Source organism: Azospirillum sp. TSH20 (genome assembly GCF_003115935.1).
GTDB lineage: Bacteria > Pseudomonadota > Alphaproteobacteria > Azospirillales > Azospirillaceae > Azospirillum.
Genome location: NZ_LGQU01000150.1, coordinates 1 through 43,370, shown reverse-complemented (window position 1 = coordinate 43,370; position 43,370 = coordinate 1). Strand labels below are relative to the sequence as shown.

Genomic DNA, 43,370 nt, shown 5'->3' with positions numbered 1-43,370 from the left:
GAGCCCCGGCCCCCGCCAGTCGCCGTGGCGCAGCAGGGCCAGCGCGTGGCGATAGTCGGCGACGGTGTGGCGGGCGGTGGCGGCGAGGTCGCCGTCGGCCTTGTTGACGACCACGAGATCGGCCAGCTCGACGATGCCCTTCTTGATGCCCTGCAACTCGTCGCCGCCGGCCGGCAGCAGCAGCAGCATGAACAGATCGACCATGTCGGCGACCGCGGTTTCCGACTGGCCGACGCCGACCGTCTCCACCACGATCACGTCGAAGCCGGCGGCCTCGCAGATCAGCATCGCCTCGCGCGTGCGTCGGGCCACGCCGCCCAGCGTCGTCCCGGCGGGGGAGGGGCGGATGAAGGCGTTGGCTTCCCGCGACAGATCGACCATGCGGGTCTTGTCGCCCAGGATCGAGCCGCCGGTGCGCTGCGACGATGGATCGACCGCCAGTACCGCGACCTTGTGTCCCAGCCCGATGACATGCAGCCCGAACGCCTCGATGAAGGTCGATTTGCCCACCCCCGGCACGCCGGAGATGCCGAGTCGCACCGAGTTGCCGGTGTGGGGCAGCAACGCCGCCAGCAGCGCGTCGGCGGTTTCGCGATGGTCGGCGCGCGTCGATTCGATCAGCGTGATCGCCCGCGCCAGCGCCCGCCGGTCCCCCGACCGGACGGCTTCTGCTAGGCGGGCGGCGTCTTGCGGGGCGGTGTCGGTCATGGCGTCGGCGTCGGTCTGTGCGAGGGGAGCGGTACCCTACCTGTGGAGCGGTCCGGGATAAAGCCTTTGCCGGCGCGGGGTGTCGCCTTACAGCGGGGGGGAGGTGCGGCCGTGGGGAACAAGATTGACACGGATGTCACGGATGTAAGCACGGATGTCACGGATGCTGTTTGGAACGGTGTCAGCCGGCTTGGGCAATCAACATCATTGCCACCAGAATATTGAGCTTGGTCAGGCACCCACTTCGGCATCGGACATCCGGCTTTGCAAGCTCAAGAACATCCGTGACATCCGTGTCTTCATTCGTGACATCCGTGTCAATCTTGCCCGCACTTCCTGCGCCTAGGGGATCGCTCGCCCCCTACGTCCGCACCGCCGGCGACTCCACCGCCTCCAGGTTCAGGGCGGCGGCGAGCAGGGCGCGGGTGTACTCCTCGCGCGGGTCTTCGAAGATGCGCTGGGTCGGACCCTGTTCGACCACCTTGCCGTCCTTCATCACCATGACGTGGCTGGACAGCGCCCGCACCACCCGCAGATCGTGGCTGATGAACAGGTAGGCGAGGTTGTGGCGGGCCTGGATGTCGCGCAGCAGGTCGACGATCTGCGCCTGCACCGACATGTCCAACGCCGAGGTCGGCTCGTCCAGCACGACGAATTTCGGCTTCAGCACCAGGGCGCGGGCGATGGCGATGCGCTGGCGCTGGCCGCCGGAGAACTCGTGCGGATAGCGGTTGCGCGCTTCGGGCGGCAGGCCGACCTCTTCCAGCGCGCGGGCGACCATCGCCTCGCGTTCCTTGCTGTCGCCGATGCCGTGGATGCCCAGCCCCTCGCCGATGATCTGGCCGACCGACAGGCGGGGCGACAGGCTGCCGTAGGGGTCCTGGAAGACGATCTGCATCTCCCGCCGCAAGCCCCGCAGGCGCTTCGGTTGCCAGCCCTGGATGTCGGTGCCGTCGAAGCGGATGGCGCCCTCGCTGGCGTGCAGGCGCAGCAGAGCGAGGCCCAGCGTGGTCTTGCCCGATCCCGATTCGCCGACGACACCCACTGTGTGGCCGCGGCGCACCGCAACGTCGACGCCGTCCACCGCCTTGATATGGCCGACGGTGCGGCGCAGCAGCCCCTTCTTGATCGGGAAATAGACCTTCAGCCGGTCGGCGGCCATCACCTCCGCCGCGTCGTCGGGCGGGTTCAGCGGGTTGCCGCGCGGCTCGGCCGACAGCAGCTTCTGCGTGTAGGGGTGGCGCGGGCGGATGAACAGGTCGTCGACCTTGGCCTGCTCGACGATTTCGCCCTGGTTCATCACGCAGACGCGGTCCGCCATCTTGCGCACCACGCCGAGATCGTGGGTGATCAGCAGCAGCGCCATGCCGAAGCGGCTCTGCAGATCCTTCAGCAGCGCCAGGATCTGCGCCTGGATGGTGACGTCCAGCGCCGTGGTCGGTTCGTCGGCGATCAGCAGGTCGGGTTCGTTGGCCAGCGCCATGGCGATCATCACGCGCTGGCGCTGGCCGCCCGACAGCTCGTGCGGATAGGCGGTCAGCCGCTTTTCCGGGTCGGGCAGGCCGACGAGGCGCAGCAGTTCCAGGGTGCGGGCGCGGGCGGCGCTGGCCGACAGGCGCTTGTGCAGGAACAGGGTCTCGTTGATCTGCCGCTCGATGCTGTGCAGCGGGTTCAGCGAGGTCATCGGCTCCTGGAAGATCATGGCGATGCGGTTGCCGCGCACCTGCCGCAGGGTGCGCTCGTCGGCGCCCAGCAGTTCGGTGTCGCGGAAGCGGATCGAGCCGGCGGGATGGTGCGCCATCGGGTAGGGCAGCAGCTGCAGGATCGACAGCGCCGTGACCGACTTGCCGGAGCCCGATTCGCCGACGAGCGCCAGCGTCTCGCCCTTCTGGATGTCGAAGGACACACCCTTCACAGCCTGCGTCGCGCCGGCACCCGAGCGGAAATCGACACGCAGGCCCCGCACGGACAGCAGGTCGGGGTTGGGGGGCATGATGGTCATGTCGGCGAACGTCCGCAAAATCCCCCTCTCCCCCCCGGGGAGAGGGTCGGGGTGAGGGGGGAGCACCGCGTGGAGTCATGGGGTGATGAGAGACTTTGCGCTTCTTGCGAAGTCACGCAGTGCGTCCCCCTCACCCTAACCCTCTCCCCGGGGGGGAGAGGGGACTGGCGGTCGTGGTCGGTACACCCCATCACTCCGCCGCCTCCTTGCGGGCAGCCGTCGCCGCGCCGGCCTCGCCGGGCAGCGCGGTGGACATCTGGGCGATGGTCTTGCGCGGGTCGAAGGCGTCGCGCACTGCCTCGCCGATGAAGATCAGCAGGCTCAGCATGATCGCCAGCACGAAGAAGGCGGTCAGGCCGAGCCACGGCGCCTGCAGGTTGGCCTTGCCCTGGGCCAGCAGCTCGCCCAGCGACGGCGAGCCGGGCGGCAGGCCGAAGCCGAGAAAGTCCAGCGCGGTCAGGGTGGTGATCGAGCCGTTCAGGATGAAGGGCATGAAGGTCAGCGTCGCCACCATCGCGTTGGGCAGCACATGGCGCACCATGATGGTGACGTCCCCCGCCCCCAGCGCCTTGGCCGCGCGCACGTAATCCAGGTTGCGCGCCCGCAGGAACTCCGCCCGCACCACATGGACCAGCGCCGTCCAGGAGAACAGCAGCAGCAGGCCCAGCAGCCACCAGAAGGTCGGCGTCACCACGCTGGCCAGGATGATGAGGAGGAACAGGGTGGGAAGACCCTGCCAGATCTCGATGAAGCGCTGGAACAGCAGGTCGGTCAGCCCGCCGAAGTACCCCTGCACCGCACCGGCCGCCACGCCGATGACCGACGAAAAGGCGGTCAGCACCAGACCGAACAGAACCGAGATGCGGAAGCCGTAAATCAGCCGCGCCACCACGTCGCGCCCCTGGTCGTCGGTGCCCAGCCAGTTGTCGGCGGACGGCGGCGCCGGGGCGGGAACCGGCAGGTTGTAGTTGATGGTGCGGTAGCTGTAGGGGATCAGCGGCCAGACCATCCAGCCCTTGGAATTGATCAGGTCGCGGACATAGGGGTCGCGGTAGTCGGTCTCCGTCTCGAACTCGCCGCCGAAGGTGGTCTCGGGGTAGGCGTTGAAGACGGGCCAGTAGTAGTGATTCTCGTACTCGATCACCAACGGCTTGTCGTTGGCGATGAACTCCGCCCCCAGCGAGACGAAGAACAGCACCAGGAAGATCCAGAAGGACCAGAAGCCGCGGCGGTTCGCCTTGAAATTGGCCAGCCGGCGCCGGGTCAGCGGAGTCATCACACCCTCCGCGATTCGAAGTCGATGCGGGGATCGACCATGACATAGGTGATGTCGCCGACCAGATTCATGATCAGCCCCAGCAGCGTGAAGAAGTACAGCGTGCCGAACATCACCGGATAGTCGCGGTTGATCGCCGCCTCGAAGCCCAGCAGCCCCAGTCCGTCGAGCGAGAAGATCACCTCGATCAGCAACGCGCCGGTGAACAGGATGCCGATGAAGGCGCCGGGGAAGCCGGCGATGACGATCAGCATGGCGTTGCGGAAGACATGGCCGTACAGCACGCGGTTTTCCGTCAGGCCCTTGGCGCGGGCGGTGATGACGTACTGCTTGCCGATTTCCTCCATGAAGGAGTTCTTGGTCAGCATCGTCAGGCCGGCGAAGCCGCCGATCACCATCGACAGCACCGGCAACGCCATGTGCCAGAAGTAATCCAGAACCTGTTTGTACCAGGGCAGATCGCCCCAATTGTCCGACACCAGCCCGCGCAAGGGGAACCAGTCGAGATAGCGCCCGCCGGCGAACAGCACGATCAGCAGCACGGCGAACAGGAAGCTGGGAATCGCATAGCCGACGATGACGACGCCGGAGGTCCAGACGTCGAAGGGCTGGCCGTCGCGCACCGCCTTGGCGATGCCGAGCGGGATGGAGACCAGATAGACGATCAGCGTCGTCCAGATGCCGAGCGAGATCGACACCGGCATCTTTTCAATCACCAGATCGACCACCCGGCGGTCGCGGAAGTAGCTGGTGCCGAAATCGAAGCGGATGTAGTTCGACATCATGTGGATGAAGCGTTCGTGCAGCGGCTTGTCGAAGCCGAACTCCTTCTCCAGCTGCTTGATGAAGGCGGGATCCAGCCCCTGGGCGCCGCGGTACTTGCTGCCGCTGTCGCCGCCGGTCTGGTTCTGGCGCTGGGCGGTGTTGGCGTCGCCGCCGGCCGAACCGCCGATGCGCGAGGTCGCCTCGACCGCCGTGCCCTGGACGCGGGCGATCATCTGCTCGATCGGGCCGCCGGGGGCGATCTGCACGATCAGGAAATTGATCACCATGATCCCGAACAGGGTGGGGATGATCAGCAACAGGCGGCGGATGATGTATGCCAGCATCGCGGGTGTCCCGACCCTCCCCAATCCTCAAGGAAACGACAGCTTAGACCAGAGCATTGTACGTGTCAGGCGGCTCAGGGTTCCGTGCGGCGTGCGCTGTTGGCCAGCTTGGCGTTCTTTTCCGGATCGACCCACCACGTGTCCTGGAAGCCCAGGCCGTATTTGGGGGCAACCGCCGGATGGGAGAAACGGTTCCAGTAGGCGACGCGGTACACCGTGTCGTGCCAATGCGGGATGACGTACCAGTTCCACAGCAGCACGCGGTCCAGCGCCCGGGTGGCGGCGATCAGCGACTCGCGGTCGGGGGCGGCGATCAGCGTCTCCACCAGCTTGTCGACCACCGGGTTCCTGATGCCGATGGCGTTGCGGCTGCCCGGCTGGTCGGCACGCGAGGATTCCCAGTAGTCGCGCTGCTCGTTGCCGGGCGACAACGACTGCGCGAACCGCTCGATGATCATATCGTAATCGAAATTATCGGTGCGGTTCTGGTACTGCGCGCTGTCGACCACGCGGATTTGCGCCTCGATGCCGGCGCGCTCCAGATTGCGGACGAAGGGCTGGACGATGCGCTCCATGTCGGCCTGGACCAGCAGGATCTCGAAGCGGAAGGGCTGGCCCTGGGCGTTGACCAGCTTGCCGTTCTTCAGCTCCCAGCCGGCTTCCTTCAGCAGGCCCAGCGCCGTGCGCAGGTTGCCGCGGATGTTGCCGCTGGCGTCGGTCTTCGGCGGCTCGTACGGCTTGGTGAACACCTCGTCCGGGATCTGGCCGCGGAACGGTTCCAGCAGCTTCAGCTCGGCGGGGGAGGGCAGGCCGGTGGATGCCAGCTCGGTATTGGCGAAATAGCTCTTGGTGCGCTGATAGAGGCCGTAGGACAGGTTGGCCCGCGTCCACTCATAGTCGAACAGGTAATTCAGCGCCTCGCGCACCCGGCGGTCCTCGAAGATCGGCCGGCGGATGTTGAACACGAAGGCCTGCATGCCCTGCGGGTCCTGATGCTTGATCTCCTCCTTGACGATCTGACCGTTCTGCACCGCCGGGACATTGTAGCCGGTGGTCCAGTTCTTCGACGAGTTCTCCAGCCGGAAATCATAGGCGCCGGCCTTGAACGCCTCGAACGCCACGTCGAGGTCGCGGTAGTAGTCGTAGCGGATGCGGTCGAAATTGTAGCGGCCACGGTTGATCGGCAGATCCTTGGCCCACCAGTCCTTCACCCGCTCATAGGTGATGGAACGGCCGGGCTGCACGTCCACCACCTTGTAGGGACCGCTGCCGACCAGCGGCTCCAGGGTCGTGGTGGCGAAATCGCGATTGGCGAAGGCGTGCTTGGGCAGCACCGGCAGCTGGCCCATGATGACAGGCAGCTCAGGGTTGTTGCCATCCCGGAACGAGAATTTGACCGTGCGCTCGCCGGTCTTCTCCGCCTTCGTCACGTCGGCATAGTAGGTCCGGTAGAGCGGATGGCCCTTTTCGCGGAGCGTGTCGAAGCTCCAGATCACGTCGTCCACCGTGACCGGCTTGCCGTCCTGGAATCGGGCCTCCGGCCGCAGGGTGAAGGCCACCCAGGTGTGGTCCGGCGCGACCTCGATGCTTTCGGCCAGCAGGCCGTATTCGGTGATCGCCTCGTCACCGTTGCTGGTGGTCAGGGTCTGGAACGCCAGCCCGGAGCCGGCGGCGGCCTGTCCGCGCAGGATGAAGGGGTTGAGGTTGTCGAAGCCGCCGAAGGCCATCAGCTTGACCTCGCCGCCCTTCGGCGCGTCGGGATTGACGTAGTCGAGATGCTGGAAATCCGGTCCGTATTTCGGCTTGCCGTGCAGCGCCAGGGCGTGGCTGCCCCGGCTCTGGTCCTGGCCCTGCGCGAGGACCGGGGTCGCCAGCAGCAGAAGCCCTGCCATCGCCGCTGTCATACCGGTGCCCAGCCACCGCATCCGACCCGTCATGCCCGATCCCCTCCCTCGCTTGTTTTCTCGAAAAGCGTTCAGCCTGATGGAGTTAGCCCGGCAATGGGGCGTCATCAAGGCTGCGCCGCCTTGCTAGCCGGATCGACCCACCAAGTCGCCGGGAAATTGGTGCTGCGATAGTCCTGGTCGTATTTCGGCCAGACCGCGGGATGGGCCAGCCACACCTTGTGGGCGATCCAGCTTTCCGGGTTGTACCATTGCGGCACCATGTAGAAGCCCCACAGCAGAACGCGGTCGAGCGCGCGGGTCGCCGCCTGGACGCTGTCCAGATCCTTGGCGGCCAGCGCCTTTTCGATCAGCGCGTCGGCCACCGGGTCGTGGATGCCGGAATAATTGGCCGAGCCCTTGGTGCCGGCGGCGGCGGACCCGAAATAGCCGCGCAGTTCGGTGCCCGGCGGGGTGAAGAAGCTGAGATTGACGATGATCGCGTCGAAATCGAATTCGTCCAGCCGCGCCTGATACTGGGCGGTGTCGACGAGGCGCAAGGACGCGTCGATGCCGACGCGGCGCAGCGTCTCGACATAGGGCTGGATGACGCGGGTCAGCGCCCCGGTGCCGTCGAGGAACTCGATCGCCATCACCTCGCCGGTCTTCGCATTGGTCAGCTTGCCGTTGCGGACCTCCCAGCCGGCCGCCTTGAACAGGCGCGTCGCCTCGCGCACCTGGGCGCGGTTGTTGCCGCTGCCGTCGCTGGTGGGCAGGGTGAAGGGCTGGGTCAGCACCCGCTCCGGCAACTGCGCCTTGTAGGGGTCCAGCAGTGCCAGTTCCGCCGGGCCGGGCGGTCCCTTCGCCCCGAAGTCGGAGTTGGGGAAGTTGCTGAGCGTGCGCTTGTACTGGCCGTACAGGATGTTCTTCTGGATCCAGTCGAAGTCGAACAGCAGGGTCAGCGCCTCGCGCACCTGCGGATCGGCGAACTTGGCGCGCCGGGTGTTCAGGCGGAAACCCTGGGCGCCGAGCGGCAGTTCGCTCGGCACCTCCAGCGTCTTCACCCGGCCGTCCTTGACGGCGGGGAAGTCGTAGCCGGTGGTCCAGCGCTGCGCCCGGTATTCGCCGCGGAAGTCGTAGGCGCCGGCCTTGAACGCCTCGAACATCACGTCGTCGTCGCGGTAGAAGTCGTCCTTCACCGTGTCGAAATTGTAGAAGCCGCGGGCGGTCGGCAGATCCTTCGCCCACCAGTCGGCGACCCGTTCGTAGGTGATGGAGCGGCCGGGATCGACGATCTTGATCCGGTAGGGACCGCTGCCCAGAACCGGCTCCAGCGTCGTCTTGGAGATGTCGCGGCCATTGGCGGTCCACCAATGCTTGGGCTGCGGCGCGAAGGTGACGGCGAAGTCGATGATCGGCTTGATCTCCCCCGTGCCGGTCAGGGTGATCTTGAAGCGGCGGTCGTCCAGCGCCTCCACCTTGGCGATGTGGTCGAGGAAGGACTTGATGAAGGGCGCACCGTGGGCCTGGATCGCATCCCAGGTGAAGATCGCGTCGGCGCTGGTGATCGGCGTGCCGTCATGCCAGTGGGCGCCCTGGCGCAGCGTGAAGATGGCCCAACCATAGTCGTCCGGCACCTCGACGCTTTCCGCCAGATGGGCATAGGCGGCGTCCAGCTCCCAGCCGGACCCGACCATCAGCGTGTCGGAGATCAGCCCCAGCGTCCGCGGCCGCACCCCGCGCAGGATCAGCGTGTTCAGGCTGTCGTAGGTGCCCGGCTGCGATTCGGCCAGCCCGATCGACCCGCCCTTGGGCGCATCGGGATTGACGTGGGGGAAATGGGTGAAGCCGGGCTTGAATTGCGGCTCGCCGAACTGCTTCAGCGCGGTGACGGTCACGGTTCCCGCCCAGGCAGGCGTGAGGGCGGCCGGCGCGGCAAGGGTCAGGATCGTGGCGGCAACGGCGAGAAGGCGGCGCATCGGCGGTCCTGTTTGGGGGAGCGGGCGTCTTGGTTAGATTGCCACGCCCGTGCCCCGGTCAAGCGCAATTCCGGTTCAGGTTCAGCGGCTTTGCGAGCGTCGCCAGTGATCGGCCATGCGGTCCATCAACTGGCGATAGCGGCGGTCCTCCCGCATCAGTTTGCGCACCGACTTCCCGTTGCGCGGGTCGGCCAGCATCCAGGCTTCCGCCGCCGCCTGATGCTCCGGATGGATGGACAGCAGGTAGATGGCCGCCTGTTCCGGAGACGCAACGGCGGTTTCCTTAAGTCCTTCCAGGATGGCGCCGACATAGAGCGGCAGCACTTTGCGGAAATCCTCCGGCCCACCCTCCGCGTCGGTGGGAGTACCGGAGGAGGCGTCATCGGCCATCAGCGCGTTGCGTTCGGCCGCCGGCAGGGCGAAGAAGGCGTCCAGCCCCAACAGCAGGTCGCAGACGGTCTTCTTGCGCACCATCCAGTTCGACCCGCCCGATACCCGCGCCGCCAGGCTTTCCAGAAAGGGCCTCAGCTTTTCAGGGGACGTTTCGAAAACGGAACGCGCGGGCGGCTCGATGGTGGTCATCGTCGGGGCGGTCATCTCCGTGTCCTCAACCGGCCAGCGCCTTCATGGCGTCCTGGTGGGTCTGCGGGTCGCCGGCGGCGATCACCCGGCCGCTGGAGTTGGCGTCGAGCGGCTTGCCCTCCCAATCCGTCATCAGCCCGCCGGCCCCGGTCACCACCGGCACCAGCGCCGCGAAGTCGTACAGCTTCAGTCCCGACTCGACGACGAGGTCGTAATAGCCGGACGCCAGCAGGCCGTAGGTGTAGCAGTCGCCGCCATAGGCCGCCGTCTTCACCTTGGCGGCGACGCGGCGGTAGGCCTCGTAATCGCTGCCGGGGAACAGGTCGGGCGAGGTGGTCCCGAACATCGCGGCAGGCAACCCGCCGGGGCAGGGGCGGACGCGCACCGGCTGGCCGTTGTGGGTGGTCGGCCGGCCTTCCACGCCGATCCAGCGGTCGCCGACGATGGGCTGGTCGATGATGCCCAGAACCGGGCGGCCATGGTGCAGCAGGGCGATCAGCGTGCCGAAGATCGGCCGGCCGGTGATGAAGGACTTGGTGCCGTCGATGGGGTCGATCACCCACACCCATTCGGCGTCCAGGTTCTTGGTGCCGTGCTCCTCGCCATAGATGCCGTCGTCGGGGCGCTGGCTTTCGATGATGGTGCGGATGACATGCTCCGCCTCGCGGTCGGCGATGGTGACCGGCGAGGCGTCGGCCTTGTCGTCGATGGTAACGGGGGTGCGGAAATAGCGGCGGACGACGCTGCCGCTGGAGTCGGCCAACCGCTGGGCGAGCGCCACCATCGGGGCGGGGCAGGGTTCGGTCATGGTCGCTCCTTCGAATCTGTCAGACTGGTTGCCGCATCCTACCGGTGCCCGCCCGCCCCGGAAACCCGAAAGCGCCCTGTCCAGGCTTCAGGCTTCGTGTCGGGTGCGGTTCGTGCCGCCGCAGGACAGCTAGGCCACCGGGAGGGCTTTTCGCCCGGCACGGCTTGTGGCAGCCTCGACCGGCCATGATGAACCGACCCAACATCTATGCCGCCGCGCCGGTCGACCGCGCCTCCCTCCGCCGTAAGGACGAGGAGTGGCTGACGGAGGCTTGGCTCGCTCCTGCGTCCCGTGTCCTGCCGATCTGGCAGACCAAGAGCTTCGTCGCCGGGCCCCAGGATGCGCCGCGCGCCGTCCTGCTGCCGGCGGAAGGGCTGGATGCGGTGCCGATCTTCCTCGGGCTGATGGAGGATGGCACCCCGCTCTTCACCGTCGACCTGTCGATGGTCGAGGAGCCGGACGGGCTGCCGGCCTTGCGGGGCCACGGCCGGTTCGAGGATCTGCGCGCCACCGGGCCGCTGATGCCGGAAGGGGAGGCGGCGCTGTGCGCCTATGCCCGCGGCATGGTGTGGTGGAACGCCCGCCACCGCTTCTGCGGGGTCTGCGGCTCTCCGGCCGCGTCGGCGGAGGGCGGGCATGTGCGCCTCTGCACCAACCCCGACTGCGCCACCCACCATTTCCCGCGCACCGACCCGGCCGTCATCATGCTGGTCCATGACGGCGGCGACCGGATCGTGCTGGGCCGCCAGAGCCGTTTCCCGCCGGGCATGCATTCGGTGCTGGCCGGCTTCCTGGAGCCGGGCGAAAGCCTGGAGGACACCGTCGCCCGCGAGGTGTTCGAGGAGGTCGGGCTGACGGTGACCGACATCCAATACCGGTCGTCGCAGCCCTGGCCCTTCCCGTCCTCGCTGATGCTGGGCTTCATGGCGCGGGCCACCAGCTTCGACATCGACACTGGCAACGACGAACTGGAAAGCGCCCGCTGGTTCGACCGCGACTTCCTGCGCACACACACCCCGGACGAGACCTTCCGCCTCGCCCGCCCCGACTCGATCGCCCACCGCCTGATCCGCGAATGGATGGCGGAAGGGTGAAGAGGGTCAGTGGATGAACAGCTTGACGAAGATGCCGATCTGAAAGGCAAGGACGAAGCCGAGCATCCACTTCATCAGGTTCATGTCGGACTTCAGCGCCCCGACATCGTCATCCCGTTTGCTGAGGGCTGCGGCTGCTTTCACGGCTTTGTCCTCCGGCACGTCGATAGACCGGAACGCCTCATAGACTTCGCTCTGCATCGTGGTCATGAGGCGCCGCTCCGGTCCCTTTCCATGAGAACAGACTATAAGATGATCGGTGCCGTCCGTCCGTTCAACGGCCGAATGGTCGCGGTTCCATCATCCGTCTCAAAGCCGCCCCCTCAATGCCGCCGTTGCGGTCCCACTGCGCGGGCGGGGGAGCAGCGGCGGTCGAAGGGGTTGGGGTGGCGGGTGCAGGTGTCGTTGTAGAGCGTCATCAGCGAGGCCGCTTCGGCCGGACGGCGGCGGTCGGCGCTGCACAGGTTGTCCCACACCATCTGGCGGACGGCGGCGTCGCCCCAGGGCTCAACCAGAAGCGAGGCGCCCTTTTCCAGGGCGGTCATGAAGGGGAGATGTTCGTGGGCGGCGATCTGCGCCACCTCCTCCGCCTCCAGATTGGCCAATCCCAGGCAATCGTCCATCGTGAGCATGGCAACCTCCATCCGTGGCGCCATGGCCGTCGGCGGGGTTTCACCCGTCAGCCGCCGTGGTGTCTTGTTGTATTCGTGGGCTTATGAGTCCGGTCCTTGCCGGTCTTTATTGTATAACAACTTTCGCTAATCATGCCCAGCACCTGCCGGACGTGGCCACGGCTAAGTCGCGTCACTGCGGCAGAATGACGCGCGACTTGCGGCGGCTGCGAAAAGACTTGCGGCGTTGCGGGAGAGAGACGCCGGGAGGGTATCAGTCCTCGCCGACGCGCTGGCTTTCCTGATAGCGGAACGGGTTGGCCGGATAGACGCCGAGGATCTTGACCTCGCGGGCAAAGAAATCCAGTTCCTCCAGGGCGAGGCGCAGCAGGCGCTCGTCCGGATGGCCCTCCACGTCGGCGTAGAACTGCGTCTGGGTGAAGTGGCCGCCGACCATGTAGCTTTCCAGCTTGGTCATGTTGACGCCGTTGGTGGCGAAGCCGCCCAGCGCCTTGTACAGAGCGGCCGGCACGCTGCGGACGCGGAAGACGAAGGTGGTGATCGTCTTGCAGGAGCCGAGCGCCGGCAGCTTGGGCTCGCGCGCCAGGATCAGGAAGCGGGTGGTGTTGTGGGCGGCGTCCTCGATCCCGCTCCTCAGGATGTCGAGGCCGTAGATCTCGGCGGCCAGCGAGGAGGCGATGGCGGCATGGCGCGGGTCGTTCATCGCCGCGATCTCTTTCGCCGCCCCCGCCGTGTCGGCATGGTTGATCGCCTGCAGGCCCAGCTCGCGGATGGCGGTCTGGCACTGGGACAGCGCCTGGATGTGGCTGCGTACGGTCTGGATGCTGTCCAGCGTGGCGCCCTTCGGCGCCAGCAGCTGGTGGTTCACCCGCTGGAAATGCTCGCCGATGATGTGCAGGCCGCCTTCGGGCAGCAGGTAATGGTTGTCGGCGACGCGGCCGGCGATGGAGTTCTCCACCGGAATCATCGCCAGCGAGGCGCGGCCCTCGCGCACCGCCGAAAAGGCGTCCTCGAAGGTGGCGCAGGGCATCGTCGTCATGGTCGGCCGCGCGTTGCGGCAGGCCAGATCGGAATAGGCGCCGGGGAAGCCCTGGAAGGCGATGATGTTGGAGTTGGGCATGGACAAAATTCCCCCGGCGGATCTTGGAAAGGCGGGTCGGTAAGGTTTCAGCCGGCCTTGCGGCCGGACAGCATCAGATTTCAGCCGCCCTTGCGGGCGGACAGGAGGGCGCAGGCGCGCTCCAGGTCGGCGGGAGTATCGACACCCAACGGAACCGCGTCAACGACCGCCGCGTCGATGCGCATGCCGTTGGACAGGGCGCGCAGCTGCTCCAGCCGCTCGCGCTGCTCCAGCACCGAGGGCGGCAGCGACACGAAACGCTCCAGTGCCGCCCGGCGGTAGGCGTAGAGGCCGATGTGGTGATAGAGCGGACCGTCGCCGGTCGGCGCGGTGGCGCGGGTGAAATAGAGCGCGCGGCCCTGACGGGCACCGGGGGGCAGCTCCAGCACCGCCTTGACCACGTTGGGGTCGCCGATTTCCTCCTCCCGCGTGATCTCGACGACCAGAGTGGCGATGTCGACCTCCGGGTCGGCCAGCGGAGCGAAGGCGGCGCGCACGCTCTCCGGCTCGATGGTCGGCAGGTCGCCCTGCACATTGACCACCGCGTCGTGCCGCCCCTCCGGGTCGATCAGCCGCAGCGCCTCGAAGATGCGGTCGGAGCCCGAGGGATGGTCGGGGCGCGTCAGCACGGCGGTGCCGCCGGCGGCTTCGACGGCGCGGGCGATCTCCGGCTCGGCGCAGGCGACCACCACCGGGCCGATGGCGGCCTCCATGGCGCGGCGCAGCACATGGACGATCATCGGCGCGCCCAGGATGTCGGCGAGCGGCTTGCCGGGCAGCCGGGTGGAGGCCATGCGCGCCGGGATCACCACGATCGGGTTGACGGGACGGGTGGGGCTGGAGGCGGTCGGCATGGCGCGGAAGCTCCGGTGGAAAGGGGATGAGGTCCGCCAGAGCGGGCCAGACGGCATTGGCGCGGGTGAAACATGGACGCCGGTACGGCGTCAAGTGCCGGTACGGCCCGAATGGAGGACGTTTTGCAGTGCAGCGTAATGCGCAAGGAAATTAAGTGGTTGGTGACTGCGACAAATTTGTATGCGACCTTTTTTCGCGGTCCGCTGGGCTATGACAAGCTTCGGACCGCGGGCTATGGTAACCGCGGCGCGTTCGGCCGCGGGCGGGAGAAACGCCGAGTGTACTGAAATAGGGAAAAAAGGGGCTCTCAATGAGCATGGAGTGGAACAAGGTTTTCGGCGCCGTGCTGCTGGCCGGGCTGATCGCGATGCTGGCCGGATTCGCGTCCAAGGTGCTGGTTCATTCGAAGCCGCTCGAACAGAGCGTCTATGTCATCGCGACGCCCGAGGGGGCAAGCGCGCCCGCCGACAAGGGTGCCGCTCCCACCGGTCCGGCGCCGATCGCGCCGCTGCTCGCCGCCGCCAGCCCGGAAGCCGGCCAGAAGGTCGCCAAGGCTTGCGCCGCCTGCCACAGCTTCGACAAGGGCGGTTCGGCCAAGGTCGGCCCGAACCTGTACGGCATCGTCGGCGGTCCGAAGGGCCACATGCAGGGCTTCGGTTACTCCGATGCCCTGGTCAAGACCGGCGGCACCTGGACCTATGACGAGCTGAACAAGTTCCTCTACGACCCGAAGGCTTATGCCCCGGGCACCAAGATGACCTTCGCCGGTCTGAAGAAGGACGACGACCGCGCCGCCGTCATCGCCTACCTGCGCTCGCTGGCCGACAGCCCGCAGCCGCTGCCGCAGTAAGGCTCAGGGCGAGCAACGCTCAGGGTAAGGGCACCGGGCGCGCCCGCGGCCGGAAACAAAAAAGGCCCCGCTCTCGCAAGAGGGCGGGGCCTTTTTGTTTGGAAATCCCCCTCTCCCCGGGGGGGAGAGGGGATCTACCGGCGCAGGCCGCAGGCGATCTCCAGATAGTCGGGGTCGTTTTCCGGGGTCAGCCAGCCGTGGCGGACCAGGAAATCGGTCACCACGAGGTTGACGTTGAACTTCCAGTCGCCGGTACCCCGCACCGAGTCGGCCACCCTGTCCAGCGGCCAGAGTTCAAAGGTCTCCACCTCGCCGTCGGTGTTGACCGGGGTGACGCCGGGCGGAAGCTCCAGGTCGTAGACGAACAGGCGGTCGCGCTTCAGCCCGGCCGGCGTCTCCATGGTGTAGCTGATGGCGCCGACCGGCACGGCGCGGCGCGCGGTCTCGGCGTCGAGCCCGGCCTCCTCCGCCGCCTCCTTTTCAAGATTCTCGGCCAGCGTCAGGCCGATGGGCTGGCCGCCGGCGATCAGGTTGTCGAACTGGCCCGGCGCCACCTCGCGGTCGCGGGCGCGGCGGCCGACCCACAGCAGAAGGCCGCCGGCCTCATCGCGGACGAAGCCGTTGATGTGCAGGCCATAGGCCTCGATGCCGAAGGCGCCGACCGCGGCGCGGTCCAGCCGGGCCAGCGGCTCCGCCCCCCAGCGCGGCAGGATGGGGTAATATTCCCCGCGCAACGCCTTGACCGTGCCCTGCTCCACCAGATAGGCGGCGGCATGGTCGAGCAGGGTGGAGCGCGCTTCGAAGTCCCGGATCTCGGGCGCGATGGTCAGCCGGTCGGCGGTGGCGACGAAGCCGGGATCGACGCCGGGCAGCGCGTCGGCCAGGGCATGGCGCACCCAGCCCACGGTGTGGCCGTCCAGCTCGAAGGGGCGGAAGCCGGACAGGTCGTGCGCGTTGCACGCGCGGATGTGATCGAGGAAGCTCATGCGTCCCATCTAAGCGGGGCCGAAGGACCGGCGCAACCGCTCATCCAGGGCACTCCGCACCCTCATATTTTTGGACATCTTGCACGACCCTGGTTGCCATCGTACACAGGTTCAGACACGAAATGATCCCCGGCGCCAGTCCGTCGGGGGTGGCTCAAGCGAAAGGGCGGGCGTGGTGGCTGACCGTTCGGCTGAAGACACTGAGGCGGGCCAGACGGAGACGCCGTTCGGCGCCCTATCGGTCCTGGTTGTCGAGGACGAGTCCTTCACCCGCATGGTGTTGGCGAAGATGCTGGGCACGCTGGGCGTCAAGGCGGTGCATCAGGCCGCCGACGGCGAGTCGGGCCTCGCCGCCGTCGCCGCCCATTCTCCCGATCTGGTGCTGTGCGACGTGGAAATGCAGCCGATGGACGGCTTCGGCTTCGTCCGCGCGCTCCGCGCCGGCGGCGAGCCTTACCGACATGCCCTGCCGGTGGTGCTGATGAGCGGCCGTGTCGACAGCGACCGCGAGGCCCAGGCGCGTGACGGTGGCGCCGACGCGGTGCTGGCCAAGCCGGTCACCCCCGCCAGCCTGCGCGAGGTGCTGGCCATGGGGCTGGGGACCAGCCTTCCGGCCTGAGCGGGCCTTGGCCGAAAGTCTCGTCCACCGCCTGTGATTGTCGCCCCCACGGCGGCGGCCGGCCAAGCACGGACCCCTCCTTTAAAATTTCCCACCCCGTGGCAAGCTTGCCAAGTTGTTGAAACAATTCGGTAATCCAGCGGTAGCCCCCCACCGTGCCGCATGGGCGCCGCATCCTCACCCAATTTCCGCCTTGTTGATGGGGACGATTGGGACGCAACATGATCTCAAAGAGGTATTGGGGCGAAGTGCTGCGGAGCACCGGCCATACGATACGGCCAGCCGCAATGTCGCTTGCGAGATTTTGTTAAGGTTTGGAGTTCAGCATCGACGGTAAATCCCTGCGCCGTGCTTGGTCGAGGCGGCGCGCTTGCTTGAGGAGGCCGATGGCGTGATCAAGAGGGCCCGATCGAACCGCAATGGATCGACCAGCACTGGGCAACTCTCCCCGACCGGACGGGCAACGACGACTGCCGCCGGATACACGCCGTCTCTCTGCAAAGCCGTCACACTCCAATCGCCGAACCTTCCGCACGCGCGGCAAACACGCGCGCTGGTTGAGCAGGTGCGCTCGCCGCACCCACACTGGCCGTGGGACCTAGGTCCTATGGCTGAGGCCGGCTCCACAGCGGGCTTTCCGGCTATGGAGCCTGAGTGCCTGGAAAGCTCTAGGTGGAGCATTACATTCAAAAATGACTCGTTCGGGGGTTGCCGCGTCGCAGGACGGACGGCTCCCGGCCTTCACAGGACCGTTCCTTACACCAGACCGCTGGCTTCTACCGCTGAGCGGGGAGGCTGTGGACCCCTTGAGGTCCGCGTCTTCCCTGGAGTGCCCCATGGATCGCGGCATGCGCCGCGGCCTGCCGCCGCAGCCACCGGCGGCGCCCCGGCGCATCGGACCAGATAAGACGGAGCGACGAATGTTCCCGGCCGACGAACTGTTCACGCGCTACACGCAGAATTACGAGACCCGCCGCGAGACCGAGATGTCCCTGATGGACTATCTCCAGCTGTGCCGCGACGACCCCATGTCCTACGCCTCGGCCTCCGAACGCATCCTGGCCGCCATCGGCGAACCGGAGGTGGTCGACACGGCCCGCGACCCGCGGCTTGGCCGCATCTTCATGAACCGGACCATCAAGGTCTATCCCGCCTTCTCCGAGTTCTACGGCATGGAAGAGACGATCGAACGGATCGTCGGCTTCTTCCGCCACGCAGCCCAAGGCTTGGAAGAGCGCAAGCAGATCCTCTACCTGCTGGGCCCGGTCGGCGGCGGCAAGTCGTCGCTGGCGGAGCGGCTGAAGTCGCTTGTGGAGAAATGCCCGATCTACGTCCTGAAGGCCGGCAAGGAGATCAGCCCGATCTTCGAAAGCCCGCTCGGCCTGTTCAACCCCGACGAGATCGGCGACGAGCTTGAGGAACGCTTCGGCATCCCGAAGCGCCGCCTGACCGGGCTGATGAGCCCCTGGGCGGTCAAGCGCCTCGACGAATTCGGCGGCGACATCAACCGCTTCAAGGTGGTGAAGCTGCATCCCAGCAAGCTGCGCCAGATCGGCGTGACCAAGACCGAGCCGGGCGACGAGAACAACCAGGACATCTCGTCCCTGGTCGGCAAGGTCGACATCCGCAAGCTGGAGATCTACAGCCAGAACGATCCCGACGCCTACAGCTTCTCCGGCGGCCTGAACCGGGCGACCCAGGGCATGCTGGAATTCGTCGAGATGTTCAAGGCGCCGATCAAGATGCTGCACCCCCTGCTGACCGCGACGCAGGAGGGCAACTATGTCGGGTCCGAGAATATCGGCGCCATCCCCTTCCAGGGCGTGATCCTGGCCCACTCCAACGAGGCGGAGTGGCAGACCTTCAAGAACAACAAGAACAACGAAGCCTTCATCGACCGCATCTGCGTCATCAAGGTCCCCTACTGCCTGCGGGTGGCGGAAGAGCAGAAGATCTACGAGAAGCTGGTCCGCAGTTCCGATCTGGCGACCGCGCCCTGCGCCCCGGCGACGCTGGAGATGCTGGCCCGCTTCTCGGTGCTGTCGCGCCTGCGCGAGCATCCGAACAGCAGCTTCTACAGCAAGATGCGGGTCTATGACGGCGAAAGCGTCAAGGAAACCGATCCCAAAGCCAAGTCGATGCAGGAGTACAAGGATCAGGCCGGCGTCGACGAGGGCATGGGCGGCATCTCCACCCGCTTCGCCTTCAAGGTCCTGGCCTCCACCTTCAACTACGACTCGACGGAGATCTCGGCCGATCCGGTGCATCTGATGTATGTGCTGGAACAGGCGATCAAGCGCGAACAGTTCCCGGAGGAGACGGAGAAGAAGTACGTCGAGTTCATCAAGGCCGAACTCGCTCCGCGCTATGCCGAATTCATCGGCAATGAGATCCAGAAGGCCTATCTGGAATCCTACTCCGATTATGGCCAGAACCTGTTCGACCGCTACGTGGACTATGCCGACGCCTGGATCGAGGACCAGGACTTCAAGGATCCCGACACCGGCCAGCTGATGAACCGCGAGCTGCTGAACCAGGAGCTGACCAAGATCGAGAAGCCGGCGGGCATCGCCAACCCGAAGGACTTCCGCAACGAGGTGGTGAAGTTCGCCCTGCGTGCCCGCGCGGCGAATGCCGGCCGCAACCCGTCCTGGACCTCCTACGAGAAGATCCGCGAGGTGATCGAGAAGCGGATGTTCAGCCAGGTCGAGGATCTGCTGCCGGTCATCAGCTTCGGCTCGAAGAAGGACGGCGAGACCGAGAAGAAGCACACCGAGTTCGTCTCGCGCATGATGTCGCGCGGCTACACCGAGCGGCAGGTCCGCCGGCTGGTCGAGTGGTACATGCGGGTGAAGCAGGCGGGCTGAGGCCGAAGGGCTGAGGCAGGCACGCTGACGGGGTGCATAATTGCCGCGGGGCGGGGTGTTGCAACGCCCCGCGGCGACCCCACTGTCATAGAATGCTGTCAGAGTTCGAAGGCCGCGTGACGAAACGGGTGGGAGGGCCAGCCCCTTGATGAACATCATCGACCGTCGCCTGAACCCGCAAGGCAAGAGCCTGGCCAACCGCCAGCGCTTCCTGCGCCGTGCCAAGGAACAGGTGGTCAAGGCGGTCCGCGACGCCTCCGGCAAGCGGGGCATCCAGGATATCGAGAACGGCGAGAAGGTGACGATCGCCGCGGGCGGGGTGCGCGAACCGTCCTTCCACCGCGCCTCCCAAGGCGGGGTGCGCGACTATGTCGTGCCCGGCAACAAGGAATATGTGGAAGGCGACACCATCCAGCGCCCGGACGGCGGCGGTGGCGGCCGCGGCAGCGAAGGCAGCGCCGATGGCGAGGGCGAGGACGAGTTCCGCTTCGTCCTGTCGCGCGACGAGTTCCTCGACATCTTCCTGGAGGATCTGGAGCTTCCCGATCTGGTGAAGCAGAAGGTCAAGCAGTCCGAATCGCACACGCTGACGCGGGCCGGCTATTCGGTGTCGGGTTCACCCGCCAACCTCAATCTTGTCCGCACCATGCGGAACAGCCTGTCGCGCCGCATCGCGCTGAAGCGCCCCAAGCGCGACGAGATCCGCGAGCTGGAGGAGTTGCTGCGCGAAGCCGAGGAGGCCGGCGAGGATGCCGACCAGATCCAGGCGCTGCGCGAACAGCTGGAACACATCGTCCTGCGCTCCAAGCGCATTCCCTTCATCGACCCGATCGACGTCCGCTACAACCGGTTCGAATCGGTGCCGAAGCCGATCGCCCAGGCGGTGATGTTCTGCCTGATGGACGTGTCCGGTTCGATGACCGAGCACATGAAGGATCTGGCCAAGCGCTTCTTCATGCTGCTGTACCTGTTCCTGCGGCGGCGGTACCGGTCGGTCGACATCGTCTTCATCCGCCACACCCACGAGGCCAAGGAGGTCGACGAGGAAACCTTCTTCTACTCCACCGAGACCGGCGGCACCGTGGTGTCCACCGCGCTGGAGGAGATGCAGAAGGTCGTGCAGGAGCGCTACCCGCACAATGAATGGAACATCTACGCCGCCCAGGCGTCGGACGGCGACAACATGTCGTCGGACAACGCCAAGTCGGCGACCCTGCTGCGCGACGTGATCCTGCCGATGTGCCAGTATTTCGCCTACATCGAGGTGGCGGCGGAACACAACATGGGCCTGTCGGCGCTGGGCCGCGAGACGGAACTGTGGCGCACCTACAAGCAGGTGCAGAGCCCGGAACGCCCGCTGGCGATGCGCCGCGTCCGCTCCCGCCGGGAGATCTTCCCGGTCTTCCGCGAGCTGTTCGCCCGCGAGAAGGCAGGAGCGTAAGGGGATAAAGGGAAATCACCGCCCCCATCCCGTAGCCGGGAGGGCGGTAGGGGGAGATCGAGAATGACCGCTGTGATCACCAGACCCGACGCGCTGCTGTATGACGGCGTCGAGTGGGATTACGACAAGATCAAGCGCGTCTACGACGCCGTCGAGCACATCGCGCTGAAGGAGATGGGCCTCGACGTCTATCCCAACCAGATCGAGGTCATCACCGCCGAGCAGATGCTCGACGCCTATTCGTCCATCGGCATGCCGCTGATGTACAAGCACTGGTCCTTCGGCAAGCATTTCGCCCGCGACGAGATGATGTACCGCAAGGGCTACCGCGGCCTGGCCTACGAGATCGTCATCAACTCCAGCCCCTGCATCAGCTACATCATGGAAGAAAACACCATGACGATGCAGACGCTGGTGATCGCCCACGCCGCCTTCGGCCACAATCATTTCTTCAAGAACAACCAGCTGTTCCAGCAATGGACCGACGCCCAGGGCATCCTGGACTATCTGGAATTCGCCAAGACCTACATCACCCATTGCGAGGAACGCTACGGCCATGCCGCGGTGGAGCGGGTGCTGGACGCCGCCCATGCGCTGATGAGCCAGGGTGTCCACAAGTATCCGAAGAAGCGCTCCGACCTGCGGACCGAGCAGCGGCGCGAGCGCGAGCGGCAGGAATATCAGGACCAGACCTTCAACGATCTGTGGCGCACGGTGCCGAAGCCGACCGCCGGCCAGCGTCCGGCCAAGTCGGTGTCGGAACGCAAGAAGCTGCTGGGACTGCCTGAGGAGAACATCCTCTATTTCCTGGAGAAGAAGGCGCCGCGGCTGGAGCATTGGCAGCGCGAGATCCTGCGCATCGTCCGCCACATCTCCCAGTATTTCTATCCGCAGAAACAGACCAAGGTGATGAACGAGGGCTGCGCCACCTACGTCCATTACCAGATCATGAGCCGCCTGCACGAGACCGGCCAGATCAGCGAAGGCGCCTTCCTGGAGTTCCTGCACTCGCACACGTCCGTGGTGTTCCAGCCGGAGTTCGACGACAAGCGCTTCTCCGGCCTGAACCCCTACGCGATCGGCTTCGCGATGATGCAGGACATCGCCCGCATCGCCGAGAAGCCGACCGACGAGGACCGCCAGTGGTTTCCCGACCTCGCCGGCCAGGGCGACGGCATGGCGGCGGTGCGCGAGGCCTGGGCCAATTTCCGCGACGAGAGCTTCATCCTGCAATATCTCAGCCCGCACCTGATGCGAAAGCTGAAGCTGTTCAGCGTGCGCGACGACGCGGAGGACCCCTATCTGCTGGTCGATCACATCCACAACGAGCGCGGTTACCGTGACATCCGCAAGAAGCTGGCCCGCCAGTACGACCTTGGCTATTTGGAACCGGACATCCAGATCGTCGACGTCGACCTTGCCGGCGACCGCAAGCTGATCCTGCAGCACCGCGTCACCAACGGCGTGCTGCTGGACGAGAGCGACGCCAAGGCGGTGCTGCGCCACATCGCCAACCTGTGGGGCTACGAGGTTCAGCTGATCGAAGTGTCGGCCATCTCCGAAGCGATCCTGAAGGAACACGCCGTGACGGCGCCCAGCGGGATCGGCGTGATGTGACGTATAGGACCGGCTCCGCTACACTTCCGCCGGCAATGCAGCCACTGGGCAATGCAGGGGGGAGCGATGGCGGAGGATCTGTTGGGCGGAGCGGGGCCGGTCGGACTGGTCAGGGCGAGGCACGGCCTGATGATGTACCGGCGCACCGACAGCGTCGTCGGCCGGTCGCTGGACTATTACGGCGAGTATTTCGAGCAGGAGGTCGCGCTGTTCCGCCAGTGCGTCCGGGCCGGCGACCGGGTGATCGACGTCGGCGCCAACATCGGCGCCCACACGGTGGCGCTGGCCCGGCTGGTCGGCCCCACCGGCCGGGTTCTGGCACTGGAGCCGATCGACGCCAACCATCGGCTGCTGTGCGGCAATCTGGCGCTGAACGGGCTGGACTGGGCGGACGGCATGCTGGCTGCCGCCGGGGCCGCCGATGGGGTGCTGCATCTTGCCGGCGTGGCGATGGACGCGGAGGGCAATTACGGCGCGTTGTCGCTTGACGCCTTGGCCGGCGACCGGCCGGTGCCGGTTCATCGGTTGGATGGTCTGGCTCCTGACGGAGCGGGCCGTATCCGTCTGATCAAGATTGATGTCGAGGGGATGGAGGCCGAGGTTCTGGAGGGCGCGCGCGGCCTGATCGCCCGCGACCGTCCGGTCCTCTATGTGGAGAATGACCGGCCGGACAAGTCGGCGGCCCTGATCCGCCTGCTGGGGGAACTGGGCTATGCCTGCTATTGGTATCTGCCCGCCTTCCACAATCCCGCCAACTTCGCCGGCCGGTCCGAGCCGATCTTCGGCCATGGGCTGGTCGACAACGGCACGGAGATCCAGGTGCTTGGCATGGGGATCAACCTGTTCTGCCTGCCGGCAGAGGCGGGCGCGCGCATCAACGGACTGCTGCCCGTCGCCGGTCCGGACGAACATCCGCTGCGTCGCGGCCATAACGGGCGTTTCATTGGTGGTTGAGGGCGGCGGTTGAGGGCGCGGTCAGCGCTCCGGTTCGGGTTTGATGCCGGTCTCCTTCATGGCGTGTATCAGGTCCAGCATCACGGTGCTGATGTCGGGGAAGGACAGGGCCACCGCGCGGCGGTCGGGGTCGAGGCGCACCACATGGGCGATCTGCCGGCCGCCGACGCGATGGCTGGTCTTATCGGGACCGATGGTCTCCGGAATTTCCGGGCAATACAGCTCCAGCCGCAGCTTGCCGCCGACGGCGTGGGCGAACTCCTCCGGCGGCAGGTCGACCAGCAGGCCGCGGGTCGACCAGTTGATCGTCGTGCAGCGCCGCCCCTCCGCCTCCACCGCCAGCACCGGGTCCATGTAGCGGATGGCGCGGCGGCGCTCGATGCCGTTGGGCGGCTTGGCGCCGACATCGTGCTGGTCCAGCTTGTGCTTGGCCGCCTGCTTGGTGCGGTCGTCCACCCCGTCCTTGCTGGTCATCAGCGTCGCCTGCACGCGCCGCTCGACACCGTGGCGGAACTCGTCGTCGGCGCCGAAGCGCAGGGCCTTGGCGAAATGGTCCTTGGCCCGGGTCAGCAGCGCGTTGCGTCCCTTTTCGTCACCGCGATGGCCGCAGCGTTCGGCCTGGATCAGCAGCGAATCGACGCTGCGCTGATAGGCGCCGCGCTGGACGGCGCGGGTCAGCTCGCGGAACTCGGCGGCGCGCAGGCTGGGGAATTCCCGGGTCTTCAGCAGCCCGGCCATTGCTTCCGCCAGCGAATCGACGCGGGCGGGGTCGCCGGTCTCCGCCTCCCGGCGCAGGGTCCGTATCGCTTCCTCCGCCTTGCGAAGCAGCTGATCTTCCAGTTTCCGGCGCTGGTCGGCGTCCATCACGGGCATGGCGCGGCCCTCCACGGAGGCGGTTTCATAAGGATACAGCAGGTCGGCGGCGGGTGACAGCCGACAGTTGTGGTTAACGGTCCACCTGCGGGGCGCCCCAGTAGGAGCGGACCCGATTTTCCTTTGCCTTGTGAGTGCCTTCTTATCTGTGGTGACAAACGGGACGGGTAGCGGGAGTGGGCGAGTGATGGACAAGAACAAGAATAATATGGCGGGTGCGGATACCGAACCGGACTTGCTGGCCGCTGCCCTGACCGATCTGCTGGGGGAGGAGAGCGCGAGCCCCGCCCCGGCCGGGGCCGCCATCGTCGCCTTCGTCCGTGGCCGCGGGGCCGATGCGGAGCCGGTCCGCACGCTGGTGCTGCGGCGGAAGCCCGCGCGCGGCGGGGTGGCGGCTGATCCGGCCGACCGGCGCGCCCTGGTCTACAGCCTGACCAAGACCATCCTCGCCGCCGCCGTGCTGCGGCTGGCCGCGCGTGGCGTGGTCGATCTCGACGGGCCGGCGGAGCACTGGCTGCCGGAACTGGGCAGGCGGCCGGTGTCGGTCAGCGTGGCGCAGATCCTGACCCACCGCGCCGGGCTGCCCGACTATGGCGGCCGGGCCGATTACCATGCTGCCGTCGCCGCCGGCGCGGAGCCCTGGAGCGGCGACGAGTTCCTGGGGCGTTGCGGGGTGGAGGGGGTGCCGGTCGGCAGCTTCGCCTATTCCAACATCGGCTATCTGCTGATCGGCCGGCTGCTGGAGCGGGCGGGCGGCGCCCCGCTGGCGGAGCTGCTGGCGAGCGAGGTCTTCGGCCCGCTCAGGCTGTCCAGCGCCTCGCTTCTGCGCGACCGCTCCGACCTCGCGGGGCTGTTCTTCGGCCCGAGCCCGACCTTCGGCGGGGCTTCGGTGATTGATGCCTATCATCCCGGCTGGGTGTCGCATGGGGTGGTGGCGATGACGGCCGCCGATGCCTGCCGCCTCATTCACGGCCTGACCGGGGACTATCTGCCGGACGCGCTGCTGCGGCGGATGCGGGACGGGCTGCCGGTCGGCGGGCCGATGGGCGGGCGGCCCTGGGTCGAGCCGTCCTATGGGCTCGGCATGATGGTGGAGCTGGACCCGGTGGCCGGACCCTATTGGGGCCACACCGGCGGCGGTCCGGGGGTGACGCCGGCCGCCTATCACGCGCCGGGGCCGGTCCCGGTCTCCGTCGCCGTCTTCCTGGATGGCGAGGACGGCAACCTCGCCGAATGGATGGCGGTGGAGGTGCTGCACCGGTTGCGCGGCGTGCGATAGGGCGGCAGGCAACACAGCTCCTGCTTGTTCAGGATGGCGGCGATCCCATCTCCTCTCCAGGGGACAATCCCCCGCTTCCCGGCGTAGACTCGGGAAGGCGGCGGTGCCGGGCGAAACCGGTCACCGGGACGAAGAACTCAGGGGAGGAACCGCGCGATGGGAGATGCCGCCCGCAAGCTGCCCGATTATCCATGGCTGGCCTCGTACCCGCCAACGGTGGATTGGGCGATGCCCATCCCGGCCCGGCCGCTGACCGAGTTGCTGGAGGGCGCCGTCGCCCGCCACGGCGACAAGCCCTGCCTGAACTTCCTGGGCAAGCGCACCAGCTATCGCGAACTGGGGCGGCTGGTCGACCGCGCCGCCCGCGGCTTCCAGGCGATCGGGGTGGGGAAGGGCACGCGGGTCGGGCTGTTCCTGCCCAACACGCCCTATTACGTCATCGCCTTCTTCGCCATCCTGAAGGCCGGCGGCACGGTGGTGAACTTCAACCCGCTCTATGCCGAGCGCGAACTGATCCACCAGATCGGCGACAGCGACATCGACCTGATGGTCACGCTGGACCTCAAGCTGCTCTACGGCAAGATGGCGCGGATGCTGGAGGAAACCGGGCTGAAGCGGCTGGTGATCTGCCGCATGGCCGACATCCTGCCCTTCCCGAAGAACTGGCTGTTCCCCATCGCCAAGCGGGCGGAGATCGCGGCGATCCCGCGCGACGACCGCCACATTCCCTTCGCCAGCCTGATCGCCAACGACGGCCGGCCGACCCCGATCGCCATCGACGCGCAGGAGGATGTCGCGGTGCTGCAATACACCGGCGGCACCACCGGCGTGCCCAAGGGCGCGATGCTGACCCACGCCAACCTCTACGCCAACACCATCCAGTGCGCGACGTGGTACGCGGCGAAGGAGCGCAAACCCGGTGAGGGCGGCACCGAAGACGGGCAGGAGCGCATGTTGGGCGTGCTGCCGCTGTTCCATGTCTTCGCCATGACCGCGGTGATGAATTTCGGTCTGCATCTGGGGGCGGAGATCGTCCTGCTGCCGCGCTTCGAACTGGAGCAGGTGATGCGCACCCTGCAGACGGAGCGGATCACCCTGTTCCCCGCCGTGCCGACCATCTACACCGCGATCAACCACCATAAGCATCTGGAGAAGTTCGATCTGTCGTCGATCCGCTTCTGCATGTCGGGCGGGGCGCCGCTGCCGCTGGAGGTGAAGGAGGCGTTCGAGCGCACGACCGGCTGCACCCTGGTCGAGGGCTATGGCCTGTCGGAATGCTCGCCCGTCGCCACCGTCAATCCGGCAGTGCTGCATTCGGACAAGAAGGGCTCCATCGGCCTGCCGCTGCCCGGCACCATCGTCGAGATCGTCAGCCTGGAGGAACCGCGCCGCGTCCTGCCGCCGGGCGAGAAGGGCGAGGTCTGCATCCGCGGGCCGCAGGTGATGAAGGGCTACTGGCGCCGCCCGGCCGAGACGGCGCAGACGCTGGTCGACGGCCGGCTGCACACCGGCGATGTCGGGGTGATGGACGAGGACGGCTACACCACCATCGTCGACCGCATCAAGGACATGATCCTGTGCAGCGGCTTCAACGTCTATCCCCGCAATGTGGAGGAGGCGATCTACCTGCACCCGGCGGTCGCCGAATGCGTGGTGGCCGGATTGCCGGACGAGTATCGCGGCCAGACGGTGAAGGCCTATGTCCGGCTGGACGATGGCCAGACCCTGACCGCCGAGGAACTGCACGCCTTCCTGAAGGACAAGCTGTCGCCCATCGAGATGCCGAAAGTCGTGGAATTCCGCCAGGAGCTGCCCAAGACCATGATCGGAAAACTGTCCCGCAAGGCCCTGCTGGACGAGGAACAAAGCAAACGGAGCACCGCCGCGAAGGGTGGCGCCGCATGAGCGCTGATGACCGGAAGGATGGCCGGAAGGCGGTGCGCGTCCGCATCCAGGGCAAGGTGCAGGGGGTGTGGTATCGCGGCTGGACCGTCGATCAGGCGGACAGGCTCGGCCTGACCGGCTGGGTGCGCAACCGTAGCGACGGCACTGTGGAGGCTCTGTTCGCCGGCCCCGCCGACGCCGTCGACCGCATGCTGGACGCCTGCCGCCGCGGCCCGCCGTCGGCCATCGTCCGCGACGTGGTATCCGAACCGGAGCAGGACCCCGGCATGGCCGGCTTCGAGCAGCGGCCGACCGCGTAGGTTCCGCATTAGCGTTCCGCTAACCATGATGGCGGCATGCTGGCTGCTGTGTTTGGTTTGGGAAACGGTAGCCGGATGACCGCCAGGAAACCGGATGTGGCCGGCATGACGGCCATGCTCACCGGCGTCTTCGCCAAGGCGGCGGAGGCGAAGGGCAAGGCTGTCCGTGCGCCTGTGGCCGCGCCGGCGCCGAAGGCCCCCGCCGCGCCGGGACGCGGCGACCCGGCCGTTCGCCTCAGCCTGGGGCCGGAGGCGGTGCAGGATGCGCCGGCGCGGCCGTCCGAAGCTCCATCAGCCGACCTTGCCGACCGGCTGGGGCCGGCGATCCAGGCGCTGGCGCGCGATCTGGGGCGGTTGCTGGCCGCCTTCGGCATGGACGGGAGCGATGCCGCCGCTGCCGAAGCCGCGTTCGTCGCCCGCTTCGGTGAGGCGGAGCGCCGGGCCGCCGTCTTGGCGCTGGACGGACCGGCCGGCGAATTGCGGCCTCTGGGCGAAGATGCCCGGCAGGATGTGGCGGTGGACCTGCGGGGGATCGGCCTCGCCTTGGCCCATGGGCATGTGGATGTCAGGCTGGCCGACGCGGCCCTGGTGCTGGCGCGGGTGCCGGCCGAGGAGAAGGGCGAGGGGCTGGCCGCCATGCTCGGCGTCCTCCGCTCCGCCATCCGTCCGGGCCGGGGGCTGACGGTCGAGACCGACCGGGTCGCCATCGACGATCTCGGCCGCGTCATGGCGGCGCTGAGCGGGGCGATGGCCGGGCCGCCGCAGGGGCTGGAAGGCACGGTGACGTTGCAGCCGTTGGGTGCGCCGGCCGAAGGCGGAGCGCTGGACCTGTCGCTGTCGCTCTCCGGACGGCTGGGGGAGGTGGCCGCTGCTGCGCCATCCGTTCAAATGCCTGCCAAGGAGAAAGCAGTCGGCGAGGTCAAGGAGCGTGGGTTCGATGTCCGGATTTGATGCGCCCGTCAAGGCAGCCCTCTGGCTGTGCGGGCTGACGCTGCTGGGGGTTACCCCGGCGCTGGCCGGTGCGCTGGAACGGACGGAGCCCGGCCATCAGGCGCCGCCGCAGCCGGGGTCCAGCCTGCCCATCGCGCCGCCGATCGTGCAATACGCGCTGCCGTCGCAGTGGATGACGATCCGGTCCAAGGAGGACTGGCGCAAGGCCGGCAAGTTCGAGAAGGACCTGAGCAAGGACTGCGCCGCCCTGCGCTTCAACGAGATCGAGCCGATGCGCTTCCGCGCCTATTACAAGGGCGAGGTGCTGGGCGTCGCCTTCGGCCATGGTCTGAACCTGCACGATCCCGGCAAGAAGGCCGACCGCAAGAAGATCTACCTGTTCCGCAACGGCGATTCGACCGGCTGCACCGTGCAGTCGATGGACAATCAGGACCCGCGTGTGAACCCCGCCGGCACCCAGGCGGGCACCCCGGCCGCCGGCGGGTTCAAGAAGTACTAGGCGTCCCCGTCGCCGTCCTCCTCGCCCCGCATCGGGCCGCCGAACACCTCCGGCCACGCCGCGATCAGGGCGGAATCGACATCCTCCATCGTCACCAGCTGCCCGAGAGCCACGATGGAGGTGACGCCATGCTCGGCGATGCCGCAGGGGACGATGCCGCCGAAATGGGACAGGTCCGGCTCCACGTTCAGGGCGATGCCGTGGAAGCTGACCCAGCGCCGCACCCGCACGCCGATGGCGGCGATCTTGTCCTCCTGGCCCTTCAGCCCGCCATAGGGCTGCTTGTCGACCCAGATGCCGACGCGGCCCTCGCGCCGCTCGCCCCTGATGTTGAAGGCGGCGAGCGTGCGGATGATCCATTCCTCCAGATCGCGGACGAAGCCGCGGATGTCGGCGCCGCGCTTCTTCAGGTCCAGCATGACGTAGGCCACGCGCTGTCCCGGCCCATGATAGGTGTACTGGCCGCCGCGCCCGCTGCGGTAGACCGGGAAGCGGTCGGCCTCAAGCAGATCCTCGTCGCGCGCGCTGGTGCCGGCGGTGTAGAGCGGCGGATGCTCCAGCAGCCAGACCAGCTCCGGCGCGGTGCCGGCGCGGATCGCCTCGACGCGCGCCTCCATCTCGGCGATGGCGTCGGGGTAGGGCACCGGCTGGTCGGAGATGCGCCACTCGATCTGCTGCTGGGCCGGCTGCGGGGCGGGCATGTCGGGCTGACTGGCGGACAGGCTGGTCGGGGAGGTCATTCGATCCGGTCTCTGATGGCGTCGGCGGGCGGTGTGGGCGGTGAGGGCGGAGCGGCCGGAGGGCCGTCCCGAATTTTTCTTCGCAGACGATGATTGTAACGCTTGATCGGCCATCGGGAAGCTGATATCTACCCGCTCCACCCGATGAGGCGCGCGAGCGAGCGTCGGGGACTACCAGCCTGATGCGGTCGTGGCGGAATTGGTAGACGCGCAGCGTTGAGGTCGCTGTGGGGCAACCCGTGGAAGTTCGAGTCTTCTCGACCGCACCACTCTCCCATGCAGATGGGACCATCCCGGGGATACGGGAACACCGAAAAGCCCGCAGGTCGCAAGACCGAGCGGGCTTTTTCGTATCCGGGCCTCACCCCGCCAGCGCGTGCAGCAGCTTGGACGCTCCCCCGGCGGCGCGGCGGACATCCTCGAACAGTACCATCATCTCGTAGATCACCAGGAAGGCGGCGCCGTAGAACCAGGGGCGCCAGCGTTCCTCCACCCAGGCGACCAGACGGTGGATGCCGCCCATCGGCAGCAGCCGGGCGACGGCAAAGGCGCTGAGCATGCCGATCAGGGCGCCGCCGGTGACGTCGCCCGGATAATGCAGGCCCAGATAGACCCGCGGCAGCGCGATCACCAGCGCCGCCCATAGGCAGGCCAGCAACCCCCACAGGCGCGAAGCGCGGAGGAAGGTGGCGGCCAGCGCGAAGCCCAGCGCGGCGTTGTCGCTGGGGAAGGAACTCCAGTTCTTCAGGGCGTCGCGGCTCTGGCCGATCGGCGGGACGAAGGAGAGGCCGACATCGTGCAGCGGGCGCGGCCGGGCCGGCATCACCGCCTGGATCAGGATGGACGCCGCCACCGCCAGCACCACCGCGGTGATGGCGTCCACCACCAGCCGGCGCCCGGCCTCCGTCTCCTCCCGGCGGAACCACAGCCACCACAGGGCGGCGCTGAACAGCCCCAGCTTGATCAGATAGATGTTGGCGATCCCGCGCACCGCCATGTCCAACGCCGCGCTGTGGCCCGCGAACTGGTTCAGCCACAGCAGCAGCGACTGGTCGAGACGATGCAGGTACTCCACAGGCGCTCCAAAGGTGGGGGGTACGGGAGCGGCCAGTGTTGCGATTTTATGACAGGGTGGGTCAACGGCGCATCGGAAGGCGCCGTCCGGGACCGGGGCGAGCGGTTCGGGGTGCCACCCTCCCCGATTTTGGGCCGTGCGGAAGGCGTGGCCGGGTCAGCGGAACTCGATGTAGCGGTCCAGCGTGGCGCGGCGCAGCGCGCGGACGATGTGCGGGGCGGCACCGCTGGCGACGATGTGACCACCGGCCTCGCGGCAGCGGTTCGCCAGGATGAACATCATCCCGATGGCGGCGGAATCGATGAAGGTGACGAAGCGCAGATCGATCGGGACCACCGGGCTGGCCGCGAAGTCCCAGTCGCGCAACATGTCGTGAAAGCGGGTGCCGTCCTCGTAGGTGCAGCGGCCGGACAGCAGGATGCCGTCGCGACCGCCGACGGTGGTGAAGGCATACTCCATCGGTGCTTTCGGTCCCCCTCCCCATCCCGCGCCGCCGTGGATGCGGCGCGAGACGCATGGGAACATGAAGGGTCGCGGCGGTGCAAGGATATGGTGGCAAATGCGGCCAATGCCGCCGTGCCTGCCGGTTTCCGCCGAACCGGGCTGGACAAACCGGGGTGGCGCCTCTATGTCGGGGGCGCTTCCGCCGTCACCGGTCCCGTCCCTTGACGGACGGCTCCCGGCACCGGCCGGAAGGCTTCCACAACCCGCAAACCCCGAACGCCGGCCCCAAGCGCCATCGGCCCCGTCCGATGTCGCGGAGCCGTCCCGTCGTTACCATGCCGCCGGCCACCCGGCTCAGGCATGCGGGGGATGCATCGTCGAAGGGAGGGTGCCGGCATGCACACCGATCCCCACACGCCGGATCTGCGGCCGGACGGCGCTGCCCACGCCCACGCCCAAGCCCGCCCGCATGCGGGTCCCGAGGCGGACGACGAACGTCCCTACGGCGTCGAGCCGGAGTTCGTGGAAGAGATCGTCGGCCTGCTGCGCGCCCGTGAACGCGAGGCCGTGCTGGCGCGGCTGGACGGGCTGCATGCCGCCGACATCGCCGACCTGATCGAACAGGCGGAGCCGGCCGAACGCGCCGACCTGATCGACCTGCTTCCCGCCGCGCTGGACGGCGAGGTGCTGTCCTACCTGAACCCCGATCTCCGCGAAGCGCTGATCGAACGGTTCGAGCCGCAGGAGCTGGCCGCCGCCGTCGCCGACCTCGACACCGACGACGCGGTGGAACTGATCGAGGATCTGGACGCCGAGACGCGCGCGCAGATCCTGGCGAACCTGCCCGACGCCGAACGCGCCCTGGTGCAGGAGAACCTGACCTACGACGAGGACAGCGCCGGCCGCATGATGCAGCGAGAGCTGGTCGCGGTGCCGGAATTCTGGACGGTCGGCAAGACCATCGACTTCGTGCGTGCGGCGACCGACACGCTGCCGGAGGATTTCTACGACATCTTCATCGTCGACCCGATGCACCGGGTGGTGGGGGCGGTGCCGCTGTCGCGCCTGCTGCGCCAGCGCCGTGCCGTGCGCATCGCCGATCTGGTGACCGGCGAGGTCGACTCCATCCCCGCCACCATGGAACGGGCGGAGGTGGCGAACCTGTTCCGCCAATATGCGCTGGTCTCCGCGCCGGTGGTCGATGCCGCCGGCCGGCTGATCGGCGTCATCACCGTCGACGACGTCGTCCGCATCATCGACGAGGAGGCGGAGGACGATCTGCGCAAGCTGAGCGGGTCGGGCGACACCGGCGTGTTCAGCGGCATCGCCGACATTGCCCGCAGCCGTGTCGGCTGGCTGACCATCAACCTCGCCACCGCCTTCCTGGCGTCCGGCGTCATCTCGCTGTTCGAGGGCACCATCGAGCAGATCGTGGCGCTGGCGGTGCTGATGCCGATCGTCGCCTCGATGGGCGGCAATGCCGGCACCCAGACGCTGACCGTCGTCGTCCGCGCGCTGGCGACGCACGACCTGTCGTCGGCCAATGCGCTGCGCGTGGTGGGCAAGGAACTGCTGGTCGGGTTGATCAACGGCGGCATCTTCGCGGTGATGGTCGGTGCGATCGCGCTGGTCTGGTACGGCCCGCTGATCGGCATCGTCATCGGGCTCGCCATGATCATCAATCTGGTCGTGGCGGGGCTGAGCGGTGCGCTGATCCCGCTGGGGCTGGAGAAGCTCGGCGTCGATCCGGCGGTGTCGAGCGCGGTGTTCCTGACGACGGTGACGGACGTCGTCGGCTTCCTGGCCTTCCTGGGACTGGCGTCGGTGTTTTTGTTGTAGGGGGCTCTTGATATGGGGGCGGCGGCCTCGCCGGCGGGAAGAACCGATTCCGCTTGTGGGGCCAGCGAAACATTGGCATAAGGCAAGCCATAGGCCTGGGGTGCCGTGCGGTGGTCGCGCGGCTGAGAACACACCCATCGAACCTGTCTGGGTAATTCCAGCGAAGGGAGCCGCCGCATGATCCATGCGCCAAAGTCATCTCCATTTTCGGCACATCCATCTTCCGTCTCCGGAATCCGTCCGTCCGCTGCCGGTCCATCCGTCGCCATCATCGGTGCCGGCTGCATCGGTCTCGCCATCGCCTGGAGGCTGGCGTCGGCCGGCTGCCGCGTCGATCTGTTCGAGCGGGGAGAGGCCGGGCGCGGCGCCACCCATGCCGCCGGCGGCATGCTGGCCGCCTGCGTCGAAACCGAACCGGGCGAGGAGGGGCTGCTGCCGCTGACCCGCGCCTCGCAGGCGCTGTGGCCGGACTTCGCCCGCGATCTTGAAGCCGCGAGCGGCATGGCGGTCGATCTGCGCAGCGAAGGCACCATGGTCATCGCGCTCAACGCTGACGATGCCGCCAAGGTCCGTTTCCTGCACGGTTTCCAGCGCGACCTGGGCCTGCCGGTGGAGTGGCTGAGCGGGGCCGAGGTGCGGCGGCGCGAACCCTTCCTGCAACCGGGCGTCGCCGGTGCCCTGTTCTGTGCCGGCGACCATCAGGTCGACAACCGCAAGGTCGCGGCCGCCCTGCGCCGCGCCGCTCTGGCCGCCGGTGCCCGCCTGCACGAACAGTGCGGCGAGGTGGCGCTGGCGGTGGAGGGCGGTCGCGCCGTGGGTGTGCGGGTTGCTGCAACATTGCACCGGGCCGACCGGGTGGTTCTGGCTGCCGGGGCATGGTCGGCCGGAGTGCCGGGACTGCCGCCCGCCGCCATGCCGCCGGTGCGGCCGGTGAAAGGGCAGATGGTCTGCCTGCGGATGGACCAGCGACTGCCGCTGCTGCGCCATGTGGTGTGGACGCCCGGCACCTACCTGATCCCGCGGCTGGACGGCCGGCTGCTGATCGGCGCGACGACGGAGGAGCGCGGCTTCGATGACCGTCTGACCGCCGGCGGGCAGTTCGCCCTGCTGGAGGGGGCATGGCGGGCGCTGCCCGGCATCGCCGAACTGCCGATCGAGGAGGCCTGGGTTGGGTTCCGCCCCGGCAGCCGCGACGATGCGCCGATCCTGGGCGACAGCGGCATTCCCGGCCTGATCCACGCCACCGGCCACCACCGCAACGGCATCCTGCTGACTCCGGTGACCGCCGACGGCATCGCCCGGCTGGTGCTGACCGGCGAGACCGACCCGCTGCTGCGCCCCTTCGCCGCCGACCGCTTCGTTGCGGCGGGAGCGGCGGCATGAGCGCCATCCGCATCAATGGCCGCGAAGAGCCGCTTTCCGCCGCGTCGCTGGCCGAGCTTCTGGCTGGTCGCGGCATCGCCGAGGGTGCGCAGGGGGTCGCCGTCGCGCTGAACGGCGCCGTCGTCCCCCGCCGCCGCTGGCCCGAAACCCGGCTCCAGCCCGGCGACAGCCTGGAAATCGTCCGCCCGATCCAAGGCGGCTGACCTTCCTACACCTCCCTCTCCCGCCCCGGGAGAGGGAAGGGGCCCAAGCGCAGCTTGGGAAGGGTGAGGGGTGGGGCAAGGATCAAAATCCAAGTTCGGACATCCCCTCACCCTCCCCACGCCTTCGGCGCGGGTCCCCTCCCTCTCCCGGGGCGGGAGAGGGCCTTCTAAAAGGCACTCCCCATGTCCCAATCCGACATCCTCACCATTGCTGGGCGCAACCTCGGGTCGCGCCTCTTCCTAGGCACCGCCGGCTATCCGAATCAGCAGGTGATGCTCGACGCGCTGGCGGCCAGCGGCAGCGAGCTGGTCACGCTGGCGATCCGGCGCATCAGCCTGGACGGCTATTCGGAAAGCCTCGTCGACGTGCTGGCCCGTGCCACTGCCGGGCGGCCGACCGGCCCGGTCGGGCTGCTGCCCAACACCGCCGGCTGCATGACCGCCAAGGAAGCCGTTCTGACCGCCCAGCTGTCGCGCGAGGCGCTCGATACGCCCTGGATCAAGCTGGAGGTCATCGGCGACCGCGAACTGCTCTATCCCGATGTGGAGGAACTGCTGCGCGCGACGGAGGAACTGGTCAATGACGGCTTCGTCGTGCTGCCTTATTGCAACGACGACCCCGTGACCTGCCGCAAGCTGGCCGATCTCGGCGCGGCGGCGGTGATGCCGCTGGGCGCCTTCATCGGCTCGGGCATGGGCATCCGCAACCCGCACGCCATCGAGACGATCTGCGCCCGCAGCCCCGTGCCGGTGGTGCTGGACGCCGGCATCGGCACCGCATCCGACGCCGCTCTGGCGATGGAGCTGGGCTGCGCCGCCGTGCTGCTGAACACGGCGGTGTCGAAGGCGCGCGATCCGGTGCGAATGGCGGCGGCGATGCGCGACGCGGTCAGCGCCGGCCGCGCCGCTTATCTGGCCGGCCGCATGCCGATGCGCGCCCATGCCGAACCGTCCAGCCCGCAGATGGGCCTGATCGGCAGCTGAGATCGGCAGCTGACCTATGGGGATACGGGCTTGATCCGGCGGGGCGGCTGTCGCAGGCTGTCCCGCGACGTCCCCTTGCCGGAGTGCTTCGCCTTGGCCGACACCTTCGTTCCCCGCGACCCCGACTGGAAGGCGCGCTGTCTCGCCTCCTTCGAACAGCAGCCGATCTGCCGGACTCTCGGCATCGAGTTGACGGCGGTCGAGCCGGGATTCTGCGAGATGCGGCTGCCGTTCCGCCCCGAGCTGACGCAGCAGCACGGCTTCTTCCATGCCGGCATGGTCAGCACGCTGGCCGACAATGCCGGCGGCTATGCCGCCTACAGCCTGATGCCGGCGGGCGCCGAAGTTCTGGCGGTGGAGTTCAAGATCAACCTGATGGCGCCGGCCAAGGGCGACGTCATGATCGCCCGCGCCCGTGTGGTGAAGCCGGGGCGCACCCTGACGATCACCCAGGTCGAGGTGTCGATGCTGGACGGCGGCGCGGAGAAGGATTGCGCCCTGATGCAGCAGACCGCCATCTGTATGTTGCCGAAGTGACGGTTCAACCGGTTCGAAAGGGTTCTCCGATGCTCTCTGCACGCCTGCTACCTGCCGCCCTTCTGCTGGCCGGCGGTTTCGCCGTACTGGCCGCCGCCCCGGCGGAGGCCAAGGATCCGCCATCCTGCGCCGCCATCTCCTTCCGCGCTCTGCCCGGCGGCGCGCCGGACGGCGAACAGGATGCCGGTCTCTACAAGTCGCGCTTCGGCAAGATCGAGGTGAAGGCCGACGTCAAGGGCGGGCAGGCGACCAACTATTATATGGTGCTGAACGGCAAGAAGGTGGACGGCCCGGCCACCCCGCCGAAGATGTCGGACGCCTGCCTGAAGTCCAAGCACGTCAAGCTGCCCTTCGCCAAGCAGCCGCAGGGCACCTGCACCGGCAGCCGCTTCCGCGTCGTCGTCGACCGCTCCAGCGGCAAGCCGGTCGCCGCCTTCTTCGGCCTGCAGGGCGAGGATTGGGCCTATTGCAGCGCGACGACGCTGTAGGAGTTAGACCCCCACCGAACCTCCCCCGCTCTCAGCGGACCCACGGTCCGCCTGCCGAGTCAGCACAAAGCGAAGCTTTGTGCGAGAGCTGGGCGGGGGAGGGACTGCCGCCACTCTCCCGCATCAGCACTTGTTCCCTCCCCCGCCCAGCGGGGGAGGGTTAGGGTGGGGGCATCGTCAGCCGACACCCCCCCCTCAGATCGCCAAAGCCTTCACCCGCTCGCGCAGCGTCTGCCGCGCCGCTTCCGCCTCGTTGCGGGCGGTGCCCAAGTCCCGCGCCAGCGCGTCCAGGCGGTTCTCCGCCTCCGCCATCTTGGCAAGCGTCCGCTTGTGCAGGTCGCTGCCCGCCGGCAGGGCCTTCAGGTTCTCGCGCAGGCGGTCCTGGTCGGCGATGCGCTCCGTCCGCTCGCGCTCCAACTCGGCGATGCGACGCTCCTTCTCGGCGACGGCGGCGCGCAGACCGGCCAGCGTGGTCAGCGCCTGACGAACCTCCGCCGGCAATTCGGGGGCGGAGGCGCGGGCGGCGATCTGGTCGGCGGTCAGGTCGGTCAGGACGATCCGCTCCTGCCGCGGCCGTTCCAGCGTGGCGGTCAGCGTCACCGTCTTGCCGGCCGGCACCGCCAGCGGCAGACGATAGGCGGTGGCGGTCGCCTCCGGCTTGCCGTTCGCCGGTTCGGCCAGGTCCCAGCCGGGACGGCGCGGATGCTCGATCACGACATCGCGGTCGGCGTCCGGGGCACCGGCCACCGTATAGGTCGTGCTCTGCCGGTCGATCACCGACAGGGTCAGCACACCGTCGGCGATGGTGGCGCGGGACAGCCGGCGGCTCGGCTTCTCCTCGCGGTCGACGGTCACTGCCTGATCGACGGCGAAGGACAGCAGCCGGCTCTCGCCCGCCGGCAGGGTCGCCATCCGGGCATCGCCGACATAAGCGCTGTTCGCCGAGCCTCTGTCATAGAAGGTCAGCAGCCCCGGCGGCAGGGCGGTGTCGCCGTCGTTGCGCAGCCGCAGGGAGGCCAGCGGGTGGCGGGCGTCGGTGGCCGGCTGGTAGAGCGCCACCCGCTCCACCGGCAGGGTGCTCGCGGCGATCGGCATCATCAGCGTCCCGCCATTCGGCACGCTGACCGGCTGCGGGTAATGGAACAGCACCTGGGCGCCCTCCGCCGCACCGGCCTCGGCACCCTGCACCGCGGCCATCGCCGGCGTTCCCGCGGCGCTGCCGTAGGGGGCGACCTTCGCCAGCGCTTCACCCATCGGCGCCGGAGCCGGCGCGCCGGGCATCGGCGCCGGAGCGGCCATGGCCGTGGCGGGCGGCGCCCCGGCACGCGAGGCCTCCGACTGCGACCGCATCGCCGGGCGGGCGTCGTTCAGCGTCACCGCTCCCTCGTCGGCGCTGGGCAGCACGCGGCCGAGCACCTCCACCGGCACCTCCGGCCGCTCGACGAAATAGGGGGTGTAGAGCGCCTGGCGCAGGGTCACCGGGTTGCCCGACACCACCGTCAGGTCGACTCCGCGCCAATCCTCGCCGCTCAGATTCTCCAGCACCGCCCAGCCCTGCAGTGCGCCGTTGCCCTTATCCGCCTGCCCGTTTTGCCCCTGCCCGTTTTGCCCCTGTCCGTTTTGGCCTTGTCCGGTGCCGAGGCTGAGCCGATAGGTCGCCTTCCACAGCGGCATCTCCGCGACAAAGCCGACCCGGACCCGCCGCTCGCCGGCCGCCTGCCCATCCTGCGGCGCCCGGCTGTGGACGGTCAGCCGCCGCCGCTCGCGCCGGGCGTTCTCCGCCACCGCCGACAGCGCGCGGTCGATCTGCGCCTGCACCGCCGGATCCGTGAAGCGCAGCGCGTCGGCCTCCTCCAGCACCAGCTGGCGCAGTCCCTCGGCCGTCATCAGCGTCACGCGGTGGCGCGTGGTGGTGGCGCCGTCGTTCCCCGGCAGCCGCACCGTCTCCTCCGTCACCGACATCAGCCGGCCGGTCAATTGGCGGGAGCCGCCGGTCGTCACCTCCGCCCCGCGCATCGCATTCAGCAATGCGGCGGGAGAGGTGAGGTCGTCGGCCGAGAAGGGCAGCTCGCGGAAGGCGGTGTCCAGCGGTTCGGCTCCCGGCAGGGCGATGGTGCCGACCCCGCCCTTGTCGTCATAGACGACGATGCTCTTCAGCACGTCGTCGACCTGATCGCGCCGCACCTCCAGCGACAGGTCGGCGTCGCCGCTCACCGTCGCCTCATATTCGAAATAGCCGACGCCGCCGGTGGACAGCAGGACCCGCGTCAGCGCCAGCTGCCCGCCGGCCGGCCCGCCTGTCGCGGCAAGCGCCGCCGGGGCCGCCATCAGCAGGGCAGTGGAGGCGAGAAGGATGGCGCGGGTCATGATGGGTCTCTCCGTGTTGTGACTCCCGACTGCCGACATAGGCGCGAAATCGGGCGGGATTAGGGAGAGCGCAACAGGAGGGCTTCCAAAAGTCCGGACAGGTCAGGGGGCCGCCGCCAGCCAGCGTTCCATCATCATGCGCCACAGCGGCGCGCCGCCGTGGGCTGCGATCTGGGCCGCGACCTGTGCGGCACCGGGCATGCAACCGGAATGATGGGCGCAACGCTCCGTCGCCGGACGGCGGTGGCCGTCGGCGGGCAGCCGCCTTGCCGCCCTGCAATGGGTTTGGCCGTGGGACTGGCCGTGGGGCGCGGTGCGGTGGGGCGGCATCGGTGTCGCCTGGGCGTTGCAGCCGGACATGATGATGGTCTTGCCGACGGTCCTCAGCCCAGCCGCCCGACCGAGCGCGCCGAGTCGAGGTGGCGCCTCGCCTCCCCCAGCAGCAGCCGGTGCTGCGCCAGCGTTTCGCGGATCGAGCCATGCTGGCCATAGACCCGCACCTCGTTCAGAAGACGGTCGGCGCGGTCGAGCAGGGCCAGGCGCTCCAGGCAATGATCGATGTTCGACATGGCGGTGCTTCCCCATCACGGCATTGGTCCGGCGCCCACAGGCGGTCCGCCGTCCCCTGGTCGATGGTCTGCATTTAAACCGCAGCTTGTTTCTGGTTAATGTCCGCGCAACGGTATTTTTATGTCGCCGGTGCAGGACGCGGTTTCAACCAACTCATGTGGTCGGCGAATCGGCCGCGGCTGTTACGGGGTTGTAACGCATTGCGTGCCGCTCGCGCGTGAGATAAGAAGATTTGGGGAGGTAACAGGCATGCACATTCTCGCTGTCGACGACGACGAGCCGATTCGGGAGCTTTTGGCCTCATATCTGGCGGGAGAGGGCTACCGGGTCACGACGGCGCAGGACACCGCATCGGCCCGGCAGGCTTTGGATGGCGACCCTGTCGACCTCGTGGTCTGCGATTTGCGCCTGCCCGACGGCGACGGGCTGGGCCTCGTCCGCCAGATCCGCACCGAATCGCAGATTCCCGTCATCATCCTCTCCTCCAAGGACCAGGACGTCGACCGCATCGTCGGGCTGGAACTGGGGGCCGACGATTACCTGACCAAGCCGTTCAACCCGCGCGAACTGCTGGCCCGCATCAAGGCGGTCCTGCGCCGCGTCTCCAGCGACGCCCGCCCGGCCCGCAGCGCGGACGAGCTGCGCGCCGTCGTGCAGTTCGCCAATTGGGAACTCGACCTCACCGCCCAGCGCCTGCGAGGGCAGGAGGGGCGCGAGGTGGAGTTGACCAAGGCGGAGTTCGGCCTGCTGGCGGCCTTCGTCAAGCGGCCGCAGCGGGTGCTGACCCGCGACCAGCTGCTCGACCTCACCCGCGTCGACGGGGCGGAGGTGTTCGACCGGTCCATCGACGTGCTGATCCTGCGCCTGCGCCGCAAGATCGAGGCGAACCCGAAGGAGCCCCGCATCATCAAGACCGAACGCGGCGCCGGCTACGTCTTCGATGCCAAGGTGCGCACGGTCTGACGGGATGGCCGGGCCGTTCGGGGATTGCGCCTTCCCCGGGCGCCCCCCGGACGCTCCTCTGGACGCTGTCCCGCGCCCGCGTTAGCCTTTCCGGAAAACCTGTCGGAGAGGAAACGCGCGTGCCGGACCCGATCGATTTCTATTTCGACTTCGCCTCGCCCTACGGCTATTTCGCCAGCCTGCGCATCGACGAGCTGGCGGGGAAGCATGGCCGTACCGTCACCTGGCGCCCGGTCCTTCTCGGGGCGATCTTCAAGGTGACGGGCATGAAGCCCAACCTGCAGCAGCCCTTGCGCGGCGAATATCTGACCCATGACGTCGGCCGCATCGCCCGGTTGACCGGCGCTCCCTTCACCTTCCCCGATTCGGCCCCTGTCAATGGCGTCGCCGCCTCGCGCGCCTTCTATTGGCTGACCGACGAGCATCCGGAACAGGCGAAGCTGCTGGCCCACGCGCTCTTCCATGCCCATTTCGGCGAGGGGCGGGACATCGGCCCGGCCGACACGGTGGCGGAGATCGCGGCGAAGACCCTGGGCAGCGTCGGCATCGACCGTGCCGCGGTGGCCGCCGCCATCCAGGACCCGGCGGTCAAGGACCGGCTGCGCACCGAAACCGACGATGCGGTGGAGCGCGGCGTCTTCGGCTCGCCCTTCTTCATCGTCGACGGCGAACCCTTCTGGGGCTGGGACCGCCTCGACATGGTCGACCGCTGGCTCGCCACCGGCGGCTGGTAGGGCAGGGCGGAATCCGCAGGTAGAGCTGCGGAAAATACTGACTCCCGGGGCGGGCAAACCGCTATAACTGCGGAATAGGACCTTCGTCCGGGCACCGGGTCTGGTGTCTGTTTCCGTTTCGGTTTGCCGCCCCATGGACCAGATCGTTCCCGACCGTCGCCCCCGGACGACCAGCGCGCCGCCGGCGGTTCCTCCCGGCAGTTCCGGCGGCAACGGCCATGGGGGCGCTCACGGCGGACCTCATGGAGCCAGGGGCGCATCCAAATCCTGGCTGGGCGGGGCGTTGCTGACGGCCCTGCTGCTCGGCCTGATCGCGCTGTCGATCCGGTCGGTGTCCGGCAATCTGACCTTCGTGCTGCTGGGATCGGTCGGCCTCGTGATCGGCGCCTTCCACTATCTGTTTCCGGGCAGCCAGTTCTTCACGCTGGCGCTGACCAACTTCATCGGCGTCTATGCCTGCATCTTCGTCTTCTTTCTGGAAAGCAACTTCCACAACATCAGTCCGCTGATCCAGAGCGTCGCCTTCGTCCTGCCGCTGGTCGCCTTCCTGGGCGGGGCCTGGTGGCGGGCGGAGGACATCCGGCGGATCGTGATGTCGCGGCGATTGCGGGAGGGGGGACATTTCGACCGCGTCTTCCTGTGGATGGCGCCGGTCTGGGGCATCGGCGCCCTGACCTTCCTGGTGCCCGAACAGGACATGGACACCCAGACGATCGGCGCGATCTTCCTACTGGCCATGTCGGCCATCTCCGCCATCGTCGCCCTGGTGTCGCGCGACATCGCCATCTTCCTGCTCGACGCCGGCCTGCTGTTCGAAGGATTCTTCCAGCAATCGGCACGTCTGGTCCTGCCGGCCTTCGCTTTCCTGACCTTCTATTCGCTCTGCATCATCCTGTTCGGCGCCATCTACACCATCATGGACCGCTTCATGGCGGAGCCGAACTTCGTCATCGAAGGCGTCAGGCGCGACCTGACCTTCTCCGAGGGGATCTATTTCTCCATCGTGACCTTCGCCACCGTCGGCTATGGCGACATTCACCCGGTGTCCGGGCCGGTCCGTCTGGTCTGCGGCATCGAGATCGTCATGGGTGTGCTGCTGCTGCTGTTCGGCTTCAGCGCCATCATCGGCCATGCCCGGCCGACCAACCGGTCGGACCGCAACGATCCGCTTTGAGCACAGATCCGCCCGGCGGTCTCGGCAGACGGACAATCCTGCATAGCGCACTATGTCAGGGGGCGCGCTATGTTGGGCGCGGTTCCGTTCTTCACGTCAGAGATTTCAGCGTCCCCATGCCACTCCATCTCATCAAGCTCGCTGTCGGTGTCCGCGACCTCGACCATCTGGCGGAGTTGCAGGACCGCCGCGCCGTAATGGCCGACGGCCAGACCCGCATCCCCGTCTACACCCGCCGCCTGCCCAAGCGCGGCGACGAACTGCTGGCCGGCGGCTCGATCTATTGGGTCATCAAGGGCAGCGTCCTGGTGCGTCAGCCGATCCTCGCCATCGACACCGCCGCCGACGAGGAGGGGGAGAGCTACTGCACCCTGCAGATCGCCGCCGATCGGGTGCAGACGGTGCCGACCCCGCATCGCCCCTTCCAGGGCTGGCGCTACCTGACGGCCGAGGCCGCCCCCCAGGATCTTTCAGCCGCCGGCGGGGCGGGGGACGAGTTGCCGGCCGATATGGCGGCTGAACTGCGGGCGCTCGGCCTGCTCTGACGGAAACATCAGTCGGTTCAGCGAACATAAAAATACGGGAGGCGACGAAAAAAGCGCTTGCGTGGTTTGGGGAAGGGCGCCTATAACCCGCTCCACCGACGGCGGGGCGCTGATTGAGGCGCGGCGCTGGCGGCAG

Annotated in this window: 42 protein-coding genes, 1 tRNA gene and 1 riboswitch; of the genes, 23 read left to right on the top strand and 20 right to left on the bottom strand. The window is 67.8% G+C overall.

Translation table 11 applies throughout. From position 1 onward, the window contains the following. The 8 genes from meaB to hisN all read right to left on the bottom strand — a co-directional run. Window positions 1-708, bottom strand: a 708-nt coding sequence (gene meaB / locus TSH20_RS31940) for a methylmalonyl Co-A mutase-associated GTPase MeaB (protein WP_109493017.1), incomplete at its 3' end; no start/stop codon positions are given. A 361-nt stretch (window positions 709-1,069) separates the two neighbouring features. Next, entirely contained in the window at window positions 1,070-2,710 is a 1,641-nt protein-coding gene (locus tag TSH20_RS31935; RefSeq protein ID WP_109156956.1) for an ABC transporter ATP-binding protein, read from the bottom strand. Window positions 2,711-2,900: 190 nt separating this feature from the next. After that, window positions 2,901-3,986, bottom strand: a complete 1,086-nt coding sequence (locus TSH20_RS31930; protein ID WP_109156948.1) for an ABC transporter permease — start codon at window positions 3,984-3,986, stop codon at window positions 2,901-2,903. Further along, window positions 3,986-5,095 carry a microcin C ABC transporter permease YejB gene (locus TSH20_RS31925; protein WP_109156947.1) on the bottom strand — a complete coding sequence of 370 codons (1,110 nt, stop codon included), beginning with the start codon at window positions 5,093-5,095 and terminating at the stop codon, window positions 3,986-3,988. The genes TSH20_RS31930 and TSH20_RS31925 overlap by 1 nt, the downstream gene beginning before the upstream one ends. A 74-nt stretch (window positions 5,096-5,169) precedes the next feature. After that, entirely contained in the window at window positions 5,170-7,032 is a 1,863-nt protein-coding gene (locus TSH20_RS31920; protein ID WP_109156946.1) for an extracellular solute-binding protein, read from the bottom strand. 74 nt (window positions 7,033-7,106) lie between these two features. After that, window positions 7,107-8,957 (bottom strand): extracellular solute-binding protein, encoded by a 1,851-nt coding sequence (locus TSH20_RS31915; protein WP_109156945.1) that lies wholly within the window; start codon window positions 8,955-8,957, stop codon window positions 7,107-7,109. 81 nt (window positions 8,958-9,038) lie between these two features. Next, the gene (locus tag TSH20_RS31910; protein WP_247871499.1) at window positions 9,039-9,554 is read right to left on the bottom strand and encodes a hypothetical protein; all 516 of its coding nucleotides are present in this window, start codon (window positions 9,552-9,554) and stop codon (window positions 9,039-9,041) included. Window positions 9,555-9,564: 10 nt separating this feature from the next. Continuing rightward, window positions 9,565-10,347, bottom strand: coding sequence for a histidinol-phosphatase (gene hisN, locus TSH20_RS31905; RefSeq protein ID WP_109151673.1), 783 nt, complete (start codon window positions 10,345-10,347; stop codon window positions 9,565-9,567). A gap of 185 nt (window positions 10,348-10,532) precedes the next feature. Between hisN and nudC the strand changes: the two genes are divergently transcribed. Next, on the top strand, window positions 10,533-11,441 hold the full coding sequence (gene nudC, locus TSH20_RS31900; protein ID WP_109156944.1) for an NAD(+) diphosphatase: 909 nt from the start codon (window positions 10,533-10,535) through the stop codon (window positions 11,439-11,441). A gap of 6 nt (window positions 11,442-11,447) precedes the next feature. Here the strand turns inward: nudC and TSH20_RS31895 are convergent, their stop codons facing one another. The 4 genes from TSH20_RS31895 to TSH20_RS31880 form a co-directional block, all read right to left on the bottom strand. Continuing rightward, window positions 11,448-11,651 carry an integrase gene (locus TSH20_RS31895; RefSeq protein ID WP_109156943.1) on the bottom strand — a complete coding sequence of 68 codons (204 nt, stop codon included), beginning with the start codon at window positions 11,649-11,651 and terminating at the stop codon, window positions 11,448-11,450. Window positions 11,652-11,764: 113 nt separating this feature from the next. Further along, a complete protein-coding gene (locus TSH20_RS31890) occupies window positions 11,765-12,073 on the bottom strand; it encodes a hypothetical protein (RefSeq protein WP_109156954.1) in 309 nt (102 codons plus the stop codon). 253 nt (window positions 12,074-12,326) lie between these two features. Next, window positions 12,327-13,193, bottom strand: coding sequence for a prephenate dehydratase (locus tag TSH20_RS31885; protein ID WP_109156942.1), 867 nt, complete (start codon window positions 13,191-13,193; stop codon window positions 12,327-12,329). Window positions 13,194-13,273: 80 nt separating this feature from the next. Continuing rightward, window positions 13,274-14,047 carry a 3-deoxy-manno-octulosonate cytidylyltransferase gene (locus TSH20_RS31880; RefSeq protein ID WP_109156941.1) on the bottom strand — a complete coding sequence of 258 codons (774 nt, stop codon included), beginning with the start codon at window positions 14,045-14,047 and terminating at the stop codon, window positions 13,274-13,276. 311 nt (window positions 14,048-14,358) lie between these two features. On the opposite strand from TSH20_RS31880, the gene TSH20_RS31875 reads away from it, so the two are divergent. Continuing rightward, window positions 14,359-14,898: a cytochrome c family protein gene (locus TSH20_RS31875; RefSeq protein ID WP_109156940.1), complete on the top strand. Its 540-nt coding sequence runs from the start codon at window positions 14,359-14,361 to the stop codon at window positions 14,896-14,898. A gap of 134 nt (window positions 14,899-15,032) precedes the next feature. On the opposite strand, the gene TSH20_RS31870 is transcribed toward TSH20_RS31875, so the two are convergent. Beyond that, window positions 15,033-15,884 (bottom strand): DUF4743 domain-containing protein, encoded by an 852-nt coding sequence (locus tag TSH20_RS31870; RefSeq protein WP_109156953.1) that lies wholly within the window; start codon window positions 15,882-15,884, stop codon window positions 15,033-15,035. A 175-nt stretch (window positions 15,885-16,059) separates the two neighbouring features. On the opposite strand from TSH20_RS31870, the gene TSH20_RS31865 reads away from it, so the two are divergent. The 5 genes from TSH20_RS31865 to TSH20_RS31845 all read left to right on the top strand — a co-directional run bounded on the left by TSH20_RS31865 (window position 16,060) and on the right by TSH20_RS31845 (window position 23,382). Next, window positions 16,060-16,503 carry a response regulator gene (locus TSH20_RS31865; RefSeq protein WP_247871498.1) on the top strand — a complete coding sequence of 148 codons (444 nt, stop codon included), beginning with the start codon at window positions 16,060-16,062 and terminating at the stop codon, window positions 16,501-16,503. A gap of 920 nt (window positions 16,504-17,423) precedes the next feature. After that, a complete protein-coding gene (locus TSH20_RS31860; protein WP_085087846.1) occupies window positions 17,424-19,370 on the top strand; it encodes a PrkA family serine protein kinase in 1,947 nt (648 codons plus the stop codon). Between the two features lie 148 nt (window positions 19,371-19,518). Beyond that, the gene (locus tag TSH20_RS31855) at window positions 19,519-20,811 is read left to right on the top strand and encodes a YeaH/YhbH family protein (RefSeq protein ID WP_109151665.1); all 1,293 of its coding nucleotides are present in this window, start codon (window positions 19,519-19,521) and stop codon (window positions 20,809-20,811) included. A 63-nt stretch (window positions 20,812-20,874) separates the two neighbouring features. After that, complete coding sequence (locus TSH20_RS31850) at window positions 20,875-22,428, top strand: SpoVR family protein (protein ID WP_109156938.1); 1,554 nt, start codon at window positions 20,875-20,877, stop codon at window positions 22,426-22,428. Window positions 22,429-22,494: 66 nt separating this feature from the next. After that, entirely contained in the window at window positions 22,495-23,382 is an 888-nt protein-coding gene (locus tag TSH20_RS31845; protein WP_247871497.1) for an FkbM family methyltransferase, read from the top strand. 21 nt (window positions 23,383-23,403) lie between these two features. On the opposite strand, the gene TSH20_RS31840 is transcribed toward TSH20_RS31845, so the two are convergent. After that, window positions 23,404-24,255 carry a hypothetical protein gene (locus tag TSH20_RS31840; RefSeq protein WP_109156936.1) on the bottom strand — a complete coding sequence of 284 codons (852 nt, stop codon included), beginning with the start codon at window positions 24,253-24,255 and terminating at the stop codon, window positions 23,404-23,406. A 187-nt stretch (window positions 24,256-24,442) separates the two neighbouring features. On the opposite strand from TSH20_RS31840, the gene TSH20_RS31835 reads away from it, so the two are divergent. The 5 genes from TSH20_RS31835 to TSH20_RS31815 all read left to right on the top strand — a co-directional run bounded on the left by TSH20_RS31835 (window position 24,443) and on the right by TSH20_RS31815 (window position 29,188). Then, a complete protein-coding gene (locus TSH20_RS31835) occupies window positions 24,443-25,534 on the top strand; it encodes a serine hydrolase domain-containing protein (protein ID WP_247871496.1) in 1,092 nt (363 codons plus the stop codon). Window positions 25,535-25,690: 156 nt separating this feature from the next. Then, the gene (locus TSH20_RS31830) at window positions 25,691-27,439 is read left to right on the top strand and encodes a long-chain fatty acid--CoA ligase (protein ID WP_109156935.1); all 1,749 of its coding nucleotides are present in this window, start codon (window positions 25,691-25,693) and stop codon (window positions 27,437-27,439) included. Further along, entirely contained in the window at window positions 27,436-27,738 is a 303-nt protein-coding gene (locus tag TSH20_RS31825) for an acylphosphatase (RefSeq protein WP_109156934.1), read from the top strand. The genes TSH20_RS31830 and TSH20_RS31825 overlap by 4 nt, the downstream gene beginning before the upstream one ends. 105 nt (window positions 27,739-27,843) lie before the next feature. Further along, the gene (locus tag TSH20_RS31820) at window positions 27,844-28,689 is read left to right on the top strand and encodes a hypothetical protein (protein WP_247871495.1); all 846 of its coding nucleotides are present in this window, start codon (window positions 27,844-27,846) and stop codon (window positions 28,687-28,689) included. Further along, window positions 28,676-29,188 carry a hypothetical protein gene (locus tag TSH20_RS31815; RefSeq protein ID WP_109156932.1) on the top strand — a complete coding sequence of 171 codons (513 nt, stop codon included), beginning with the start codon at window positions 28,676-28,678 and terminating at the stop codon, window positions 29,186-29,188. The genes TSH20_RS31820 and TSH20_RS31815 overlap by 14 nt, the downstream gene beginning before the upstream one ends. Here the strand turns inward: TSH20_RS31815 and lipB are convergent. After that, window positions 29,185-29,889 (bottom strand): lipoyl(octanoyl) transferase LipB, encoded by a 705-nt coding sequence (lipB, locus tag TSH20_RS31810; RefSeq protein WP_199232063.1) that lies wholly within the window; start codon window positions 29,887-29,889, stop codon window positions 29,185-29,187. The two genes, TSH20_RS31815 and lipB, sit on opposite strands and share 4 nt — an antisense overlap. A 223-nt stretch (window positions 29,890-30,112) precedes the next feature. Between lipB and TSH20_RS31805 the strand changes: the two genes are divergently transcribed. Continuing rightward, a tRNA-Leu gene (locus TSH20_RS31805) sits at window positions 30,113-30,197 on the top strand. A 92-nt stretch (window positions 30,198-30,289) separates the two neighbouring features. On the opposite strand, the gene TSH20_RS31800 is transcribed toward TSH20_RS31805, so the two are convergent. Then, window positions 30,290-31,003, bottom strand: a complete 714-nt coding sequence (locus tag TSH20_RS31800) for a phosphatase PAP2 family protein (RefSeq protein WP_158282102.1) — start codon at window positions 31,001-31,003, stop codon at window positions 30,290-30,292. A 156-nt stretch (window positions 31,004-31,159) separates the two neighbouring features. Next, window positions 31,160-31,462 carry an STAS domain-containing protein gene (locus tag TSH20_RS31795; RefSeq protein WP_085087879.1) on the bottom strand — a complete coding sequence of 101 codons (303 nt, stop codon included), beginning with the start codon at window positions 31,460-31,462 and terminating at the stop codon, window positions 31,160-31,162. A gap of 381 nt (window positions 31,463-31,843) precedes the next feature. Here TSH20_RS31795 and mgtE point away from each other — a divergent pair, with 381 nt between their 5' ends. From mgtE to TSH20_RS31765, 6 genes are all read left to right on the top strand, one after another. Further along, window positions 31,844-33,286 (top strand): magnesium transporter, encoded by a 1,443-nt coding sequence (mgtE, locus tag TSH20_RS31790; protein ID WP_109156929.1) that lies wholly within the window; start codon window positions 31,844-31,846, stop codon window positions 33,284-33,286. Window positions 33,287-33,372: 86 nt separating this feature from the next. Beyond that, window positions 33,373-33,472, top strand: a riboswitch (TPP riboswitch). Continuing rightward, window positions 33,464-34,669 carry a glycine oxidase ThiO gene (gene thiO, locus TSH20_RS31785; protein WP_199232062.1) on the top strand — a complete coding sequence of 402 codons (1,206 nt, stop codon included), beginning with the start codon at window positions 33,464-33,466 and terminating at the stop codon, window positions 34,667-34,669. Its footprint overlaps the riboswitch before it by 9 nt. After that, entirely contained in the window at window positions 34,666-34,872 is a 207-nt protein-coding gene (gene thiS, locus TSH20_RS31780; RefSeq protein ID WP_109156928.1) for a sulfur carrier protein ThiS, read from the top strand. The genes thiO and thiS overlap by 4 nt, the downstream gene beginning before the upstream one ends. Window positions 34,873-35,055: 183 nt before the next feature. Then, the gene (locus TSH20_RS31775; RefSeq protein ID WP_109156927.1) at window positions 35,056-35,856 is read left to right on the top strand and encodes a thiazole synthase; all 801 of its coding nucleotides are present in this window, start codon (window positions 35,056-35,058) and stop codon (window positions 35,854-35,856) included. Window positions 35,857-35,949: 93 nt separating this feature from the next. Beyond that, the gene (locus TSH20_RS31770) at window positions 35,950-36,393 is read left to right on the top strand and encodes a PaaI family thioesterase (protein ID WP_109156950.1); all 444 of its coding nucleotides are present in this window, start codon (window positions 35,950-35,952) and stop codon (window positions 36,391-36,393) included. A 29-nt stretch (window positions 36,394-36,422) separates the two neighbouring features. Then, window positions 36,423-36,881 (top strand): hypothetical protein, encoded by a 459-nt coding sequence (locus TSH20_RS31765; RefSeq protein ID WP_109156926.1) that lies wholly within the window; start codon window positions 36,423-36,425, stop codon window positions 36,879-36,881. Window positions 36,882-37,076: 195 nt separating this feature from the next. Here TSH20_RS31765 and TSH20_RS31760 read toward each other — a convergent pair whose 3' ends face one another. From TSH20_RS31760 to TSH20_RS31755, 3 genes are all read right to left on the bottom strand, one after another. Next, window positions 37,077-39,248: a hypothetical protein gene (locus TSH20_RS31760; protein ID WP_109156925.1), complete on the bottom strand. Its 2,172-nt coding sequence runs from the start codon at window positions 39,246-39,248 to the stop codon at window positions 37,077-37,079. A 102-nt stretch (window positions 39,249-39,350) separates the two neighbouring features. Next, on the bottom strand, window positions 39,351-39,608 hold the full coding sequence (locus tag TSH20_RS34805) for a hypothetical protein (protein ID WP_146205413.1): 258 nt from the start codon (window positions 39,606-39,608) through the stop codon (window positions 39,351-39,353). Window positions 39,609-39,631: 23 nt separating this feature from the next. Then, the gene (locus tag TSH20_RS31755; RefSeq protein ID WP_109151646.1) at window positions 39,632-39,817 is read right to left on the bottom strand and encodes a hypothetical protein; all 186 of its coding nucleotides are present in this window, start codon (window positions 39,815-39,817) and stop codon (window positions 39,632-39,634) included. A 250-nt stretch (window positions 39,818-40,067) separates the two neighbouring features. Between TSH20_RS31755 and TSH20_RS31750 the strand changes: the two genes are divergently transcribed. From TSH20_RS31750 to TSH20_RS31735, 4 genes are all read left to right on the top strand, one after another. Continuing rightward, on the top strand, window positions 40,068-40,781 hold the full coding sequence (locus tag TSH20_RS31750; RefSeq protein WP_109156924.1) for a response regulator transcription factor: 714 nt from the start codon (window positions 40,068-40,070) through the stop codon (window positions 40,779-40,781). Between the two features lie 119 nt (window positions 40,782-40,900). Continuing rightward, window positions 40,901-41,515, top strand: a complete 615-nt coding sequence (locus TSH20_RS31745; protein ID WP_109156923.1) for a 2-hydroxychromene-2-carboxylate isomerase — start codon at window positions 40,901-40,903, stop codon at window positions 41,513-41,515. 133 nt (window positions 41,516-41,648) lie between these two features. After that, window positions 41,649-42,689 carry a potassium channel family protein gene (locus TSH20_RS31740; protein ID WP_109156922.1) on the top strand — a complete coding sequence of 347 codons (1,041 nt, stop codon included), beginning with the start codon at window positions 41,649-41,651 and terminating at the stop codon, window positions 42,687-42,689. Window positions 42,690-42,805: 116 nt separating this feature from the next. Further along, on the top strand, window positions 42,806-43,234 hold the full coding sequence (locus tag TSH20_RS31735; protein ID WP_109156921.1) for a DUF1489 domain-containing protein: 429 nt from the start codon (window positions 42,806-42,808) through the stop codon (window positions 43,232-43,234). Window positions 43,235-43,370 lie beyond the last annotated feature (136 nt).

Bases quoted from the DNA above. Each gene is read 5' to 3' on its own strand.
- TSH20_RS31935 (WP_109156956.1), bottom strand. From the start codon at position 2,710: ATGACCATCATGCCCCCCAACCCCGACCTGCTGTCCGTGCGGGGCCTG.
- TSH20_RS31930 (WP_109156948.1), bottom strand. From the start codon at position 3,986: ATGACTCCGCTGACCCGGCGCCGGCTGGCCAATTTCAAGGCGAACCGC.
- TSH20_RS31925 (WP_109156947.1), bottom strand. From the start codon at position 5,095: ATGCTGGCATACATCATCCGCCGCCTGTTGCTGATCATCCCCACCCTG.
- TSH20_RS31920 (WP_109156946.1), bottom strand. From the start codon at position 7,032: ATGACGGGTCGGATGCGGTGGCTGGGCACCGGTATGACAGCGGCGATG.
- TSH20_RS31915 (WP_109156945.1), bottom strand. From the start codon at position 8,957: ATGCGCCGCCTTCTCGCCGTTGCCGCCACGATCCTGACCCTTGCCGCG.
- TSH20_RS31910 (WP_247871499.1), bottom strand. From the start codon at position 9,554: ATGACCGCCCCGACGATGACCACCATCGAGCCGCCCGCGCGTTCCGTT.
- hisN (WP_109151673.1), bottom strand. From the start codon at position 10,347: ATGACCGAACCCTGCCCCGCCCCGATGGTGGCGCTCGCCCAGCGGTTG.
- nudC (WP_109156944.1), top strand. From the start codon at position 10,533: ATGATGAACCGACCCAACATCTATGCCGCCGCGCCGGTCGACCGCGCC.
- TSH20_RS31895 (WP_109156943.1), bottom strand. From the start codon at position 11,651: ATGACCACGATGCAGAGCGAAGTCTATGAGGCGTTCCGGTCTATCGAC.
- TSH20_RS31890 (WP_109156954.1), bottom strand. From the start codon at position 12,073: ATGCTCACGATGGACGATTGCCTGGGATTGGCCAATCTGGAGGCGGAG.
- TSH20_RS31885 (WP_109156942.1), bottom strand. From the start codon at position 13,193: ATGCCCAACTCCAACATCATCGCCTTCCAGGGCTTCCCCGGCGCCTAT.
- TSH20_RS31880 (WP_109156941.1), bottom strand. From the start codon at position 14,047: ATGCCGACCGCCTCCAGCCCCACCCGTCCCGTCAACCCGATCGTGGTG.
- TSH20_RS31875 (WP_109156940.1), top strand. From the start codon at position 14,359: ATGAGCATGGAGTGGAACAAGGTTTTCGGCGCCGTGCTGCTGGCCGGG.
- TSH20_RS31870 (WP_109156953.1), bottom strand. From the start codon at position 15,884: ATGAGCTTCCTCGATCACATCCGCGCGTGCAACGCGCACGACCTGTCC.
- TSH20_RS31860 (WP_085087846.1), top strand. From the start codon at position 17,424: ATGTTCCCGGCCGACGAACTGTTCACGCGCTACACGCAGAATTACGAG.
- TSH20_RS31855 (WP_109151665.1), top strand. From the start codon at position 19,519: ATGAACATCATCGACCGTCGCCTGAACCCGCAAGGCAAGAGCCTGGCC.
- TSH20_RS31850 (WP_109156938.1), top strand. From the start codon at position 20,875: ATGACCGCTGTGATCACCAGACCCGACGCGCTGCTGTATGACGGCGTC.
- TSH20_RS31845 (WP_247871497.1), top strand. From the start codon at position 22,495: ATGGCGGAGGATCTGTTGGGCGGAGCGGGGCCGGTCGGACTGGTCAGG.
- TSH20_RS31840 (WP_109156936.1), bottom strand. From the start codon at position 24,255: ATGCCCGTGATGGACGCCGACCAGCGCCGGAAACTGGAAGATCAGCTG.
- TSH20_RS31835 (WP_247871496.1), top strand. From the start codon at position 24,443: ATGGACAAGAACAAGAATAATATGGCGGGTGCGGATACCGAACCGGAC.
- TSH20_RS31830 (WP_109156935.1), top strand. From the start codon at position 25,691: ATGGGAGATGCCGCCCGCAAGCTGCCCGATTATCCATGGCTGGCCTCG.
- TSH20_RS31825 (WP_109156934.1), top strand. From the start codon at position 27,436: ATGAGCGCTGATGACCGGAAGGATGGCCGGAAGGCGGTGCGCGTCCGC.
- TSH20_RS31820 (WP_247871495.1), top strand. From the start codon at position 27,844: ATGACGGCCATGCTCACCGGCGTCTTCGCCAAGGCGGCGGAGGCGAAG.
- TSH20_RS31815 (WP_109156932.1), top strand. From the start codon at position 28,676: ATGTCCGGATTTGATGCGCCCGTCAAGGCAGCCCTCTGGCTGTGCGGG.
- lipB (WP_199232063.1), bottom strand. From the start codon at position 29,889: ATGCCCGCCCCGCAGCCGGCCCAGCAGCAGATCGAGTGGCGCATCTCC.
- TSH20_RS31795 (WP_085087879.1), bottom strand. From the start codon at position 31,462: ATGGAGTATGCCTTCACCACCGTCGGCGGTCGCGACGGCATCCTGCTG.
- mgtE (WP_109156929.1), top strand. From the start codon at position 31,844: ATGCACACCGATCCCCACACGCCGGATCTGCGGCCGGACGGCGCTGCC.
- thiO (WP_199232062.1), top strand. From the start codon at position 33,464: ATGATCCATGCGCCAAAGTCATCTCCATTTTCGGCACATCCATCTTCC.
- thiS (WP_109156928.1), top strand. From the start codon at position 34,666: ATGAGCGCCATCCGCATCAATGGCCGCGAAGAGCCGCTTTCCGCCGCG.
- TSH20_RS31775 (WP_109156927.1), top strand. From the start codon at position 35,056: ATGTCCCAATCCGACATCCTCACCATTGCTGGGCGCAACCTCGGGTCG.
- TSH20_RS31765 (WP_109156926.1), top strand. From the start codon at position 36,423: ATGCTCTCTGCACGCCTGCTACCTGCCGCCCTTCTGCTGGCCGGCGGT.
- TSH20_RS31760 (WP_109156925.1), bottom strand. From the start codon at position 39,248: ATGACCCGCGCCATCCTTCTCGCCTCCACTGCCCTGCTGATGGCGGCC.
- TSH20_RS34805 (WP_146205413.1), bottom strand. From the start codon at position 39,608: ATGTCCGGCTGCAACGCCCAGGCGACACCGATGCCGCCCCACCGCACC.
- TSH20_RS31755 (WP_109151646.1), bottom strand. From the start codon at position 39,817: ATGTCGAACATCGATCATTGCCTGGAGCGCCTGGCCCTGCTCGACCGC.
- TSH20_RS31750 (WP_109156924.1), top strand. From the start codon at position 40,068: ATGCACATTCTCGCTGTCGACGACGACGAGCCGATTCGGGAGCTTTTG.
- TSH20_RS31740 (WP_109156922.1), top strand. From the start codon at position 41,649: ATGGACCAGATCGTTCCCGACCGTCGCCCCCGGACGACCAGCGCGCCG.
- TSH20_RS31735 (WP_109156921.1), top strand. From the start codon at position 42,806: ATGCCACTCCATCTCATCAAGCTCGCTGTCGGTGTCCGCGACCTCGAC.